This is a genomic window from Pauljensenia sp. UMB10120 (assembly GCF_030212035.1).
In the GTDB taxonomy this organism is placed as follows: domain Bacteria; phylum Actinomycetota; class Actinomycetes; order Actinomycetales; family Actinomycetaceae; genus Pauljensenia; species Pauljensenia radingae_A.
Genome location: NZ_JASODH010000009.1, coordinates 1 through 57,671, shown reverse-complemented (window position 1 = coordinate 57,671; position 57,671 = coordinate 1). Strand labels below are relative to the sequence as shown.

Sequence of the window (57,671 nt, the reverse complement as noted above, 5' to 3'; positions counted from 1 at the left end):
TGCTGATTCCGATGATTTCATCTGCATCTGAGCGGCTTCCTTGGCCTCTTCGCTGGTCACGTCCGGAGGGAAAACCTCCCGGTACGGAATGATTTCGTCGTGACCGGAGAACCATGCCCGAATCAGATCGAGCGTTGCCAGACTGTTTCCCGGTCCGCCGCGTTGAAGGACCGTGACCATACGTAACTGCCCGGTCTGGTCACCGTCGTCTTGTTCAGTTTCGTGCACGGGATCCAGTTCGACAGGTTTGCCCGTTTTCGGATCATTTCCACTGATCTGAATGGTAGGGGCGCCCTCGTGAGTTCCGAGAATGTTGACTGTGGGACCAGGGGCATTGACCACATAGGGCACCGGGATCAGGGTGATGAGGGCGCACACGATCGGAAAGACGATGCCCGGCACTATCCACCACAGGTTTCGCAGCAGACCGTGGGGTTTCTTGTCGGTCGCACCCGGCTGCCGGTTCTCGTCGTTTTCAGCATCTGCAGCTGTCACTTCACGCGCAGTGTTCGCCGTCTCGGCGCTGTCTTTCAGTGCTTCTTCGGGCCGGTTTCCTGTGTCGCCCGGTGTCGTCTCAAAGTCGGCAGATGAGTCATTGCGTTGAATGTGCACGATTCAATCGTGACATATTGTCGGGCGCCCGGCATCAATCGATACGTAGCTCCCCTGCTTTTCCGCTGACAGCGCACGCATCGCGCCCGTGTTCCGCTGGGGCATCTGAACGAGTAGGCTCAGGGCATGAGCGATGAAACTGACCGCCCGGATGACTCTGCCCCCGACCCGTTGGAAGAAATTTTGCGCCGCCTGCTTGGTGAAGATGCCGGCGAGGAGGCCGCACGCGCTATGCGCGAGCAGGGGTTTGACTCATCGAAGATGCCGTCTTTCATGAGTAATCCTGGCCAGCTGCAGGCGATGATGAGTCAGTTCAACGCGCTGATGAACACGACGTCAGGCCCAGTCAATTGGTCAGTTGCCTCCGATCTGGCACGTCAGAGTACTTTTGGTCAGTCACCCAGCGTGACGGCAACTGAAGCTGCGCAGGCACGTGAAGCGATGACGGTTGCCGACTTGTGGCTTGACCCGGTGACGTCTTTTACGCACCGCGGCGGCGACCGGCAGGCGTGGACGCGTGTCGACTGGATTGATCACACGCTCGACATGTGGAAACGCATGTGCGAACCGGTCGCGTCGAATGTGTCTCGCGCACTGGTCGAGGCCATGCAGGAACAGTTCGGTGATTCGCAGATGATGGCGCAGCTCCACATGCCCGGAATGCCCGAAGGTATTGGAGAACTGGCCGGGCGTACCAGTGAGATGATGCCGAAACTGGCGGCGATGGTCTTCGCCATGCAGATCGGTCAGGCACTGGGAGGCTTGGCCGGCGAAGCACTGAGTTCAACCGATGTGGGTATTCCATTGGCGGGCCTGGATCAGACCGCACTCGTCGTTGGCAATATTCACGAATTCACCAAGGATCTGGAAATGCCGCGTGAGGAAGTCCAGCAGTTCCTCGCCGTGCGCGAATGCGCTCACCAGCGTCTTTTCGCATCCGTTCCGTGGCTTGGTTCTGATCTTGTGCGCGCGGTGGAAAAGTACTCTGCTGAGATTGCGATCGACACGGACGCGATCGCTGACGCGGCTCGCAACATCGATCCGGCGGACCCGTCATCCTTTAGCACGTCGATGACTGATCAGATTTTTGCCACAGAGCCAACTGAGCGTCAGACCGAAGCACTCGAACGCCTGGAAACGCTGTTGGCTTTGGTCGAAGGCTGGGTGGAGGTGACCACTGCCCGCGCCGTCGCTCCGTATCTGCCTCATGCGGATCGCCTGCGTGAATTGATGCGTCGCCGGCGCGCAACGGGTGGTCCCGCCGAGCAGATGTTGGGGTCGCTGATCGGCCTGACCATGCGTCCGCGTCGCGCGCGCGGTGCAGCGAAGCTGTTCACTATCGTTGAGCAGGCTCAGGGCACCGAGGCGCGCGAAGCACTGTGGCACCATCCTGACATGATTCCGACCGCTCAGGATCTTGACGAGCCGACGGAGTTCCTGGATCGACGTGCCCGCGAGCGCGAGGAATCGGCTGACATTGATGAAGCGTTGAGCGCCATGTTGGATGGCACGCTCGGATGGGCGGAGGGTCTGAGCCCGAGTGACGATCCGGAGATGGATTCGTTGCGCGAAGCCGGTGTGATCCCCGACGATCAGCCTGATTCAGACGGCCAGGCGGATACCGGCGCATCCGACGAGGCCGACCGCCCCGACGCTGACCCGTCAGACACTGACACCTCTGACCCGACGGATCCTGACGGCTCCGACTCACGCGACTAGCCGCCGCCCCGCGGTTATCCACAGATCTCGCACTGCTGCTGACTTCAGGTATGCATGGGCGTCACAATCTGGACTGGCACTACCGGTGACCGTCCCGACCATGAGGACACCATGACATGCGAGGAGACAGTATGCGCATCATCCCAGGAACAGCGGTCCTTTGGCGCGACCCGACGACCGTTCAGATTGGTTCAGATCCATCCAAGTGTGTCGTGTTCACCCAGGTCACATCCGCGCAACGTGAATGGCTCGTGCAGGCCGCATCCTCCTCACCTGAGGACCCTCCTGTCCGCATGCTGCCGCACGTGCTTCCTCTTGTCTCCCGCTTGCGCGCGGCTCATCTCATTGACGAGGGGGAGGCATCCGCCATGGGTGAAGGGATCTGCATTGACGGACTGGATGCCCTGAGCGTGCGCCTCGTTGAACTGCTGATACGCAGCGGTTTTTCACGTTTTGAGTTTCGAGATCCGCGACCATCGATCGGGAGGTTCGCTGATCTGATGCCCGCCGACACGTTCGCAACGTGCCGCGCGTACGCTGCAGGCGAGATGATCCGAGCGCGTTTTCCACACGTGTTTGTCGGTTCCCTGTCGCGCAGTGATCTGACGGTGGTGTCTCGGCCCAGAAGTTTTGACCTGGCTGCGTGCGGGTTCTTACTGGCTGATGACCAGCAGCACCTGGTGATGACGCGCCATGAACGCTCCGTAGTCATCGGACCGTTGGTGATACCTGGGCACACCCCGTGCGCGCAGTGTGCGGCACTGGCTTTAGTTGATACTGATGCGTCGTGGCCGCTGCTGGCCACGCAGATGGAACAGTGGCCAGTTGGCCCCTTGCCACCGGCATGTGAGTGTCAGGCAGCGTTGTGTGCGGCCACGGCCGTCGCCCGAACGTTGGGGTACTCGGTACTTGGTGAGTCCGAAATGTGCGGGCCAGATGCCTTAACCGCGCATGTTGATTCCGACGGGCAGGTGAGGCTCAGTGCGATCGCACCACATGAGCGCTGCGGGTGCGGGGCTTACGGCACACCCTTTGAAGACGCCGTTCCATCCCGCGAGCCGGTCGCTATCCGCGCCTATTCGTGAATCTGCTCTGGAGCCGCGCCCGGCAAGATACGTGGTGAAGTGCCAGATCGTGTGGTCGCCCAGGATCCGCGCCCACTGTCGGTTTCTTGCTTATTTCGAGGCCCCGTCAGACTCCGCTTCGTCCAGACCGCGCAGAATAGCCAGAACCTGAGGGCCATAGGCATCAAGTTTGACAGGACCCACGCCTCGGATAACTCCAAGCTGACGCAGCGTCTTGGGACGAGCCGACGCAATGTCGCGCAGCGTGGAATCGACAAAGACGGTAAATGCTGGTTTCGACTGGGCGTGGGCCTGTTCAAGACGCCAGTGTTTAAGCGCTTCGAATGCTGCCACTGCCTGCGGCCCGAACTCGTGTTCAAAGGCTTCCATATCGTCAGCCTTGCGGCGTGGCTGAGATGATCGCGCACGTGAACGGGAGGCGCTGCGCGCAGATTCATCTTCCCTGGGCCAGATACCATCGAGCAACGATGTGCGTGACCTGTTCTTATGGCTGCGGCCAGTGCCACGGGAACGCGACCACGACACTTCGAGGCGATCACGCGCACGCGTCAAGCCGACATAGAGCAGGCGTCGTTCTTCTTCCCGTGCCTGCGCAGTAGCGGCCAGTGAGATCGGCAGCAACCCTTCGCTGGCACCGACCAGGAACACGTTGTCCCACTCCAGTCCTTTCGCTGCATGCAGCGTGGACAGCGTGACGCCATCGACTGTGGGGGCAGCTTGAGCAACAGAGCGTTCCCCCAGCTCATCGACGAATTTGGGCAACGTCAGGTGTGCGCGCTCTTCAGCCAGGCTGATCAGAGCATTGAGGTTGTCCCACCGTTCACGTTCAGCACCGGCATTTTGTGGAGCATCCGGGCTCCACCCCACCAGGGCGAGCTGTTCTTTGACCGTATCAACCAGTCCGGTGTCGCCACCTGCGTCCACAGAATCAGGGGCGTGCGCCCTGTCTGCGCCGTCATCCGCACCGTCGGTGGTGTCCCCATCCTCGTGACGGCGCAGCGCGGTTGCCTCGCGCCGAAGCACCAGCATTGCGCGCTTGATTTCCTCACGTTCGAAGAAGCGCTTGCCGCCCTGGACAACGAATGACAATCCGGCCTGCGACAAGGCCGTTTCAAGAACTTCTGACTGCGAGTTCGTGCGGTACAGGATCGCACACGAATGCAAGGAGGCATCACGGGACTTGACCAGCGCTGCGATGCGCTGCGCAACACCGGCAGCTTCCTCCATGTCGTCGCTATACGTCCGAAACGCCACTGCCGCACCGGATGGTCGCTGCGACACCAGGCGGACGGCGCCGGCCATCGCTCCTGTCGAGGGACGGGCCCCTGAGCCGTCACCCGAAGCACCACTTGCTGCGGTGCCTGCACTGAGTCGCGACCTGCCAGCCCGTTCCATCACTCGGTTCGCTATCGACACAATCTGAGGGGTTGAGCGGTAATCACGGGTCAGTTCCACTACGCGCGTCCCTGGATGGCGCTGCGCAAACCTGGCCAAATAGGATGCGTCTGCCCCGGCAAAGGAATAGATCGTCTGAGCGACATCACCGACCACGCACACGTCATGGCGCTCCCCCAGCCACAGGTCCAGGAGGCGCTGCTGCAGCGCGGACACGTCCTGGTACTCATCGACCACAAAATTGCGGTATTGAGAGCGGATATGCCGGGCAATATCCTCACGTGTTTCCATCAGGCCGCACATCAAAATCAGCACGTCCTCAAAGTCGATGACGGCGCGATCCATTTTCGCTTCCTCGTAAGCGTCAAACAGGCGAGCGAACTCTGAGTGCTCCAGGCCTGCCGGGGGGATACGTCCCTGTCTGCGCGCCACTGGCGCATAGCGTTCGGCATCTACGATGGAGACTTTTGACCATTCAATTTCTGCCGCCAGGTCACGAACCGTGGTCTTGTCCGCCCTGATCCCACAGCGCGCGGCAGCTGACGCAACCAGTGATGCCTTGTGTTCGATCAAGTCCGGGCGCCTACCGCCAAACCCTGTTTCCCAAAAATACGTCAGTTGGCGCAGCGCAGCGGAATGGAAAGTGCGCGCCTGGGCCGCAGCCACGCCCAGATCCCGCAGTCGCTGACGCATCTCGGCTGCAGCGCGCTGTGTGAAGGTTACGGCCAGGACGCTCACCGGATCGTACGCGCCGGTGGCCGCACCGTATGCGATGCGGTACGTGATTGCGCGAGTTTTCCCTGTTCCTGCCCCCGCGAGGACAGCCATCGGGCCGCGTACCTGTTGGGCAACGCGCCGCTGATCCTCATCGAGGGCGTCCAGAAGCTGCTCCGCTTCCATCATGCTGTCTGTCATAGAGGCATTGTCTCAGTGGGCACGTGCATCTGCGGACCGTGTGCCCTGCTGCAGATGCAGGTACGGGCCACCGAACCACTGTTCGATCAGCCCGTGTGCAATCGCCGTCGGCCCTGATGCGATGATCCGACCATCGCGCAGACACTGAGCGAACTCGTCGCGCGAATAGAACGCGGCATTCGTTATTTCGGAGCCATCGGGACGCACGTCCGGCTCACTGTCGTGCCCGCCCGTGACATGAGCGGTGAATCCCAGCATCAGCGAGCGCGGAAATGGCCACGGCTGCGCACCCTGATATCGAACCTGCCTCACATCCAGTCCGACTTCTTCACGCACTTCACGCGCCACTGCACGTTCGGGTGCCTCACCCGCTTCCATGAAGCCGGCGATCAACGAGTAGTACCCCGTCTTCCATCCTGAATTGTGTGCCAGGAGCAATCGCTCATCGTCGTCAACGATGGCGACGATCACTGCCGGATCCTGACGCGGGTATTCGATGTGATCGCACTGACTGCATGTGACGGTCCAGCCGCAGCCTGTGGGCCGCACCGCTGCGCCGCATCGGGCACAAAAGCTGGTGGCGGCGCGCCAGAACAGCAGGGCGCTTGCGGCGGTTGTCATGGCACTGTCATCGTCACTCAGCAGGTGCCCGACGCGGCGCACGCTGTGCCAACTCAGATCGCAAATGCCCTCTGATTGCCCACTCTCGCCGAGCGTTTCTTCAAGAGCATCTTCCTGTCCTGTGGGCAGTGCAATGGCGATGTAGGCAACCCCGTTGCCAGTGCGTCCGATCAGGGCAGCGTCGCCCTCGTCAATGGGGAAAGAGAAGAGGGACGCGCACGAGGCAGGCACGCTGAAGACGTGAAGTCCGTCACCTGATGGGATGAGTCCGACAGATCCTGTCGAATCGAGGAAGAAGAGACGAATATTGCTGACTTCCCCGTCGACAAGGCCGTGAAATGCGGCAGGACCGTCGTTCAGAATCTGCGAGATGGTGGTTTTTTCGCGCATCGTCGTCATCGCGTCGAGTGCGCCGCGCGCCAGTGGAAGATCGAGTTCCATAATGACCACAGTAACGGTTCGCACTACCGTGGTCACTATGACACTTGAAAATAATGAAGAAACTCGCGCCGACGGGCGCGCACTCGACCAGCTTCGTTCCGTTCGCATGACCCGCGGATGGTCCGGGACCGGTGAAGGCTCCGTACTGATCGAATCAGGCAACACCCGCGTCCTGTGCGTGGCATCCCTGACTGCCGGCGTCCCGCGCTGGCGGAAGGACTCCGGCCTGGGCTGGGTGACCGGCGAATACGCGATGCTGCCGCGCGCAACGTCGGACCGCAGTCAGCGTGAATCTGTCAAAGGCAAGATTTCGGGGCGCACTCAGGAGATTTCCCGGCTCATCGGTCGCTCACTGCGCGCAGTGGTGGATATGGCAGCCCTCGGTGAGAACACGATCGTGCTGGATTGCGACGTGCTGCGCGCCGACGGTGGCACCCGCACCGCATCTGTGACCGGCGCATGGGTTGCGCTGGCCGATGCTGTCAGGTGGGGAACTGAAAACGGCCTCATTCATCCACAGGCGTCCGCTCCCGTGCTGTCCGACTCAGTCAGCGCCATTTCAGTGGGAATCATCGACGGCGTTCCCATGCTGGACCTGCCGTACGAGGAAGACGTGCGCGCCCAGACTGACATGAACGTCGTGCAAACCGGTTCCGGTAAATTCGTCGAAGTTCAGGGCACCGCTGAGCACGCCCTCTTTGACCGGGAGGAGCTCGGGCAGCTGCTCGACCTGGCCACCGCCGGCAATGCGACGCTGCATAACCTGCAGCAGCGCGGACTGGAAGCCGAGGTCGGCACAACCGTCTCGTTGGAGGATTGAGATGAACGAGGGCGACGCGCTGGCCACACCAGTCCTGGCATTTGCCACGTCGAACGCGCATAAGGTCTCAGAGCTGCGCGCAATCCTGGATCCGTTCGTGCCGGGAGTTCACGACGGATACATCGTGACGCTGGCGCAGGCCGGCGCAGATGAACCTGTCGAAGACGGCATCACCTTTGAGGACAATGCGCTGATCAAGGCGCGTCACCTGTGTGAACTGACCGGCCTGCCCACTATCGCTGACGATTCAGGAATCACGGTGGACGTGCTGGGCGGGGCGCCCGGGATTTTCTCAGCGCGCTGGAGTGGACATCACGGTGATGACGCGGCGAATCTGGACTTGCTGCTCGCTCAGATTGCGGATGTGCCCGATCGGCATCGCGGTGCCGCATTCGTGTCAGCGGCAGTGCTCGTCACACCTGATGGGCAGACTTTTGTGGAACGCGGCGAGGTGCACGGCCACCTGCTGCGCGAACGCCACGGCAGCGGCGGATTCGGCTACGACCCGATTTTTGTTCCCGACGGCTTCGACTGCACAACCGCCCAGATGAGCCCCGAGGACAAGAATGCGATCAGTCACCGCGGCATTGCGTTTCGTGCGCTTGCCCCGCATGTGGCACGCGTACTGGCGTCCTAGTTTCTGAAGAAACTGGCCTCAGCCGCAGGCTCACTGCCCACAGCCGCAGGCTGGTCGCCTCAGATTTCGAACACGTCACCAGCGCGGGCGATCTGCGCCTCCCCCTGCCAGGTCTGGCGCAGTTCACTCATCACCGTGTCGACCGGGGTCCACGGCTGAATGTGAGTGAGCACCACTCGCCTGACACCGGCCTGCGTGGCGACCTCGCCCGCACGTACACCCGACATGTGGATGCCGCGCGTCGTGTCAGCCTCGGTGAATCCGGCTTCGCTGAGCAGCAGGTCGACACCGCGCGCACCCTCAATAATCGTGTCGCACTGGTCGGTGTCGCCGGTAAAGAACATGGTGGCGCCACCCTCGTCCTCAATGCGCACGCCGAAGGCTTCGACGGTATGTTGAGCGGTGCTGGGCGTGATGGTCAGGGGGCCCACGTTGAAGGGAACGCCCGGGCGCATCCGGTAGAACTCGAATTCATCGGTGTACGTCTCCGCCGGGTCACACCCGTCAATCTGGCGCACCCGTTCAGGCAGTTGTTCTGAACCTGCCAGCAGGAGTGTGCCGCAGCCTCGTCCCGGCCCCCACCTGCGGTGCACGTGCAGGGAAATCACGTCGCCCATGTGGTCGGCGTGGCAGTGCGAAAAGATCACTGCGTCCAGGTCTGCCGGGTCAATGACGCGCCAGAGCTGCCCGAAGGCACCCGGCCCCATCTCCAATGCAATATTCCACGTTCGCGTCGTGCCGTCCTCACGTGTTTCCTGCGTCTGCAGCAGGTAGCAGGACGCAGGTGAGTGCGGGCCGGACATTGAACCGGTGCATCCGATGATGGTCAGCGTCATTGACATGTCATCACTCTTTCCGTGGTGTGTCGGGTGCGGCATCCGGAGGCGTTCCGTCTCGCGCAAGCCGTGCATCGGCGGTAGATGCAGGACCGTGAATGTTATGAGCCGAGCGCACTTCCGGTCCCAGGAATCGGCGCGCGAGGTGTTCGAACGTCTCAGGAGCTCCCGTTGTCAGGAATTCGTGGGCAGGCTCGGTGAGCACCGACTGCTCTGTGCTGGCCTGTTCGGGGATGGGAGCGGTCATGTCGCGCTCCACCAGCAGTTTGTACGTGTCGTTGGCCGTTGCTTCCGACGAAGTGACGAGGGTGACGTCCTCACCCATCGTCTGGCTGATGATGCCAGTCAACAGCGGGTAGTGCGTACACCCCAGGATGACGGTGTCGACGTCGGCGTCGATCAGTGGTGCCAGGTAGTCGCGTGCGACGGCCTCGAGCTCCGGCCCGGTGGTGATGCCTGCTTCGACGAATTCCACGAAGCGGGGGCATGCGGCTGAAAAGACGGATACGTCCGGAACTGCTGCGAGCGCCTGGTTGTAAGCCTGGGATTGGATGGTTGCGGAGGTGCCGATGATGCCGATCCGGCGGTTGTGGGTGGCACGGATCGCTGAGCGCGCGGCCGGTGTGATCACTTCGATGACCGGGATTCCCTGCTGCGCCGTGTAGCGTTCACGGGCATCTGACAGCGCTGCTGCGGTCGCCGTATTGCAGGCGATGACCAGTGCTTTCACGCCGCGTTCGACCAGTTCATCCAGGCAGGTCAACGCGAGCTGGCGGACCTGTGCGATTGGGCGCGGACCGTACGGCGTGTGGGCTGTGTCTCCCAGATAGACGATGCGTTCGTGAGGGAGCTTGTCCATGACGGCGCGGGCGACCGTCAAGCCGCCTAAACCTGAGTCAAAGATCCCTATCGGAGCACTGTCCATGTTTGGAGACTAATGCGACCAGGCCTCCGCGCGCACCGCTGTCAGTAGTGAATCCTGCCACCACGTGACCATCATGTACATTCCGGCACTCATCGTTGCCTCGCTGCGCGGCTGCTCCAGGTCACATGCGTGCGCAAGCTCAGCGACTTTATTCTCCGCTTCACGTGAGTCAATACCCAGTTCACCCGCCAGAGCCAGTCGCACGTCATTGAGGGCAGCGAGCCAGTCCCACACTTCCTGGTGGGTGACCATTATCACCACCGTGTCTGTGCCGATTGCAGACGAGAGTTCGGTGTGGATCCGCCGCAGTCGCGCCGCTTTTTCCGCACGCAGGAAGTCTTCGGTCAGGGCTCGCAGATTCGCCGCCTCCGGTGGGTCGTCGCTCATGGGAGGGAGCAGGCTCCCCAGTGCCGGGTCGTGTGGCTCGTCGCGCGTGGTTTCCACTTCGGTGGCGGCGAGCACGAAGGTGGACAGTTCGCCCGGCTCGTCGAGGACGACCAGTATTTCTTCAATGAGCTGGCGCAACAGGTGCAGGAACTGCGTCGACACGTTGCAGACGTATCCGGCTTCCTGCAGTGCGAACGCAGTGATCATGTGAGTTGCTCCAGCGTGGCGTGCAGGCCGTATCCGTGCATGGCCAGCACATCAGCTTCCATGCGTTCTCTGATTCCAGTTGACACGACGGCCCGGCCGAATGTGTGGATCTGCGCAGTCAGTTCGTCGGCAGCGTGACGCGAGTATCCGAAGTGTCGAATCAGCACTTCTACCACGTAGTCGTTCAGGTTCACCACGTCATCCCACACCACGGTTTGCCACTGTGCCAATGGGCATGACGAGGCATCCTCGCGCGGCTGATCAGGAACCGCACGGTCGTGAAACGACGTTGTCATAGACCTCCCGCTCATGCTCCTAAGCGTATGGCCCCGCAGGTTTAGCCGTGCCGTTTTGACGCAGTGCATTTTCGCGCGCGCCGCTTCTGGCCATTTACACTCATTTCATGGCGCTCCCACTGGCCTTTTGAGTGGCAAGCAGATTGCCGGCGAGTGGGTCTTTCCGGTCAAAAGAGAGTAGATTGAGGGTATGCCTGCTTCACCTTCAACTGCTCTGTTAACAGACATGTATGAGCTGACCATGCTGGACGCTGCGATGAAGCGCGGAACCGCGTCCCGCAAAGTGGTCTTCGAACTGTTCGGTCGTCGCCTGCCAGCAACCCGCCGTTTCGGTGTCGTTGCGGGCACCGGCCGCATCCTCGAGGCGCTGGAGCGTTTCGAATTCACCGACCAGCAAATCGACTGGCTCCACGATCAGAAAATCGTGTCCGACGACGCGCTGGATTATCTCAAGGACTTCCGTTTCGGCGGCACGATCGACGGCTACCAGGAAGGCGAATGCTATTTCGCCGGCTCGCCACTGCTGACCGTGGAAGGCACCTTCGCAGAATGTGTGCTGCTTGAAACGCTGCTGTTGTCGGTCCTCAACCATGACTGTGCGATCGCATCTGCGGCATCCCGCATGACGATCGCCGCGCATGGCCGCCCCTGCCTGGATATGGGTGCGCGCCGCACCCATGAACGCGCCGCCGTTTCAGCTGCCCGCTCCGCAGTGATCGGCGGGTTTGCCGGCACCTCGGATCTGGAAGCAGGTATCCGCTACGGCATTCCGACTATCGGCACGTCCGCTCACGCGTTCACGCTGCTCCATGACAGCGAGCGCGAAGCTTTCGACGCGCAGATCGATCTGCTTGGCGCCTCGACCACGCTGCTGGTTGACACCTATGACATTCCGCAAGGGGTCGTCAACGCTGTTGAGGCTGCCCGCGCAGTGGGTCAGGAGCTCGGGTGCGTGCGCATCGATTCCGGTGACCTGGTGGCGCAGGCGTTCACGGTGCGCGGCCAGCTTGATTCACTGGGCGCCACATCCACGAAGATCACCGTCACGTCCGACCTCGACGAGTATGCGATAGCCGCCCTGGGCGCGGCACCCGTGGACTCCTACGGCGTGGGCACTCGCCTGGTGACCGGGTCCAAGGTTCCGACCGCGGCGCTGGTGTACAAGATGGTGGCTCGTGAAGATTCGGACGGCGTCATGCAGCCCGTTGCCAAGAAATCGCAGTCCAAGAGCACGGTCGGTGGCCGCAAGTACGCCGGCCGCCTCTACGACGAGGAAGGCTACGCCTACGAGGAACTCCTGGTCACGGCTTCGACACGGAAGGCTGCCGAAGAAGAGCTGACGAAGCAGAAGGCGCGCCCTCTGCAGATCCCGCTGGTTGTCGACGGTGAGATTCGCAGTGAACTGTGGAGCATCGATGCGCTTAAGCAGGCACGCGACCATCACTTGAAATCACGCAACGAGCTGCCTTACCAGGCGTGGCGACTGTCTGAAGGTGAAGCTGCAGTCTCCACGCGCTACGTGGAGCTGGACTGATCTCAGTTGTCGCCGGCGGCGGTGGACGTCACCCGTGCGCCCTCTGATGGCGTAGCAGCAGCGACACCGTCGTCACCGGACACGAGCTTGAGGCCGATGACGCACGCGATGATTCCGCACAGTAACAGGATGCGGACCACGCGCACAGGTTCTGCACCGCTGAGCATTGCCCACAGCGCAGTCGTGCCCGCACCAATCCCGACCCACACCGCGTAGCCGGTGCTCACGGGGATTTCTTTGAGCGCCCACCCCAGGCCGCCCATCGAGATCGCTGCTCCGAGGATAAACACGATGATGGGCACCACCTTGGTGAACCCTTCAGACTTGGACAGCGCGGTCGCCCACACTGCCTCAAAAACGCCGGAGAGAACAAGAACGAGCCAATGCATGATGCAGCCCCTTTCAATTGGGGCCGTCCCCACGTGATCACCGCATCCGGGTCGTCCCAAAGCGCTGGGCACCTTTATGCGCGCCCTACGAACCAGCCTCTCAAAAGAGCGATACGTGCGTCAATCTGCGCGGTGGTTGCCCGCGCCACCTCTGGTCCGCCGCAACGCTGACGCAGTTGTGAATGGATGAGCGCATGTGAATCGCCTGAGCGCCGCGACCACTGGCCGACCAGACGTGACAGTTCCTTGCGTTTCGCGGCGCGTGCCCGGTGATCCGAGATCCCTGCATTTGCGTCGCGCAGGTTCTTCGCATCGCTCTGACGGCGCTGAGTCTTGATCTGCTCCGCCTGCCTGGCTTTGAGCAGCGTCGTCACCTGGTCGGCATCGAGCAGACCGGGAATCCCCAGATATTCCTGCTCCTCGATCGATCCGACCTCAGCGCCTGATCCCCACGACGATCCTTCGAACAAGACTGCGTCGAACTCGGCATCCCCGCCGAGTGCTTCGAACGTTCCGATCAGTTCCGAACTCGCATTTTCCACCTTGTTGGCCTGTGCCATCAGCAGGTCTTCCGCACTGGTGTCCATCACGGTCGGGTCATCAGGGCCGTGATGCGGTTTGTCGAGGGCGTGGTCGCGTTCCACTTCCATCTGCCCTGCCAGATCCAGCAGCGGCACTACGGAAGGGATAAAGACGGTGGATGTTTCGCCTCGTCGTCTGGCTCGAACAAAACGGCCGACAGCCTGCGCGAAGAACAGCGAGGTCGAGGTGTTTGTGGCGTACACGCCAACTGACAGTCGCGGCACGTCTACCCCTTCAGACACCATGCGCACAGCAACCATCCATCGGTCAGTGGATTCGCGGAAGTGATCGATACGATCGGAGGCGTCCGCATCATCGGAGAGCACGACAGTGGCCGGCTTTCCTGTGATGGCGCGCAGGCGCTGCGCGTAGGCGCGTGCCGCCGACTGGTCGGAGGCGATCACCAGTCCGCCAGCGTCGGGAATTGCGCGCCGCACCTGTGACAGGCGCTGATCGGCTGCCTGCAGGACAGCGGAGATCCACTCCCCTTTCGGATCCAAGGCGGTGCGCCATGCCTGCTTCATGATGTCCTTGGTGGAATGCTCCCCCAGTCGGGCGTGGTACTCATCGCCGGCGCTGGTGCGCCATGCCATGTCACCGGAATAGGACATGAACAGGACCGGTCGCACGACACCGTCATGCAGCGCATCTCCGTACCCGTAGGTGAAGTCGGCCTGTGAGCGGCGGATACCGTCACTCCCCTCGACGTATCGCACAAACGGGATGGGAGAGGAGTCCGAGCGGAAGGGGGTGCCGGTCAGGGACAGGCGCCTGGTTGCTTCCCCGAATGCGACCCCGATGCCGTCACCCCATGTCAGCGCGTCGCCGGCGTGGTGGATTTCATCCAAGATCACCAGCGTGCGAAATGCACGGGTACGTGAGGAGTGGACGTGCGGGTTTGCAGCGACCTGAGCGTAGGTCACCGCCACGCCGTCGAAATGCGAGCCTGCACGTCCCTGGGAGTTTGAGAAAGCAGGATCAATGTGGATACCGACGCGCGCCGCCGCGTCGGCCCACTGGGTTTTCAGGTGTTCGGTCGGGCAGACCACGGTGATTTTCGAGACGACACCTGCGCCCATCAGTTCGACCGCTACGCGCAGCGCGAATGTCGTTTTTCCGGCTCCGGGTGTGGCGACAGCAAGGAAGTCCCGAGGTTGGGCGTTCAGGTACTGCTCGAGTGCGGCTGCCTGCCAGGCACGCAGACTTCCAGCGGTGCCCCACGCGGCGCGAGCCGGGAAAGCAGGTGGAAGTTGGGCCGCCGCGGAAACCGATGGTGAAGCGGAGGAATGTCCCTGGTCTTTCACTTGCCGGAACCGCCCCGCCCTCCGTTTGAAAATGGCCAGTTTCCGCCGTTCTTGCCCATTTGATCGCGCAGCTTCCTGCAGGTCGGGCACACCGGGTACTGTGAGGCCTCACGCGAGGGGATCCACACTTTCCCGCACAGTGCCACCACCGGCTGTCCGGTAATCAGCGAGGAGGATACGCGGTCCTTTCGCACAAAGTGTGCGAACCGATCGCCATCACCGGGGTCTTTTTCCTTCTCTTTGACCTCGGTGCGTTCCAACAGGCCGGTGCTGGTCGACGGACCTGCACCACCGCCGGCAGGACTGCCAGGATCTGCCGGGCTTACGGGTTCGCCTGGGTCTGTCACTGTTTCGGCCACTGCTTCGACGTCACACATACCTTCATTGTAAGTGGGACGGCTCAGGCCCTCGACCTGATTCGGGCCGAGAGCCTGAGTGTGAAAAGTCTCGCCGCCGCGATCATGGTACGGCAGCTGTGAAGCAGGTCAGTGGCGCGATGCCCATTCCGCTTCGTACAGTTCCACCATCTCCAACTGAGAGGCTGCCGCTTCGTCCAGCAGCACAGTCACTGCGGGGTGGAACTGGATAATGGTGGCAGGCCAGCGCGCTGACACGCCGCCTTCGATCAGTTCCTTCACAGCCTCGGCCTTGTTTTCACCTGTGGCGATCATAAGCAGCTGACGGGCCTCCATAATCGTTCCCAGTCCCTGCGTGATGCAGTGGGTGGGCACCTGCTCCAGGTCGCCGTCGAAGAAACGTGCGTTGTCCTGACGGGTCTGGCGTGACAGTGCGCCCGAGTGAGTGCGTGATGAGAGGGATCCGCCGGGCTCGTTGAATCCGATGTGTCCGTCTGATCCGATTCCCAGGATCTGCAGGTCAACGCCTCCTGCTTCGCGGATCCGCGCATCGTATGCTGCAGCGGCTTCATCCAGGGTGTTGCCGTCGCGTTCGTCAGGTACATTGAGGCCGCCTTTGGGCAGGTCGATGTGGTCGACGATGTTCTCGCACAGGAAACGCCAGTAGGACTGCGGGTGTTCGCGCGGAACTCCGACGTACTCATCGAGCTGGAAGAACTGTCCCTTGGCGAATGAAAGTGTGCCCGTCTGGTGACGCGCGACGAGTTCGCGGTACAGCGGCACGGGTGATGATCCTGTCGCAGTGCCCAGCACTGCGGTGGGCTTGTCTGCGTACAGTTTTTCGATCAGGTCTGCACCCAGGGATCCGATTTCTTCCTCGCTCGAGGCGACGTGGATCAGCATTCCAACTCCTTCGTAGTTGTGTGTCATTGACGAGGGCGACGCAACGCCCTGACAAATGGGTCACCCCTCATTGTAGAATTTCACCCACGTCCCGGCCTGTGCCAATGGGCCCGGGACCGTGACGTGGTTCGAATGTCACAGGTGGAGGAATTCACGCAGCTGCTCGCACGTGGCTTCGGCTTCTTCCCTGGTCGGCATCTCGCAGAAGATACGCAGCAGCGGCTCGGTGCCGGAGAAGCGAGCGATGATCCACCCCTGGTCGAAGTAGACCTTGCAGCCGTCCTTGTAGGACACTGACTCAACTGGCCTGGTGAATTCAGGCAGTTTCTTGTCTTCCATCAGTGTCTTGAGGATTTCGAGCTTGCGTTCGGGTGCGAATGCAAAGTCGGTTTCCGCCATGTAGTGCGGCGGGAACTGTCCGGTGATTTCGTGGTAGATCTGGCTCATGGGCTTGCCGATCACGGCGATCATCTCGACCAGCAGTGCGGCCGCATAGATGCCGTCCTTGCCGTGGATGTGTCCACGCACGGTGATGCCGCCGGAGGATTCACCACCCAGGATCGCATCTGTTTCCAGCATCTTCGAGGACACCCATTTGAATCCGACGGGCACCTCGTAGCAGGTCTCACCGAACTTTGCGGCCACTTCGTCCAGCAGTGAGGTTGTGGCGACGTTACGCACCACCGGACCTTTCCATTCCTTGTATTTGAGCAGGTAGTAGTACAGCAGGACGAGCAGCTGGTTCGGGTGCAGGAATTCACCCTGGTCATCGATTACGCCGATACGGTCGGCGTCGCCGTCGGTAGCCAGTCCCAGCGCGCAGTTGTTGTCCAGCACGTACTGTGTCAGAGCGTCCAGCGTGGCTTTCGTCGGCGCCGGCATGCGTCCGCCGAACAGTGTGTCGTGGCGGTCATGGATCGTGTCCACTTCGCAGCGCGCGGTCATCAGAATCGTCTGCAGCGAGGTGCGCGAGACGCCATACATAGGGTCGAGGGCGATATGCAGGTTCGCTTCACGGATCGCCTGCATATCGATCTGTTCGCAAATCGAGTCGATATATCCATTGAAGGGGTTAATTTCAGTGATGGCGCCACTGTCCAGCCCAGCCTGGTAGGTGACCGAGGGGATCTGTTCTTCCCCTGCGCCTTCAATGGCTTCCATGCGGCGTTCGATGTCAGCGGTGACATCTTCGTTGGCATCCTTGCCGCCCTCGGTAAAGACCTTGATGCCGTTGTAGATGGCGGGGTTGTGGGAGGCGGTGATCGCCATGCCGTAGGGCAGTCCCAAGTTCTTGACCGTCCACATGATCATGGGTGTGGGGGCCTGCGTGATGCGGATGACTTGGCAGGTGATTCCTTCACCGGCAAAGACTTCGGCCGCCCACGAAGCTGCCAGATCCGACAGGAATCGCCTGTCGTAGCCGATGACCAGGCCTTTTTCTGCGTTGTTTTCGTCTTTAATGCGGCTTGCCAGCGCTGCACACAGGAGGCGAACGTTTTGGCGTGTGAACTCGTCGCCGATAATCGCGCGCCAGCCACCTGTACCGAAATGAATTCGTGACATCATGTCCTCTTGAATTGAACGGACAGACACTGCAGGGACGCCCTCGTCAATTCGATGGCCGCCCCGCGGTCGTTCCATCATTGTCAGTGAGTGACACATTTTACCCTCCTCGTCTTGACACTTCAATAAATCTTGCCCACCTTCGTTTTTCCACGCATCATTGCCGAGGCAGTCCTGCGCTACCTTCTGCGATCCCACTACACTGGAACCGGCACTTTGCTGGAAGGTTTGATCACGCCTCGACGTCCACAGGAGGATGACATGGCACAGGCACATCACAAAGCGGTTATTTTGGCGCGCGGCCTCGGTTCGCGCATGCGCAAGGATTCTGGGGACACGCAGCTGTCGGCTGAGCAAAAGCGCGCAGCTGATTCCGGTGTCAAAGCCATGATTTCGGTGGGGCGCCCTTTCCTCGACCACGTCATGAGCGCCCTGGCCGACGCCGGTTTCACTGATATTTGCCTGGTGATCGGCCCTGAGCACGACATAATTCGCGACTACTACGATTCGGTGGACAAACAGCGCATCACCGTCAGCTACGCGATCCAGGACAAACCGCTCGGCACGGCGAACGCGGTGCTCTCTGCTGAGGATTTCGCGGCCGGTGAGCCGATCCTGGTGCTCAACTCGGATAACTTCTATCCCGTTGATGCTCTGCTCCAGCTCGCACAGGTCGACGGGTCGGGTCTTGCCGGTTTCACGCGCGAGGCGATGGTGGAGCGTTCGAACATTGCGGCTGACCGTATTGCGGCTTTCGCGCTGGCCACGGCCGATGCGGACGGCAACCTCGATGAGCTGGTGGAAAAGCCCGATGCCGCCACGATTGAGCGCCTGGGTGAAGGTGCGTTGATTTCGATGAACTGCTGGAAGTGCTCGCCGGCAATCTTCGAGGCAGCCCGCACGATCAAGCCGTCTGCTCGCGGTGAGTATGAGATCACCGATGCTGTACGTCAAGCCATTGCCGATGGTGATTCTTACGCGGTGATCCGCTGTGATGAGGGCGTACTGGATATGTCGAATCGCGGCGATATCGCTTCGGTGGCGGCAGCACTGGAGAATCACGAGGTCCGCCTGTGACTTCCTGGTTTGTTCCCGGCCGACTGGAAGTGTTCGGCAAGCACACGGATTACGCCGGTGGCCATTCCATCGTCGCGGCAGTCGATCGCGGCATTCGCGTCACGTTGGACGAGGGGGACTCGCCAGACGGTGGCATTTCAGCTCAGACGACCGCACTGCCGGATCGCGTTGAGGTTGGTGCAGGTGCGGCGAGCACTCTTCCTGCCGGCCACTGGGGTCACTACGTTCAGGCGGTGGTGGATCGCCTGACACTCAATTTCGGCCAGCTCAAACCTGCGCACCTGAGCTTTGATTCCGATTTGCCGTTGGCCTCCGGAATGAGTTCGTCGTCTGCGCTGGTCGTGGCGTCGGCGCTGGCTTTGATTGATCACAACGATCTGCGTGAGCGTGAAGAGTGGAAGGCGAACATTCACTCGCGCGCCGATGAGGCCGGATACTACTCGTGCTGCGAGAACGGTTTATCGTTCGGGTCGTTGGAGGGTGTGCGTGGCGTGGGCACTTTCGGTGGCTCGCAGGATCACACCGCCATGATGTGTTGCCACGACGGTCGGCTCACTGAGTTTTCGTTTTGCCCGATCCAGGAGCACCGTTCGGTGACACTCGACGACACGTGGACGTTCGTCGTGGCGGTCAGCGGTGTCCTGGCGGAAAAGACGGGCAGTGCGCGCGATTCGTACAACGCACTGTCGGCTCGGATTGCGGCAATTGTGACGCAGTGGAACAAGGCGACCAGGCGCGCAGATGCCAGCCTGGCTGATGCGTTGGCGTCCTCCGGAGATGCGGTGGAGCAGATGCGCCGCATACTTGCTGACGAGCCGGACCTGCTCACGCGACTGGATGCGTTCATCCGTGAATCGACCGTTTTGGTGCCGCAGGCACTCGATGCGCTGGATGTTGGCGATATCGATGCGTTTGGTGCTGCCGCTGATGCGTCGCATCGCAATGCGGATGAGAATCTGGGCAATCAGGTTCCTCAGACGAATGATCTGCAGCGCCGTGCTCGCGAACTGGGTGCGCCGGCTGCGTCGGCGTTCGGTGCCGGCTTTGGCGGGTCGGTGTGGGCGCTCGTGGAGCGCAGTTCGGCTGATGAGTTTGCGAGCGCCTGGATTGAGGGGTATCGCCGTGCGTTTCCTGATGCCGGGGGCCGCGCGTCGGCTCTGCCGGTTCGGCCCGGAGTGCCTGCCCGCCGGGTGGATGGCCTCAACGACGCTTCTTTCTGACGACTGGCAGACGAGTGTGGGGCAAGTATCGCGTGCGATACCTGCCCCACATCGTATGAAGTGGCAACAGTGTTGCCGATCATGCCACCGTCAACGTGGCATCATCTTCACTTGTTCGAAACAGCCTTCTTCAGGGTCGAACCGGCCGAGATCTTCACGCCGTAGCCAGCGGGGATCTGGATTTCTTCACCCGTGCGGGGGTTGCGGCCGGTGCGGGCAGCGCGCTCAACGCGCTCCACTGACATGAGGCCGGTGACCTTGACCGGCTCACCCTTGGACAGTGAGTCGATCAGAACGTCCTGGAATGCTGACAGTGCGGCATCGGCTTGGACCTTGGTGAGGTTGGCGCGCTCAGCAATGGCGGCAACCAGTTCGGTACGGTTGACAGACATGTATATATCTCCTCTTGCAGTTCATTGGGGGTCACTGGACATGACCACTGAGAAAACCCTAAACAGTCCAACGGCCTTTTGTCAGGTTCAACACCACTTTTTGGCGATTTTCGTGGCGAATCTCAGTTTTTTGCGCCGCTTTTGGCTTTTAAACGGCGCAGCGGAGGCGTTTTGGCACCCTCAAGCACTCGTCCGGGCACCCTCGTCACTCGGCGTAAACCTGCAGAGGGTGCCCCGGCAGCGCGCTTTAGAGGCCTTCCGCCAGTCGGTAATAGACCTGATTCCAGCGCACGTGATCGGCGAAGCAACGTGCCGTCGTGTCCTCGTCGATGACAAGCAACTCCATTTGAGCCATAACAGCGAACATCTGCCACGTCTCGACGTCAATCTGCGTGGACATCGCCGTGTGGTGCGCTCCGCCGGCAGTGAGCCATGCTTCAACCGAAGTGTACAGGTCAGGCTTCGGCTTCCACATTGCCCGGGCAACCGGCAACTTCGGCATGTCATGCGGCGGCTCGATGACGTCAACAGCATTGGCAGTGAGGCGGAAGCGGTCACGCATATCGGCCAGTGACACCACGACTCCTGGCCGCGCATCAGCATTGAACACGAGGCGCACAGGGTCTTCACGATCCCCGATGCTGAGTGGGTGTATTTCGAGGCGCGGGCGCGACTGAGTCAACGACGGGCACACTTCCAGCATGTGCGCACCCAGGATCATTTCTTCGCCTTGGACAAGGTTATAGGTGTAGTCCTCCATCAAGGAGGCACCGCCCGGCAGACCTTCACCCATCACTTTGGCGATGCGCACAAGAACAGCTGTTTTCCAGTCGCCCTCGGCACCGAACCCATAGCCGTCTGTTGTCAGGCGTTGCACGGCCAGGCCGGGCAGCTGCCGAAGGGCTCCAAGGTCTTCGAAGTTCGTGGTAAATGCGCTGGCTCCGCGCGCTTCAAGGAATGAGCGCATCGCAATTTCCTGACGGGCGGCATACCGCAATGAGTCGTGGCGTTCACCGTCTTTCTTCAGTTCAGGTGCGATGTCATACAGTTCGTCGTACTCGTCAAGGAGGGTGTCGATGTCAGCGTCACTGACCGCTTCCACTGCTTCGACAAGATCGTTGACTCCCCACGTGTTCACGGATACTCCCAGTCGGCGCTCAGCCTCGGTCTTATCCCCTTCGGTCACCGCGACGTTGCGCATGTTGTCACCGAAGCGCACGACGCGCAGCTCGTGAGCGGCAACCCACCCTGCTGCGGCACGGATCCAGCGTGAGACTTTTCGAGCGACGTTCGGGTTGGATGCGTGGCCCACGACGGTGGTGCGTGCGACGCCCAGGCGCGCCAGGATGTAGCCGTATTCACGGTCTCCGTGAGCTGCCTGGTTGAGGTTCATGAAGTCCATGTCGATGCTGTCCCATGGGATCTCCACGTCGGCCTGGGTGGCCAGATGCAGCATTGGCTTCGTGAGGACTTCGAGGCCGCGAATCCACATTTTTGCCGGTGAGAACGTGTGCATCCACGTGATGACACCGAGCACTGAGTCATCACCGGAGGCGTCCAGCATGGCGCGACGAATCGAGTCGGAATCCTTGAGCACCGGCTTCCACACAATTGGTGCAGGCATCAGCCCGGATTCGTTCAGCAGCGTCACGACCTGTTGCGACTGGTCGGCTACCTGCTTGAGGGTGTCTTCTCCATAAAGGTCCTGGCTTCCGGTGAAGAACCAGACTTCGCGTGAGTCATAGAAACTCGTCATGAGTATTGTTCCTTAGTTTCATGATGTTGTGGTCAGTGCCTGCGCGTGTGGCTGGCCGACCTTGCTACTTGCTGTGTTGCCCATACACGTTTTGATAGCGCGCGTAGAGACTGTCGATTTTGTCCTGAGGGATTGCGATCGGCTCGCCCAGCTGTCTGGCAATGTGGACGGTTCGCGCCACTTCTTCAACCATCGCTGCGGCTTTGACTGCGGCCCGCCCATCTTTGCCGATCGTAAAGGGCCCGTGGTTCTGCATCAGCACTGCCGGGCTGCGAGAATCCTTCAAGGTATCCACAATTCCGCGCCCGATGGAGTCATCTCCGATCAATGCGAACGGGCCAACAGGAACGGGGCCGCCGAATTCGTCGCCCATCATGGTCAGCACGCACGGTATTTCTTCGCCGCGCGCTGCCCACGCGGTCGCGTAGGTGGAATGGGTATGCACGACGCCGCCCACTTCAGGCATGTGCCGGTAGACATAGGCGTGCGCCGCCGTGTCTGAGGAGGGTGAGCCCTCCCCCAGAATCAGGTTTCCTTCCAGGTCACACACCACCATCGCGTCAGCGTCCAGCTCGTCATAGGACACTCCCGACGGCTTGATGACGAGCAGGTCCTGGGAGCCATCTTCGGCTTCTCCTCTGATTCGCTGCGACACGTTCCCTGCCGTCCATACGATCAGCCCCCATTTGGGCAGTTCCGCATGAAGTTCAGCGACGAGGGCACGCGTCCTGGCTACACGGCTGGTCAGTTCAGCGCTCCACGTGTCCGGGTTTCGCACGTCCATTGAGTCCTCCACATCAGCATTCGTCTCGGTCGTAGTGTGAGCGCCGAGGGCGACTCGCCCACCTGATCATGCGTTGATCAGACATCGGCTTCGATGTCCTCCCCAGCACGCCACCACGCCGTTTCTGCTTTGTTTGATCCGGTGAGGTTAACGTTAACACACTGTGTCCAGGGATGGAACCTTTTTCACGCAATCAATTTTCCAGATGCCACGCGACGAAGTGCGCCTCGTTCCCCTCGTCAATGCGCAGAAAGAGGCGGGGCGGCGGTGGAGGCGCGCACGACCAACTCAGGAGTGAGCAGCGTGGGCGCATCTGGGGCCCGGCCTTCCAACGCGTGCATCATGACGGTGACGACCGCCTCTCCCAGCCCGCGAAAATCCTGACGCACCGTGGTCAGCGGTGGCATGAAGTAGCGTGCGCCCGGCTCATCATCGAACCCGACCACCGACACGTCGCCCGGCACCGTTATGCCCGCACTGGTGAACGCGTTGATCAGGCCCAGCGCAAGCGGGTCATTTGCCGCAAAAACAGCGGTGGGTAAGGTGCCGTTCGCGATCGCTGTGCCAACCTCGAATCCGACAGAGGCTTCCCACCCTCGCGTGGAATAGACACAGGGCGTTAGCCCGTGGCGAGCCATCACGTCACGATAAGCCTTTTCGCGCCCCTGGGCTTCGAACCAGTCGGACGGGCCTGCCAGGTGGGTGATCGCCGTGTGCCCGTGGCTGACCAGATGCTCAACCGCCAGGCGTGCCCCCTCATACTGGTCAACCGCAACCGGTACGACGCCCAGGGATTCTGCTGTGCTGGCCGACGTCACTGCCACCACGGGGACAGACACGCGGATCGTTCCCAGATCCTCCGCAATGTCTTCGATGGGAGCCAAAATAACGATGCCTTCAACTGCCAGGCCGAGCATGTGGTCGATCGCGTCGCCCAGCGTGTCAGGTGTACACGAATCAATCGGCGCCACGGCGAGGAAATAGCCGGCCCGGCTGGCGGCGAGCTCAATGGACACCAGCATGGACGTCGGGCCGTAGTGCGTTGATGTGGTGGTGATCAGGCCGAGGGTTCCGGAGCGGCGTGTCACGAGTGCGCGAGCCACAGAATTGCGGCGGTATCCCAACTGTTCAATGGCATCGAGAACCCGCTGACGTGTATCTGGTGCGACTTTTCCACTGGCATTGAGGACTCGGGAGACGGTCTGATGCGACACCCCTGCCGCTGCCGCCACATCCATCATCGAGGGAGGTCGAGCAGAGTGATGCGCTATCACAACCACAGTCCTTTCTGTGAACAGATGACGCGACGCAATGTGCATGAAATCAGGAACGCGCGAGGCACAATACCGGATGGTGCACGGTGCAGGTCGAGCGTTCCCGTATCAGTAGTGTCTCACGAAATGGCGCAGATGTGAGCGTTCATATCGCTATTTGACTTCGAAATTACGCGCATGGGAGAATCTGCCTCTTTTCTCTTGCGCACGAGGCCTGGTAATGAGAAAGTAAACGTGTACCAATTCACATAACAAAGGAGGTTCGCTATGTCAGATCTGGAGAACACTTTCGACAAGGCTGCCGGTAAGGTCAAGGAAACTGCTGGAGATGTCAGCGGCGACAAGGATCTCGAGGCTGAAGGCAAGGTTCAGAACGCCGAAGGCAAGGCCAAGGACGTTCTGGAAAACGCCTCCGAAAAGATCAAGGGAGCTGCCGAGGATGCCGCTGCTGGCGCTCGCGCTCTGGCCGATCGCGCAAAGGACGCACTTAGCGGCGACAAGGGCGAGTGAGTTCACTTCTCACTTTCCCAATAAGGTCGCGCCGGGTGGCCCATTGAGGTTCGACCGGGCGTGTGCCTGCTGAAAGTGTCGTGGGGCCTGCAGTCAGTAGACTGCGGGCCCCACGTTTATCAGGTCACGTGCCTGTCCGGAAGCACTGCCGCTGCCGGCGCAAGCCGCGCGAGCATCACCTCGCCCCTCGCGAGCGTTATTTTGCGGCAACGGTCTCCAGTTCAGGATCCGGCTGGTGCGTGATGCGGTTACGCAGATCGCGGCGCACGATTTCAATGGACCACATCCACACGATGTGCCCGAAGAACTCTGAGAAGTGCTCAGCGAAGGGCTGCTCCCACGGGGCGGGCACAATGCCGATGGCGGGCATCAAAATGACATGGAAAACGACGTACACGACGATGCCGAATGCTGCGCCCTGCCACAGAGTGACCTGCTTGCAGACCTCAGCGAGCAGGCAGTACAGCAGTGCGAAGAAGATCGCGAACGAGAAGTGAATGATGAAGGAGTAGATCGGAAGCTCGTTGCCGTTATAGATCACCGACGTGTGGGACATGTCGGGTGACATTCCGAGCATTTCGAGTGTGGATTGCGGAGGATTGGTTGCATTGCGTTCGGGTGTGCGCGGTGGGAACGGAACTTCCCAGCCGAATTTCACGATGGCGGAAAAGAGGCCGGCAATCAGTCCGACGAGCGCCGCAACCTTGTAGTTACGCTGCTCTGGTTTTGTGGTCAACATGTACCCTCACATTTAGGCTGTTTCCAGGCGCGAAGGTTCACTGCGATCCGGTGACCACTATGCAGCGAATGCTCAGTCGCCTCCAGCCTCGCTGCGAATCTTGCGGGGCACGTGATGTCACGTGCTCAGCGATTATTATTCACCCTCACCAGCCACAATGACAAAATCTGCCCGCGCTCGGTTCAGCTTGTGCCGTGTGCTGTGGTCCGCTCGCCCTCGTTCCTCATTGACGAGGGCGGCGCCACCACTCACGAGACACGAATGTTTACTGCAGTGCGGCGTTGATCTGTGCGCGCAGCTTTTCTTTAAGACTGGGCGCAGCCCACGAAATGTCTACTGCGTTGAGGCTGAGCTGGGCGAGGAACGCGTGGTCGACCTCGGACTCGTCAGCCAGGAGCTGGAAGTTTTCCGCAATGTAGCCGCCGAAGTAGGCGGGATCATCTGAGTTGACAGTGACCTTGACGCCCCTGTCGGCCAGTTCCTTGATCAGCGGGACTTTGGAGCCGTCGGATACCCACGTATTCGACACAGGGCAGCATGTCAGGCCGATGTTGCTGTCCACCAGATACTGCACGAGTTCCGGGTCTTCGATAACGTTCGTTCCGTGATCGATGCGGTCAACCTTGATGGTGTCGATAAGCTGGCGGATGTGGTCAATGGAGTGGGCGATATCCACGTCGGCGTGCATGGTGAGCAGGAAGCCTTCGCGACGCGCGCGGGCGAACACCTCGGTGAACTTGTCTGGCGCATTTCCCGTTTCATCTGAGTCCAGCCCCACGCCGATGATCCAGTCCTTGTATGGCAGGGCTTCGAGCAGTGTTGCCATCGCGTATTCGGCCTGGAAGTCGCGCAGGAAGCACATGATGAGCGCGGATTGGATGCCCAGGGTGGACTCAGCTTCGAGCTGGGCGCGGTGCAGCCCGCTGATGACGGTGTGGAAGTCAATGCCGCGGCAGGTATGCGCCTGCGGGTCGAAGAACATTTCCACGTAACGCACGTTCTGTTCGGCGGCTCTTGTCAGGTATGCCAGGGCGAGGTCGTAGAAGTCTTCACTGGTGCGCAGCACGTTCATGCCGTCGTAGTAGGAGGCGAGGAATGAGGCTAGGTCGGTAAAGGCGTAGGACTGCCTCACTTCGTCCGGCGTGGATTCTTTCAGGGTGATTCCGTTGCGCTCGGCCAGTGCGAACTTGAGTTCGGGTTCGAGCGTCCCCTCGATATGCAGGTGCAGCTCGACTTTGGGCAGATTGCGAACAAACGGCGAAATTTCCATGGCACTCTTCCTTCGGTGAACGTGCGGGATGCTTGCAGCATGTCTGCCCGCAGAATATCTGTCCGCTCGGCGTCCTCGCAATACACGCCTCGACGATAGCAGGGCCAAATATCCGATTCGTGTCAGTTACGGAGGCATTTTAAGAATCGGCTGCGCAACGCAGAAGGGTTTTCTGCTGGCCAGAAAACGATGGCGCCGCCAGCGTGAGATCCCATTCGTCACTGCGCTCACGCAGAGCGCTGACATCGTCGTTCTCAATCGATTCCACTGTCAGGACGTGGTAGCTGTAGACCGCTCCAGTGACGTCCGTAAAGTAAAGGGCATCTCCGTCCGGAATCTGCGTGAGATCGCGGAATATTCCAGTCGTATTGGAGGCTTCGATGACGAGGTTGCCGTCTGCAGCATTTCCGTATGTGGCAATGGGTTCTTCGGCCGCTTCGTCCGCGGGACTGAGGACGGGAAGTCTCCTGTCAAGCCGTGGAATGTCAAGTATTCCAACGTAGTCGTCACGACCTACGCTGACACTTGACAGGGGTTTGGAGGGTTCTGTTCCCACGATTGCTGGGTGACGCTGCGTCGGCATCTGCTGTTCGATGGCTGACACTGTTCCGTCGAAGGAGCGGGGCTCGCGTCGTCCACTCATCAGCATTGTGAGGACAAGAGCAAGACCAACCAGACACACGACGATCCCAACGATACGCACTGAAGTGCCCAGGCGAATTCGCGGTACTGCCCTTTGCATATCTTTTCGCAGCTGAGCGTCGCCTTCCACGTTCTGATCCCCCATCATCCGTCATCTCTGCGGAGCTTTCATTGTTTCACGTGGGTCAGATGATGTTCTGCTCTCCTGCCTCATTCCTCCAGATAGCGGCGCCTCTGACGCATTGCCATTGCGGCTGCTGTTCCCACTACCAGAATCATTCCCGCCACCGTGTACATCAGAGTTCCGCTTCCACCAGTTTGTGGGATCTCATATGGCTTGTAGTTCTTCACCAGCATTTGCTCAGAGACTTGTCCAGCTCCGGGCTTGGTCACAACACGGCCGTCCCAGCTGAGGTTGTAGCCTTCCGGCGCTTTCAGCTCACTGACAAAATACTCATCGCCGGCGAGGTTGGCGAATTCCACCAAACCATTGTCGTCTGAGATTGCGCTACGCGTCAGGAAATAGGTCGTGCCATTCTTAACCGTAGTGGACGGCACATTTGCGCCGACCTGGGTCTGAAGCGCCTGGAAGTCATCTGTGCCCATCGCCTCCGACTTTTCTGGTGAGTAGAGGCCGAAGATGGCGCCTGGAAGCGGGTCTGTGCACTCAGCGTTTTCGGCGCACGTATCACCGTCAACTTTTCTGAGTGTCAACTGCCACCTGTCGAGTCTGTTGACCGCCATGAAGTGCATCGACCTGGTCGCGTCGTAGACGAATTCTTGTTGGCCGGTAGTCTCAACTGGCGTCTGCCCAGTCGTGTCTACAAATTTCGTCAGCGTAGCTCCAGCTCCGTCGTCAATCTCCGCGATGTGGTACTTGCCACCAGCGCTCCAGACCCACGGCTCACCGCTCTCGACCCATTGGCCGTTCGCGTAGCTGTATTTGTGTTGCGGAGCTATCTCAATTGGCTCTGACTCGGAAGTTCCCTTGGCAATCGGAACCGTCACCACTGCGAAGTTGCGGTTTTGTGCGGTGAGGACATCCCCGATGGTCTTTCCATCGGCCAGATCCGCATTTGTTATCGGATCTCCGCTATAGACCACGAAGCGATAGCTAGTATCGACAGCGGCAGTTGCAGGTTGTCCCTCGGCATCAACCACGGACTTTCGCAAGGTGATGCTATTGGGAACCTGGACCCCAACTTTTTTCGGGATAGCCTGCAGGACCATGTCCTGAGTGCCGGGCGCTACATAGCTGTAGCCGAAAGTGTTGTAGCCAATGGCTCCCCTGGCCGGATTCTCGCCCGCGGCGATCCTGGCATCGAACCGCACTCGAAGCTTCGTCTTCCCAGGCATGAGTTGTTCACTGCCGTCGCGGGTGTCAAAACTGATTCGCAATGCGCGTGAGCTGGGTTTTTGCAATCCCCATGCGTCGCTGGATGCTCCCGCCCAATCTGTCGCATCGAAGGAGGTCTTGTCTGAGAACTCCGCCTTATAGCGTGAAGGATCAATGAGAGTCCATTCACCTGTCTCTGTTTGTGCTTCCACCACAAGATTCGGACTACTCGCAAAGTCAACCTTGAAATCACTCAATCGATCTGGACCCACCCCGAAGGTATATTTATCTTCAGGTTGTGGCAGATTGTTGATGATCGTCATCTTCTGAAGGGCATCGTCCCTATTGTTTTCGACCTCCATGGTGTAGGTGAAGAGGCTCGACTGCTTCGGCAGCGTAATAAAGTCCGGCGATTGCCCCGAGGTCACCTTGTTCTCTGGATTGTCCTTTTCCTCAACAGATTCAACCGATGATGTGTAGGCATCCTGCGCAATCGGAATAGACGCATCCGCCTGGATTGCGGGCACGTCCGGCACTGACGCCCACTTACAGAGCCTTCCAGTGGTCGTGCTGTAGCAGTAATTGCCAGCCTTCGTCGTGTCCGGTTGAGAACGGTCGTTTTCGTTCGACTCTGTCGGCTGGGCATACTTCATATCGTGGGTTGTCGGCGAGCCGCGTTTAACGTCCGCAGGGTCGAACGTGTCCACCGGAAGAGTGACGTAGCCGCTGTTGTAGACCAGGTGATAGTTGCCGTCCTTCTTCGGGTTCGTGGAACTCACACTCATACGCAGGAACTCGCCCGGCGCAAGCGGGTACCCTTTATTTGCGTAAGAACGGCCGGGGGCGTTTAGAGTCTGTGAACTTTCGATCACTCGCACATTGAGACGTAGCTTTGTGGCAGTCCGTGGGTTTCCGTCCCCATCGTTCATCTGTTGCTCAACGGTATCAAGCCACACATGCGCAATCGCGTTACCCGAACGCAGCGCTAGTGGTTCACCATTTACTTCAATTCTCCCAACGCTTCCCCAAGCGGGAGTTTGCGCAGTTATTTGCGCCGACTGCGGGGTGCCATCGGCGGCGTAGGTCCACTCTTTGAAAGTAATAGGCGAAGTAGCGGAAGCGTCAGAGGAGTATCCCGTGGAGAACTCATTCTGTGATTTCTCCAGGACCACTGCACCCGTGAACACATAGCCCTCGTCGAGCACATCCGAAATGACGTAGTCCTCGATCACCTGGTCGGAATCATTATGCGCGGTGATCGCCCACTCGAGAGTATCCGCATATCCAGCGTAGGCAGGATTTGCAGTTCTTTGCCCGTCGGGTCCGGTCTTAGCAACCACGGACTTAGTCACTCCAGGAACTACGGATCCGCGTACAAGATTGACACCTGAAGTGAGCCACTGGGTATTGTCGTCTCCGCCTACGAATCCGGTGGAGTTGGCCGTCGCTGTGTCAATGATGCTGCGGTCACCGTCGTTGAGCGGATTGTTCGCCAATGGCTTGGAGGTGATGCTCACATCAGGATTGGTTTTTACCCCGGTACCGGCGAAATCGTCAAAAGGCATAGCCAGGCCGTTATGCGCCGTTGGCTGCGTGAGCGACTTTTCGCCCGTGATGGCATAGTACTCGAAAGCAACGGTCTCACCCGAGTTGAGGTAGTACTTGCCTCGTGACTCGTCATAGTTCAGGTCCGACCCCTCAAGAGAATTATCGAAGCTGAACGTGATGTGGGTTGGATCAACGGGATTGATCTTGGCGTGGACGCTGGCTCTCTTCACCGATGATTCAGTATTGGTCAGCGACACCGGAACACTCCCCGGCGTGGTCTGCCAGTTCGTGTACTGAATAAAGTCCCCTGGGAACCACGATCTTTCAGGCGGCTGCGTTTTCCCGCCTGGTAACACTTTCAGTTTCACTACGGGCTGGGTGGTTTTCGGCGGACGCCAGCCAAACCCCAATGCTCCCTCGTCATCAAAAACAATCACGTCCGACGAACAGGGATGGGAACTGTCACGAGAGCGGATTTCGCATCCTTCTTGGGAAACCCGAAGCCCTTCGTCGCCGATTCCGGATCCGAATATGAAGCCTTCGGGGAGTTTGTCCTGCACATCGTTGAGGTAGAGCCGCGATTCGCCGTCGTTGTGGATGACGCCGTAATACTGCGCATACTTCACCTGCTTCGTCGCGGTACCTATGGTGCTGTTCTGGTAGAACACACGTCCATTCAGCCCCGTATCTGGAACCAGCACTGGACCGGATACGGATGCTGAGCCACTGCTGCCATCGGCATGATGCCATTCAGTCGATACTCCATTCGGTGTGATTCTGCCGGTAGCCACGACACCCTTTTGAAGTTCTGCACGCGATTCACCTGCAAGATAGTGACTCACCTGAGACTGCGCGTCTTTCACATGCCAGGTATTGAACAGCGACTGGTTCCCGTAGGCCGAGCGATACGCATTCCACTGCTCGCCGGCAGGGAACTTCACCGTCACGTATATATAGGCTGTCTTCGTTAAAGAAATCGTGACATCCTCTGGCCACACGATGAACTGCTGGGTGGGATCTACTTCGCCGTTGGCGGGATTGGCGTTGGTGATCTGCCAAGCGTTCAGATCTCCAGACTCTACGGTCAGCCCATTGTGCTGCGGGAACTCGATACTGACCAGGTCTTTGGTCCACGGCTCTTCGACGAGGCGCTTAGGCAATGCGTCGTAAATGTCCTTTCCAGTGAGCTGGAAGGGTTCCGTTCCCAGACGGGAAAGACCTAACCGATACGTCACGCTGGTACCCGGAGTCAGAGCACTCACCGATGCCGTTTCGTCCTGGTCAGGAGTTTCGCCTTGCTTCGTCACAATACGCTTTTCCGAGGAGAGAGCAGACAGATCCATCTCCGTCTTATCGGTGACTCGAGTATCAGGGGGCATAATCCCGCCGATGTTGATCGCTCCAGGATTGCCTGGCACCGTCGGTTCGAATCCCGTGCGCTCAGGCGCCGTCAAAGTCCGATATGAGACTGTGACAGTGGACGGGTTAGCAAAGTCCTGCGAATTCATATACCAGTAGGTATTTGTCTGCAGACCCTTCTTATCGGCAAGCTGAGTGACTTCGATGCGATCAGCAACGAATGTTTTCTCCGTTACCACGCCTGCGGCGTTCTTTTCCCGGGCAGAGAACACTACTCCCGTGTAGGTTCCCGGTTTGTCGAGAACGTAGTAGGTTGAGCCGTCACGTGTGATGGTTGTGATCCCGTTGGTTCCACCAAGATGCGAGTTGGCATTTGTGGCCGGGACGAGCAGTACTTGGGAACCGGACAGTGCGTCAACCATTGGCAAGGCGTTGTAGTCGGCTTTGCCGCCCCTTCGCTCGAGAGTCAACTGGTAGTCCACGATTGTTCCCGCAGTGATGACGTGTCCGGATTGCTCAACCTTGGCGTTGTTGATATACGCGGCCTTATTGAGAGAAAAGTCCTTTTCCACATTGACTTTATCGGGTACGTCTTTTCCTTCGATATTCACCGTGTTTGTTGTTGCCGCCTCGTCAGGGTCGGCCTTCGTCATCGACTGGTCCTTAACGGTCGCGCGGACCGCGAGCTTGTATTCCTGACCGCCGTGTACCGTCGGAACTTCCCAGGTGAGGGTGTAGAGGGTATTTTCGCCAACTACCAATTGTTTCAATGCGGCGCTGAGAGCTTCCGGATTTCCAACCACGTCTTGCGTATTCCCGCCCTCACGCATGACGGCAAACTTACCTGCCGAAGTCTTGGTGATAGTAAGGCTGGCTGGTTCTGCCTGTGTGCACTCTAGCTGGCTGTCCGGCGTAGTTCCTTTTCCAGAGGTACTCGTGTGCTGAGCAATGGTAGCTGTACACCATCTGGCGTCTGTAACCTTGATACTCGGAGCTGGTTCTAAGTTGAGCATCTGTGCCATTTGCGTGGGACTGACGTAGTAGCCTCTGGGCAGGGCATCGATGATTTTGCCCTGGTCCGCGCGCCCTTCATTGACTGTCCAGGGTGAGGTTCCCTCGTTCTTCACGTCGATCGTGAACTCTACCGGGTCGCCACTGCGATAGGTGGCGTTCGGTTGATCGTGGGTCTTGGTTACCGAGGGTTTCGCTCCGTCCGGTTTGACCGGCGTCTCAATAGTCTTGTTCAGTGTCACCGCCGGCGTATGGGAGTAATTCACCTTGAGATCGAAACTGTTTGTGAAATTGAAGGTGGCATCTTCTGGCGGTACGTATGGACCTTGAGTCGCGCGATCCCACCCCTGCGGCTCCTTGACAAGGAAGAAATCGTCGGCAAACTTGATAGCGAGGTACGTTCCGGGGGTTTCCGGCGTATATGAGAACGAAATCTTTCGCCCGTCAGGGCTCACTGTGAATGTGTGGGTGTTCCACGCATTTCCGCCAAGCCCATTCGAGGCATCAACGCCGAATACGGGGCGTTCTACCCCGTTGACAGTGACTGTTTTGTAATAGAAGTGGGTGTAGTTGACTCCAGTCGCATTCCACCCCTCACGCTTGTCGTAGTCGCTAATCTTCCGCTGCCAGTAACCAGCGTTCTGCAGCTGTGGGAGTACTTCTGGATTAATCTCGATGTTTTCAGGCAAGGTCAGAGTGTCGGTATACACCAGCTTCCCTGATATCGGATCCTGTCCTACCTTGCTGCTACCCGCCGTAAGCGTCGCGTCTTCCACCTGGTAACGCAGTCCCCTGATGTAGAAACGGCCACTCTTCGGGTTGAATGCGACTGACGGATCGACGGGTGCGCCCCAGGCCTCTGTTTCCTTCTTCCATGTGGTGGCAGCCTTGCTCGCGTCTCGCAACTCTTTGTGAGCCTCAAGTTCGTGACGCTCGGTATCCCAGGTAGCAGAGTGGATTCCACATGAAGGTGCAGTATCTGCACTCGGCGCAGGGGCAGTGTCCGAGGCCTGATCGATCTCTTCTGCCCAGATGCTCACTGCACCACCCGGAGAGGCAGGTGAATCGTACTTCACCTTCACTGGAAGAGAGAAGGCGTCGCCAATATTCGACCCCGCCACTTCGATGTAATAGAAATTCTCTGAGTTCGGAACCTTGTTGAAGGTATAGGGATTAGTGTTCGGAGCGGTTTGATAATAGGTGGTGCCGACCTCAAGCTTTGCTGAGGCTGCTCCTGCCAATACGTAGCCCATTTTTGGTCCATCGGCTTTAGTCGCGCTCGTTCCCTGAGATTCAGTGTTTTGGAACTGGAAGTAAACACGGTACGTCTTGTTCGGATCTGCGGCAGTGTTGGAAATACCGATGGTTTGACTGAAAGTTTCTCCTGTGAAACGTCGACTTACACCTCCGTCCAGTGCCGGATCTTTGATAGTCTCTTCGCCGTTCCCGCCGTTTTCGTAATCGGTCTTTACCTCGATATCCCCGGTTTTCAGGCTCGTCAGCACAGATGAGGCTGGATCAGCGGGGCAGCCTTCCGGAACCGCTCCTGCCAGCGGGCCGCTCAATGAAGATGCTTGAACACCCAGTCCCAGCATGGTCAGCAGCAGCGTCAATGATCCGATCACCGCCAGATAGCGGCGCCATCCTTGCAGGCTTTCCACTTTAGCCACGATTCGTAGCCTCCATCTGTGAAGAACGACGTTGGTGCTGTTTCACTCCAGCCACAGTGCCAACACCCATGAGAAGCACGGCGCCAGCTATACGCCACGTTTCGCTCGTGCTTCCTGTATGCGATAGCGGCTTACGTGGTCGCGGCGGAGGCGGAGTGGGACTGGTGTTGGTCACGATATATGTTTCTCCCACTCGGGTATTGCTCGTCACGTAAGAGGTTCCTTGGAGATTCTCCACTCGCTCTGAGACTGTCCATTGATGTCCTCCTTCGTCGCTCCACGAATATACCCACCCGTTAGCAGCGGATAGTGTGACAACTTCAAACAACTGGCCGTCGCGTAACAGGTCAACGGTAATTTGCGAAGGGCGCTCAGCCTTGTTCCCACCGTCATTCCAATGCTTAGTGATCTTGTATTCGACCCCGTGCGTTGGGCGCGGTTCCTTATCAGTCTTGGCTTCAGATGTCACGTCATAGTTGATTTGCCCGCCCTCATCAACTGTCGGAACTGCGATCAGACTTGGGGCAAATGTGTATGTCCACGTTGCGGTCGTTACCGGTGTTGTGAGCACCAGGTATATCCCGACGTGCACGTCATGAAAAGCTGCAGTTCCGGATTGATCGATAGTGGAGATCGCATCGGGTTGGACACTGTTTGCCTGAAGATATGCGGCGAGGGCGTCTGCCAATCCGGCCCAGTCAGTCGGTTGGGCCGAAGTTGAGGTATGAGTAACGGCCTGGTTCCAGCCAACTGCTGCAGCGTATGGAGAAATGTCTGGAACAGCCGGGTAACCAGCAGCCATCTCCGCTATCCGGTATGCACGTACCTGAACAGATTCGGGCGCGACGTTGTCGTGAACCAAGGTTGGATAGTGCATGGAAAGCGAGCCTGGCGTATCCGGATCGACCTGTGAAAAATCAATCGCGAAAAGCGGCGCAGGATCTGCAGCTGCCGTCGCAGGAAGCATCGAGACAGCCGCCATGCACACACTGGCGAAAAGAGCGTATAACGCTCTCCGGAATTTAGCCGGATATGTCATCTGCTCATGCCTTTCACTTGCGAGATCGCTTATGTTGGTACGTGACACTTCTACGGGTGGAGTGTCTTCCAAAGCCGAATATGAATATTCCGAAAAGAATGACGAAAATCGGTACCGATACAACGGAGGAAACCAAGATCGGATCCACTGTCACGGCATCTGCTGCGACGTAGTCCTGCTCGCCTCCCTCGACTCGGTGCCCTCGTACAAGAAGTCGGTGCGTGTTGATCGCGTACGGAGTACACGTGACAAGGGTGACGTAGTCTCGGTCTGGATCGATATTGAGAGTATTGATTTCCTGTGGCTCAACAACTCTGATCTGGTCAACTTCGTATGTGAGCGAACGGTCGAGGACATGCAGGACAAACCTGTCGCCCTCCACGAGCTGATCAAGATCAGTGAAGAGTCGTGCCGTAGGAAGTCCCCTGTGCCCGGACAGTGCAACGTGCGTTCCGCGGCCGCCTCCTGGAAGCGATGTTCCCGGAATGTGGCCGACGCCCGCCTGCAAAACCGCATCGTCAACCGTGTGATAGATCGGAAGACTCACTCGAAGTTTCTTGATTTCCAGATGTCCCATCATTGAGTCATCAGTCACGTTCAATAGTGACTTGTAGTAGTCCAATTGTTCGCGGGAAGGATGCATTCGTGAACGGTTTTTGAGCAAATCCTTGTTGTAACTATCAACGGCCTGCCATTGAGCATCGAAATCTTCCTGGCTCATTCCTGCGACAGCTTCATCGTATTGCGCGATTGCACGGCCTTGATGAAGAGTGTTGATGTAGTTACTGATTGCCGGATACAGCAGAATGACCAATCCGGACAGGAACGCGAAAACCAGAAGTACATCTACGAGTTTGCCCCGTGCACGCTTGTTTTTCGTTGAGTTTTCCTGGTCGGGACCATTTGAATGCGTGAGTCGCTCCCCTTTTGATTTCGCACGTCGGGTGCCCGGAGTTTTCTCCGAGCACCGCGACGTACGAGATGCAGTCATCTGTCAAGAACGATGACTTATGCCTTGCGGCGGCGGTAGATGATACCGATGCCAGCAGCGACCATCAATCCCACACCAAGAACCGTGAAGATCACGGTGCCCATGCCGCCGGTGGTAGGCAGGTCTGAACCTGAGGTGTTCTCGATGTTCAGTTTGACGGTGGCGTCATTAACTGTGCCGGGGGCGGCATTTCCGCCTCCGGGCGTAATGTTCAGTTCGGTGAGCTGGCCCTGCCCCTGGTTGTCTTCAGAGTGAGTGGCGGTAATCGTGAACTGGAAGTACGCATCATCACCTGACGGCAGGTTGTATCCGGTAGGAGCTGCGGTCTCACGAAGGAAGTACGTATCGGCATCCAGGCCCTTGATCGTCCATGCTTCGCTTGCGGCTACGGTGAATTCAGTGCCACCGTCACCATCTGCCCACCCAGTAATCTTGTTGTCGACAATTGTTGCCGACTTCAATTTATCTGAGCTGTACAGACGGAACTTCGCACCGTCCAGCTTGATCGAGGGATCTTTCGAGTCAACCTTTGTTGTGTCCAACTTGTAGGTAAAAACCCATGTGTGATCTTCAGGCGTCTCACCATCGCCGTCACCGTCGTTGACATTCTTCTGATAAATCACCTTCGACCTGTTGCCGTTGCCCTTATTGTCGATCCGCGCGTTCTCATTGACGGTTGCTGAGTAAGTGACGACTACCTTCGAATCAGCACTCAGGGTCGCGCCTGCAGCCTTCGCTGCGGCTTTCAGATCAGCAAAAGAGATCTTGAAGGTGGTACCGCCCTGGTAGTGTCCGCTCTGGTCAGCTGCCGGGTTGGGGCCACTCACTGTATAGCTGCTTGCAGCCACATCTTTCCCGTCGATTGTGACCTTGATGTCGTCGTTGAACGTCAGTCCCTTGGACAGCGTGTCTTCGAAAGCGTAACGGTAAGTGGTGAAGTCAGCGACGTTCGATGGCATCGTACCAGTCAGCGTGAATGGAACTTTCTCTCCGATCTCGTAGTCAGCGGTCTCGCCCTTGGCTTGGGTTGAATCCTCGGTGACTTGCTTGTCGCTTGTCGGAACAGAGCTCTTGGACTGGACAGTCACGTCGTTGACGACCTGCAGAATTGGCGAGGTGAGAGCTGATGCGCTGCTATCTGTATCTTTGATCAGGTAGTAGCCCGGTGCGACTTTCACTGATGTATAGGTGAAAGGAGCTTCGTTGCCGGACTTCGTGAAGGTATCAGCTGGATCCTTTACATGGTCAGTCGCGATCTTCGAAAACTCAGTGACCTCTCCTGCCGAGGCTGTGGCAAGCATATTGGCAACTTCAGCAGCAGTACTGGTAGCTGAGATTCCCTTGGCACTAAATGTGGAGTTAGCTGCCAGCGCGGCAAGCAGGCCCTGCTGATCAACTTGAGCTCCCCACGTGATTGCGGTCAGTTCATTGCTGCCTGCCTTGGGATCACCAGCAAAAATCTGGTAGGCGCCATATGTGTGATCGCCTTCTTGAGAAGTGACTGTGATGGTGTGACCATTTTCCTGGGGCACAGCGTGAGTTGCTGTGCTCGCAAGATTCATTATGCAAAGCGCGAGTGCAAAAACGGCGACGAGTGCGAGAACAACACTCCCACCCCTAACTCGCTTACCTGACGGTAAAGTTTCCATTTTTCCTCCGAAGAACGTGAAGTAGGGACATTGACAGTGTAGCAACAAAAATCCTGAAGCATCTATCACTTCGGCTCGCTTAGCCACCAAATGTCTGCGCAGTCGCCCCCGAAAAGACGGAACTAGCACATTTCAAAGCATAAATATCTGCTCAGCAGGACTTTCGTCACTCTGCAGGTCCCCCGAAACGATGGAGCGGCCATACTGTAAACAACGCCTTCCCCAGAATCTGCTCCTGGGACACAGTGCCGATGACGTTCGAACGACTGTCCACAGAGACGCTTCGGTGGTCTCCTAAAACGAAGAACCTACCTTCCGGCACCTGGTAAGGAAAGTCGATTTCTGAACCGCTTATAGAAATTCCTTGTGTATAGTCTTCATCAAGTTTCATATCGTTAACAATCACCGTGCCGTCATCGTGAATGTCTACCCAGTCTCCCGGCAGACCTATCACACGCTTCAGCAGCACTTTATTGTTGTAATAAAACGCCATGATGTCTCCACGCTCGAAGTGGGACGAATGACTTGCCACGACAAGGTCCCCGTCACTAAACGTCGGCTCCATCGATGTGCCACGTATTTGCAGAACTGAAATAAAAAATGTCGAGATCAGCACGCACACTGCAGCTACGACAACTATCACTTCCAACGCACGTAGGACGAAGCGAGTCTTACGCGAGTAAAAAAAGTCTCGCAAGGATTTCCTGGTCTCCGGGCGACTTTGAGCAGGCTCGTCATCGTATGGCATCTGGGCCGTATTCTCCATTGCGTTCTCCGCTTCGCGTGTACTCCAATGCCCCAATGGTACGTCGCAAGGGCTCAGCGGGAAAAGCTCCGTCATTCTCTGCAGGGCGTGTGGTATACGTGGATGGTGAATTTTTGGACTCACTTCACGCGCCTGCTGCCTGGCGTGCTATACGCCTGTGCAGTCGCAGGTATTGCCTGGCTGATCAACCTGTTCGTGCCATTGCTGTCTTCGATGCTGGTGGCGATCCTCCTCGGTGTTGCCGTGCGCAACACGAAACTGATTCCATCGATCTGCGAGCCGGGCATCGCCTTTTCAGCCAAGACTGTTCTGCGCGCCGGAGTGGTGCTGCTGGGCTTCCGCCTCTCACTACCCGCCATCGCGGCTCTGGGGGCCGGAACGATTGCCACGATTATCTGTGCCGTCGCGGTGACAATGGTGGCGGGGTATCTGCTGACCTACTTCATGCATGTCAGCCATGCGACCGGCATTCTGACAACATCGGGCACCGCAATCTGTGGAGCCTCCGCAGTTGCCGGCATCTCCCCCGTTGTTTCTGCGCGCAGTCATGAGGACGCCGATGATGCCGTGGCCACCGCCATTGCATGTGTAACGGTTTTCGGAACAGTCGCCCTCGTCGCTTTGCCGACGGCTGCCCACGCGCTGAACCTGACGCCCACGCAGGCCGCCGTGTGGCTGGGGGCTTCCATTCACGAGGTCGGCCAAGTTGTCGCGGCTGCGAATATTTACGACCCTTCCGTTTCTGACCTGGCAACGGCCGCCAAGCTTGGCCGCGTGGTATGCCTGGCAGCCGTGGTCGCAGTGGTGGGCATTGTGGAGCGCCGCGTGGTGCAGGTGCGCCATGAGCATGCGCACAAGGCAAGCTCGAGTACGCGCCCGCCTCTGGTTCCAGGGTTCGTCGTCGGATTCCTCATCGCCGTCGTCGTGGCCTCCCTGTTTACAGGCGTACCCGCTGCGAGCAGCGTTTTCAGCACCCTGGGCGGCACGGTGGCCACGTTGTTGCTGACAGTGGCGATGGGCGCGATGGGTGCGGGTGTGAACCTGCGGAACGTGATTCAGTCAGGCGGGCGTGCGCTTGTGCTCGGCGTGATCCTCAGTGCGTTGATCGCGGCTGTTTCGCTGGGGTGTGTGATCCTTCTGGTTGACTGACGGCGGCATTCCTGCTGGAGTGCCACAGCTTGTCTGGGCAGTAACATTGCGGAACACAATCGAGAACGCTTCAGTGATACAGGAAAAGCGGCTACCGCACGTGTTCTGCGCAGCGTGAACAAAGCCACCCAAGTGGCTCCTGTAAGAAGGCAAGAGGGACTGCTGCCGTGTTCGCTGGCTGTTTCTATCGTCGCCATCCGCGCACACCTCACCGCACGGTCTCGTCTGAGAAGACGCCGCTATCGAATCAATAGTGTTGTCGTCTTGCTCGCCAGGTGAAGACTTATCGGCTGAGGTCAGATCGTGCCAGGAATTATGGGGGGTAACGCGTTGAGGGTCCATAGGTACGCGAAGGTCCCGTTTTCAACGAGGATGTAGATGCCAAGTCCGATGAATACGATCGGTACAATGATTCTCTCGTATTTTTCGACGGTCTCGCCGATAGCCGGTACGGAAGCCAGGCGCTGCGACAGCACGCATAGCCCCTGAATCCCCAGAGCGAAGACTGCAACGATAATCAGAATCTGGATGACGGTTTTTCCCGTGAAATAGGGGACGTAGATTCCGACGTTGTCTCCGCCCATTGCGAGTGTGAGACCGGCGAAAGCAAGGATTGTCGAGCCTTTCTTGCTCAGTTGTTCTTCTATCTCATCCTCGTCCACGTCCTCATCGACGAGAACCGCTCGTATGCCAAGTGCGATCGGAATGAGGCCCAGCAGACCGATCATCCATTCTTGTGGGATGAAGTTGAGAAACCAAGCCGCAACAAGGCTGACTGCCACGAGGATTCCGGTGCCAAGGTACTGCCCGAAATAAACTGATTTGCGGTGCTGTTTTCCCTGGGTGGCGAACAGGATAGTCAAAATGAACAGGTAGTCGATTGATGTCGACACGAATACCAGTGCGGCTGAAAGGATAATGTCCACAGCTTGCTCCTTCCATCTCGGGTTCGCTTGCAGCTGATGATGTGTTCGGATGGCCTACGGATAACGGAGCGAGCGCTGGGCCAGTGCGTGGGCCCGCGATCACCTACGTAGTCGCCTGTACGTACAGGTCGAACAAGTGCGCGACGATCTTCCGCTCGTCACCGTCAAAGTCCACACCATACGCAGCTTCAACCGCTGCATCAAGTTCGTGATGGGCGCGGGTCAGCGCCGGGTACAGCCACGCATTGTCTGGATCGTACAGGTCAGCCAATGCTGCGCCCTGGTATTGATCCCGCGCATCAAGAACCGCCTGCGCCTTTTGCTCAACGAGTGCACGCTGCGCATCATTAGCCTTCGGCCACACAAAATTGTTATACACGATGGTATTCGAGTAGTTATAGTCGCTCTTTAGCCTGCCCGTCACTACCCGAGTCCATGCATTATGGAATTGAGAAGTAAAAATCCCAAACTCATAAAGTCCCGCATCGGCTATGAAATAGAGCTTATTCCCTGGGATCATTCCGTTATCAACAAAATCGACTGGGATATATTTGCGACGCTCCGACGAAACTGGAGGAACACCAATGAATCGATCCCCCTTCGGCGCTCTCACTTCATCAAAAAGCCACGGAGTTTCTGCTTTCTTCCGGGTAGCGGCCTTCACCGAGTTCTCTCTGAATTCTCTTACCCTGCGTACTCGTTCGAGAACATGCGGCATCACGCGCAATTCCTGTGGCGTGCAGTCAACAAGCCACAAACAATATCGTTTCCTGCCTTTGATGAACTCTTCACCCATCGAGAAGCGGCGTATCCATTTCTCCGCTCTTGGCTCGACTGCGAGCAGAGCCTCCTTTTCCGCTTCCATCATCAACAAATTCCCGTCGTCCGTCGGCTGGGAACCTCTCACCATAGGGGGCACATCGCACAGCGGTTTGCTGCGACGTTCGATAAAGACATTCGCAGCGTCAACAAGATAGCCATTGATATTGCCCACCGATTGCGAGACGCCCTCGTCAATTTCTTGAACGTCAAAAAGCACCTTCTTTTTCCGCGCAACATAGCTGAAGCCGACGATGACGACGTGGACATGTGCCTGATCACTCGCCTCGTTGCCCCACACAAATGATCGATGCGCAAAGTTGATGGTGATTCCGCGTTCGAAGAGCGGTCGCCACAATGGCGCCACCTGCTGACCCTGGCAGATCGAATTCGTGGAAACAAAGGCAGCCTCGATCGAAGTTCCCTTCATGTAATCCGCCACTTTGCGGTACCAACCAGCGACATAATCCAGCAAACCGTGCTGCTTCATGCCGTCAAAGACCAGCTCCATATCTGCTCGCTGCTGAGCAAACTTGTTCGAGTAGCCGATGAAAGGCGAATTCCCCATCACGAAACTGCATCGCTGAGCAGGCAGAACGCTCTGCCAGTCCATAGTCAGCGCATTGCCTTCGTGAATGGACGCCGAATCTCGCAACGGGAGGTCGTCGATCTCACGCAAAATGATCGTCTCAGATTCAATGTTTGCCTGCAGCTCCGCAATCCACAGGGCCGTGCGCGCAACAGACACCGCGAAGTCGTTGATCTCAATCCCGTAAAACTGACGCAGCGACACTTTGACCGGACTGTCTCCAAACTCCTCAAAGTCGAACATCGTCTGGTCACGCAGCAACTCGCCTATAATGACGTTCTCCAGGCGCCGCAGCTCAATGTAGGTTTCCGTCAGGAAGTTGCCGCTGCCGCACGCTGGATCATACACGCCGTTCACCTTGGTTTTACCCACCAAAGTTAGGCGCGCAAGCAGTTCAGAAACGTCCTGCGGGGTGAAGAACTCGCCACCCGACTTGCCTGCTGAAGATGCGTACATTGTCATCAAGAACTCGTAAGCATCCCCAAACATGTCAATCGAGTGAGAGCTGAAATCACCAAGTGGTAGATTCCCAATCTCATTCAAAATCCGCACCAGCTTCGCATTACGAGCCGCCACGGTATTACCAAGCTTCGCGCTGTTCACATCCAAGTCATCGAACAAGCCTTTAATGTCGCCCTCTGACTGGGAGCCAACAGCTGAACCCTCAATATTGCGAAAAACCTGCTCAAGCCGCTCATTCAAATCCGGGTCAGAAGCCGCGTTCTTGCGCACGTTCTCAAAAAGTTCGGAAGGGCGAATAAAAAAGCCTAGTTCTGCAACCGAACTATCGCGACCATACTCGGCTAGATCATCGGGAAGTTGAACGTAGTCAAAATCGGGATCCGTCTCGCGCTCCAGCCGGTTCACGTGTTGAACAAAACGTTCGGAAATGAAGCGGTAAAACAGCATGCCGAGCACGTACTGTTTGAAATCCCAGCCATCTACCGACCCGCGTAGATCATTAGCAATACGCCAGGTAGTCCGATGTAGCTCTTGTCTTTGAGCCTCACTACCCACAATAAACTCCCGATACCACTAACCAGTTTAAACGCCGCAACGGGCCACTTTCATAAGGATAACGAGAGAGTAGGACAAAGATTGCGCGCAACATGCACTAAAGCAGTTTGGCCGGCCACACCCCCTTGAATACTCCTTAAAGTCAACGCGCAGAAGCGGGCGGTCGGGCACGCGGCCTCATCCAGTTCTACGGCGCGGGGCACGCCGGTAGGTTCGCCAGACGCCTCGTCCAGGTGCAGAACCTACCGCGTAACTATCTGCCTGACCTCGACGCGCTCGAACTGCTCTACGACTCCGTGCCAGACACCCTGAGCCAGTTGATCCGTGCCACGTTCATCCCCAACGCCGGATGCCGGTTCATCGTCGCTGACTACTTCGCGATTGAAGCCCGTGTCATCGCCTGGCTCGCCGGAGAAGCATGAACCCTGGCAGCGTTTGAACAAGGCAAGGATCTGTACTGCGAGACCGCGTCGCGCATGTTCGGCGTCCCCGTCGAAAAACATGGCATCAACGCTGAGCTGCGCCAGGTGCTCGATATCGGCGTACGAGCCTTGAGTTCCGGCGTCAACGATCCGACTACGGTCTTCCGCACCACCGGGCAGTGCTAAACCAGCCTTCGAGACCTGGTTGAGAACCCGATCTACCCGCAGGTTAAGCGCGACGAGAACGGCAGGCTACTGGTCTGGGCGGTCGCGAGGGAACTCGAGGAGATAATTGACGACTTCTGCGGCGAGATACGTCGCAATGGTTCCGACGAACCCCTAGTAGTGATCTCGCTGCTGCAGGTTCTCGAATCGGTTTATAGCGTCGCCGACCAAAAACATCAAGCGCTTCGTTGTCAAGCAGCAGAAGCGAATCATTGCGGCTGCTGAGAAACATATCGAGGACCCGGTCGACCTAGAAAGTGTGAAGAAGGCAGCCTGGGAGAAGGATCTGCTGAAGGATCCCTCGCGAGAAAGCGGCGTCTAAAGATAAAAGCTGCCCCTCCGAGTCGAAGTGCGGAGGAGCAGCTTCATGGAGCCAAGGCTCCAATTATGTTGCTGGAAAGGTTTAGCAGGCGGCAATCTCTTCCCGCAGCTGATGCTTGAGCGTCGGGGTGGCCCACGAAATATCCACCGCATTCAGGCAGAGTTGCTTGAGGAAGTCCTCGTCTGCGTCCAACTCATCGGCAACTAGCTGCAGATTCTCGCCGATGTAGCCGCCGAAATATGCAGGGTCGTCGGAATTGATGCAGATCTTAATTCCCTTGTCAGATAACTGCTTGATCAGCTGAGTCTTGGAGCCGTCCGAAACCCAGGTGTTGGAAATCGGGCAGCTGGTCAGGCCGATCTTGTTGTCCACCAGATACTGCACATAGTCGGGGTTCTCGCTGACGTTAGTGCCGTGGTCGATGCGGTCAACCTTGATCTCCTCGATCAGCTGGCGGATGTGCTCGATCGAGTTCTTAATGTCGACGTCGGCGTGCATAGTCAGCAGGAAGCCCTCCTCACGAGCGCGAGCGAAGACCTCGGCGAACTTCTCAGGCGCGTTGCCAGTCTCGTCGGAGTCCAGCCCGACGCCGATGATCCAGTGCTTGTAATCCAGGGCCTGGGTCAGCGTGGCCATCGCGTACTCGGCCTGGAAGTCGCGCAGGAAGCACATGATCAGAGCCGACTTGATGCCCAACTTCTTCTCGGCCTCGACCTGAGCGCGGTGCAGGCCATGGATGACGGTGTGGAACGAGACGCCACGGCAGGTGTGCGCCTGGGGGTCGAAGAACATTTCCACGTAGCGCACGTTCTGCTCGGCTGCCTTGCTCAGGTATGCCATGGCTAGGTCGTAAAAATCCTCGGCGGTCAGCAGCACGTTCATGCCGTCGTAGTACGCAGCCAGGAAGGACGCCAGATCGTCGAAATCGTATGATTCGCGAACCTGCTCGGGGGTTTCCTCGGCGAGCTTGATGCCATTGCGCTCGGCGAGCTTGAACTTCAGCTCCGGCTCGAGCGTGCCCTCGATGTGTAGGTGCAGCTCTACCTTGGGCAGTTTCTGAACGAAGGGTGAAATCTTCACTTTGACTCCTAGTTGCTGGAAATTACGGGATCGGTGACGACGAACTTGACGCAGTCGATCAGGCCCAGATCGGTGATCGCCCACTCCGGGATTGCGGTGATCGACAGGAACAACAGCTGGCCGAATGGCGACGGCAGGTCGCTGCCCAACTCATCGCGGGCGATGCGATCCATCTCCTGTTCGGCAGCGGCCATCTCCTCAGCTGGAATGTCAGCTACGATGCCGGCTACCGGCAGTGGCAGCCTGCCGATGACGTCGCCATCGGCAACAGCCACCTGGCCACCTCCAAGCCTAGTCACCTCGTTGATGGCGAGGGCCATGTCTGCCGCATTGGTTCCGGCCACCACGACGTTGTTGTCATCTGGCGAGTTGGAGGTCGCGATCGCACCCTTCTTGATACCGAAACCGTTGATGAAGGCAACCGGCAGGTTGTCGGTCTTGCCGTAGCGCTCGGCGACGGCAACCATGATTGCGTCCTTTTCGATGCAGGGCTGAACCACGCCGTCGACGATGTCCAGCTCGATCTCCGCGCCGGGACGGCGGAAGGCCACGTCCTTGCTGAGCACTATCGCCTGAACGACTGCCTTGGAGCCCTCGGCCTCGACCTTGATGCGGCTTGCGTCCACTTCCTTCAGCTTGAAGGTGTCGGCGACAACCGAGGTGCGCTCGGGCGCCACCGGAGCTACGACCGACTTGCCGTTCTCGGCGACGATGCGGCCAGCGGTCATCACGCGTGCGGGTCGGAAGTCATTCAGGTCGTCCACGAACAGGATGTCGGCGAAGCGGCCGGGTGCGATCGAGCCGATCTTGTGATCGAGCTTGTACATGCGGGCGGTGTTGATCGAGCCCATCTGAATTGCCTGCATCGGGGTCACGCCGCACTCGATGGCCAGGCGAACCACGTAGTCGAGATGGCCACGGCCAAGCACATCGCTCGAGGTTATGTCGTCGGTGCAGAAACCGACACGGTCGCTCGGGGCGCCCATCTCGGTGACCAGCTTGATGTTCTCGCGCAGCATCGGGGCCGCGGTAGACTCCCTGATGATGATGTCGATGCCGTTGCGCATCTTCTCCAGCTCTTCCTCAGGCGAGTATGACTCGTGACATAGGACAACCCCGGAAGAGGCGTATCCAGCCACCCTGCGGGCGTCCACCAGAGGCGCGCAGCCGAAGGCGTGCAGTCGGTTCTTCTCCGCAATGTCCATCGCGGCCAGAACGTCCTCGTCACCGTCCTCAACCATCTCCTGAACCGTCTCCCACAGGCCGACGCACTCGGGCATCTCCTGGGCTATCTTGTGGTCCTCGGCCTTGAACGCATAACCGACGTTGGACTCGGGGATGGTGTAGGGCGCCTTAGCCGGTGCTCCCCACCAGACGTGTACCGACGAGTCGGCGGCCTCCGCCAGGAACTCCTTCACGCCGTCAATGCCTGCGGCGACCAACACCTGATCGAGTCCGGAGATGACCGAGGTGGTGCCATAACGTGCGACCATGTCGGCGAGCATCGTCACAGAGAGCTTCGAGCACTCGATGTGCATGTGGCCGTCGATCAGACCCGGGGTCAGGTAGCGGCCCTCGGCGTCGATGATCTCGGTATCGGGGCCCTTCTGCGCAGACACGTCGCCGACGGCAGCCACACGGCCGTCCGCGATGGCCACGTCTGCTGGATAGATTTCGCCAGTTAGGACATTAACCAGCTTGCCGTTTTCGATGATTTTGTCAGCATGTGCCCTGCCGTAGGCCACATCCATTACGTGCCGGTTAGGCATTTCTACTCCTTAGCTTTGCGGGCGCGCGGTCACGCGATCCCTAAATTCTTCTTCTTATTGGTGATTGTGAGTGCTATGAACAGGAGGCCGCTGACCACTATCCCGGCGGGAATCGCCAAGTCAGGGGCATATTCCGGGTGTTGCGGCGAGATCGCAGCTGCAATCGGGCCGATGAAATATCCGGTGTTGGCAAATAGCGCGGAACCGATCATTCCGGCAATCAGCGAGACGAATCCGGGCAGCTTCACGCCCCCGACACCCCAGTAGACCCCGCCCTTGTCGTTCATCAAGCCAGCCAGATCGTAATTGCCGCGTCTCATAACCCAATCGACGAGATAGATCGTGATCCAAGGTGCTAGCCAGACGCTCAGCGAACCGACGAAGGCGCTCAGCAGCGCGTAGAACGACGACTGGGCGACCGCGAAGATAGTGATCAAGATGCAAATTATCGAGTCAGTGACGACAACCATCGGGCGCTTTGCCGGGATGCCGGCGGTCTGCAGGTTAAGTGACGACGAATAAAGGTTGGTGCCGTTTTGTACCATCAGGCCGAAGCCCACTAGAAGCAGAAACGGCACAGAGAACCCCGCAGGCAAGATCGCGGGAACGGCTAGCGGGTCGGAGAGGTCAACGTCGGGGCCGACTGCGACCGTAGCCATGGCGGCGCCTAGGCTCTGCAGCAAGAGGTACGGCACGAAACCGCCCAGCGCGGCCCAGGTGCTAACCGATAACGGGCTGGTTTCTTCGGGCAAATATCGTGAGAAGTTCGAGCCGGAGCATGCCCAACTCAGGCCGCCGGAGACCACTACTAGACTGATCGCGCTGATCATCGCGTTGATGTCGGCGCCTACCTCGCCCGTCGCGATGTTTACCTTGGGCAGGATCAGCACTGCCAGGATTACGAACGCGCAGGCGAAAATGATTGTGGCGAATTTCTGCGCTGCCATCAGGAAGTTGTAGCCGATCAGCGGCAGCAGCATTTGGATAAGGCCGAGCACCACGATGAGCACGACCTGCGTAACGCCCGAGATATCGACGCCGAAAATGCCTAGTAGCGCGGCAATCGCGTAATAAACGAGCACCAGACCGGCAGCTTCGAAGCCGAGCAGCATCAGCCACGAGAACAGGCCATTTGCTCGTCCGCCTCGAGGACCCAGGCTAGAGCGGCTGATCGTCATGTTGGTCGTGCCGGTCTTGGGGCCCTGCAACGAGGCCAGCGCCAGCAACGGGTAGGCGATTAGGTTGCCGATGACGATCGCCGCGATAGCCTGCCAGAAACTGAGGCCGAAAAGAATCACCAGCAGCGCGCCGTAAGAGACGGTGAAGATGTTCGTGGTTGTACCGGCCCAGAGGAAGAATAAGTCGATGGCTTTTCCGTGCCGACGATTTGGTGGGACGAGATCAATGCCCTGTTGATCGATACCTGAAGAGGTTTCAAGAGCCGCTGGATCTGACAAATCGTCTCCTTAGTTTTCAAGGTGCCCAGCCGAACTGGGTTAGGATCCGATCCAGAGTTTATAGAACTGACTAGGCCGATTCAACTTGCTGTTAAGCGATTTCTGGTTTAACGCCGTCCCTAAAGAAATAGAGCTGTCACACGTTCCCGCCGGCGAACTTAACCTCTACCTCGTAGTCGGCCTTGTCCGTGCCCACGAGCACCGCCTTAACGTGGGACTTCAGCAGCCTCGCGGTGTGCTCCTCTGATTTCTGCAGCGGACCTCCCTTGATCGCTTCGTCCCTGTTCTTATCAGTCTCGGCGCTGAGAAAATCTGTCACGTCGTCCACCGAGACCTGGTTTAGCGGGTTGAACGACTGGTCATAAATCTCGACACTGGCCGGGTCTATCGACTCGCCCAGAACGTCGGCCGCGTGCGCGTCGTAAACGCTCCTGGTTGGCCGCACCCTTCCACACAGCAAATCTTCAACCTAATACTTCATTCTCTCGGAACTGAACCAACGACCTCCCATTTGAACCACTCACGCCCCCAGCGCGACTGTGCTGCGATTTTGTATCCAAGTCGGGTTGAAACCTTCAAAGAAAGTTAACGAACCCAGTTTCTCGTGGAACATGCGCAGCCGGTTGTCTTGTTGACGCTCAGTAAGCCCATCTGCAGTCAGAAACGTGTCGAGCTCGCTGCGAAGATCGTCAAGGAACAGAGGATCAATGACCTCGTGGATGTTTTCCGGACTGGTATAGTGCATACTGCCGAAACGACGAGTTTCAGGGTTCAAGGTCGATTCAAAAACCCCACCGAAAATGGTCGGTGAAATCTGCGACCAATCTGTATCCTGCGCCACCTCGTTCAGCAGAAGGGAGCGGATCGATTCAGTGAAATTCGGTATTTCCACGTTCCCCTTGAACAGACCACCGTTGACATAGGGGAAAGCCCGCAGACGATCCGACAGGTACGGATCGCGGTCAGGAACCGGCGTATCGAGCACCTTAAACAACTCGAGGAGAGCCGAACGCAGCTGCTGTGCATCGAAAGAGGACAGATACCGGTAGAACGCGTCCTTCTCGAACAGTCCCGCATCCTCAGCGAACAGGCAGAACACGATTCGAACACACAGCACGTTGAGCGCGTGTTAAGCCTGCGTGGTTTTCGGATCGATATATTGCTCCAGCAACGCAGCACGGAGCTTTCCAACCAACGCCCCCGCATCAATCGAGGCAGCTTTCTCGCGGCTGGAGCGAAGCGAATCCGGGTCAGTAAGGCCAAAGACTTCTTGACGAACACTTCGATGCAGGGGCTGGATCACCTGCGCAGATTATTCTTCCCAGGAAAACATCGACGATGCCATGGCCGTCCTCGACGGCCGCGTCTACATCCACGCCACCCTCAGCGACGCTTCAGATTCGAGGGAAGCCGAGTCGACTGTTGCAAAGATTCGTGACGAACTGCATGCGCTCTTAGACTCCGTGCTCGTCGGCGGCATTACCGCCACGGACATCGACACCAACCTGACTGGCGAACGTGACCTGCGCGTCATCATCCCCCTCGCGCTCGTCGTTGTGTGGGTGATTCTGGCCATCCTGCTGCGCGCATTGTTGCTCCCCACCATCCTCATCGCCGCAACAGTGATCTCCTTCGGCACTGCCCTGGGTACAGCCTCGCTTGCGTGCAACCACGTGCTGAAGTTCCCCGGCGCCGACCCATCCGTAGCACTGTGTGGCTTCTTATTCCTGGTTGCGCTTGGCATCGACTACACAATCTTCCTCATGACGCGTGCCCGCGAGGAGGCCCATCACATCGGAACACGCCCAGGAATCCTCAAGGCGCTGACGGTGACAGGCGGCGCCATTACGTCGGCAGGCACCGTGCTCGCCGCGACGTTCTCCGCGCTCGTCGTCATCCCGTTGATGTTCATGATCCAGCTGGCGTTCATCGTCGCGTACGGCGTGCTCAAAGACACGCTCATCGTCCGAACGCTGCTGATCCCAGGCTTGGTGCTCAACATCGGCCCTCAGATCTGGTGGCCATGGCAGAAGCTGGCCGAGGCTGGTCCGGAACGAGCAAGCTGGATCCCACGCTCAATCTCAATAATGAGGACAAGACATTCACCAGACAAAACCCTTATCAGTTCGACGAAGTCGATACTTTAACCACTGACACCAAAAACCTCCACATCACAGGTGGAATCGTCAGGCTAAGGGCGCAGTGGGCCATCGCTCCGAAGGTCGTAGCGAAAGACCTGGCGATTACCGTCGGTGACACGCTCGATCCCCAGTCGTTGCTCGTGTCTGCCACCGACTACAAGGGCCGCGACCTGAAAGATGACGTCAAGATTGAGGGCGCCCCGGCTAACTCCAGCAAGGCTGGTACTTTCCCGCTGACCTTCACGGTCACCGATGAATTTGGTGTGAAGAGCAATACTGCTACGGCAAACCTGGTCATTAACCCGACTCTTGAGGTTGCTGATAAGACCATTGAGTTCGGTGGGGACTTCGACACCCTCGTCACGAACTCCGCTGGCGGGAACGTTACGCTCGACCCGAATTCGAAGTACGACGTGAACAAGCCTGGAACCTACGACCTGACCTACACGGTCACCAGCGAGGATGGGACTACCAGCGTCACGAAGACTGCTCGCCTGACAGTGAAGAATCCCCCGGCGAAGCTTGCCGTTAAGGACGTTACGATTTGGGAGGGTGAGCCCTTCAAACTTGCGGACATGATCACCAAAGAGGGGACCGACAGTACCCCGGTTCCTGATTTGAACGCCGAGTTCAATTCAGCTGTCGCTGGCACATATCCGGTTGAAGTCACCGTTACCAATGCCGACGGCGTTGAGACCAAAGAGACCGCGAACTTGATCGTCAAGAAGCGCATCGCGGAAGTGAAGCCCGCGCCGACACTGGAGCTGAAGGATCTGGAGATCTGGGAAGGCGACCAGATCGACCTGTCCTCCATGGTTTCCAAGGCAACCGGAGGTAAGACACTGGCCAATCCAGACTCGAAGTTTGACGCCAACAAGGCTGGCGAGTATCAGATTGAGTTCACGGCTACCGACCAAAATGGTGCCACGGTCACCAAGACTGCGAAACTCATGGTGAAGCCACGACCGGAAGAGCCGAAGGTCGAATGCGCCATCCCCGACGCTGAGGGTGCTAACGGTAAGTACTCGATCAGCTCGACTGGCAAGCCCGGACTGGCAGCCACTGGTTCGAACGCAACAGGAGCCGGAATTGCGGCACTGTTCGCACTGGCTGGTGGTGCGGCGCTCGTACGCCGCAGGAAGCACTAACCGGAGGTAACACGAAAGTGGGGTCCGATTCGTCGGGCCCCACTTTTGTTACGCCTGAAAATATCATACCGAGTTGTGCCAGTGAGAAGCCACGCGCAATGGCTCTACACGCCGAGGACGACGTTCGTCCACAGCGTCAACAGCCTGTCGTTATCAACAGCGGTCACCATGTTAACCTGTCTTGGCTTGGCAAGGAATTCCTCGTCGCCGCGGGTGCCCTCGCTCAATCCCCCATCGCAGGCCTCCAGCAGTTTGCCCCTGGGGTCGCGTGCCAGCATAAAGCGGCCTGCCTCCTCCTCGACAACCTCCGGGCACAGCATCTGGGCGATGACCACCATGTCGTGTACCCACATGCCGTCCACCGGCCGCGTGCGCGTGCTGTATTCGATCCACGGACTCAGCCATGCATCAATGGCTTCGGCCCGCTCACGCTGCTCGGGCAGGTCGCCGGCACGTTGCCTGACCTGTTCCCACCGCTCGCGCGAAAGGTGCGTCGTGCGCGTGACATCGAGTGGCACAACTGTCAGGTCGATTCCAGAGGCGAACACGATGGAGGCCGCCAGCGGGTCGATCGCAAAGTTCGTGTCGACAAGGTCGTCGTACCCCTGGCATCCGCCCATCATGCGGATCTCTGCCACATGTCGGGCAGCTTCCGGCTCGAACCGGATCAGTGCTCCAATGTCGGTCAGCGGCCCGAGGGCAGCGATTGTGACCGGGCCGCCGTGTACGTGCGACATGACATCGTGAGCCAGCCGTGCCGCCACTTCCTGCGCGGACTCGCACGGATCAGACGCATCCTGCTGTGCCGACTCCCCTTGCGCGGAGTGCTCCTCCCCTTGCCACAGGCGCTCAACGTCAGGCGCGCGACGGGGCGTTTCCATCTTGTCCCGCCAGGCTCCGCGTGACACATATGTGTCGAGGGGAGCGTCGCATCCTGTGAGGATCGGGGTGCTCACCCCGAATGTCTGCGCCAACCGATGCGCCGCCTGCGCGCCTTCCGCGGCGCTGACGTTTCCAAAGACCGTCCACACCGACGCCAGATCCAGCTGGGGGCTGGACCACGCTAAGCACAGTGCCAGCGCGTCGTCGACGTTCGCACCTGGAATGCCGTTGCCGGGGTCGCAGTCAATGATGAGTGGCATCAATAAAACCTGAAACTTTCGTGAAGTGAGAGTGAGGAGCGGGCTAACAGCTGGCCCGCTCTACGAAGTATGTTGTCGGAACGATGGTGGCGGCCGCGCCTGACCCCAGCAGCGAGGTGGCGATCTGAGCTGACAGATCAGCCATATCCACGTGGATTCCCGACAGTGCCGGCACACAGTATTCGGCATGCGCAGTGATGTGCATGGCCACCACACTGATGTCGTCGGGGATACGCACGCCCAGTGATGCCAGGCGCGCCATGAGCCCTACTGCCTGCATCTCATTGGACACGACCACCCCGTCACAGCCCAGGTTCACAAAGTGTTCGGCCATCTGCCAGCCGCCCTCGTACGTGTAGGGGGCACTCAGGTGGTGGGGGTGATCTTCGGGATTGCCGTCTGAACCGTCGTCGAGGGCATCGAACCAGCCTCGGCTGCGTTCGGCAGAGTTGATGCGTCCGCGCGGCCCGCCCAGGTGCCCGATGGTCCTGCAGCCGCGTTTCTTGAGTTCGCGTGTCAGCTTTGCGGCGCTTCCTCGTTCGTCTTCCAGGACGCTGATGCGTTGCCCTGCGGCTTCGCCAGTGTCTGTCGGAGTGCACGCATTAGCGAATACCACCGGCCGCGCAAGGTCTTTCAGCAGGTGAGAAGGCGGCGGCTGGTCAACCGAGTACCACACCAAGCCGGCGACCTGCTGGCTCATCATAGTCTCGATGATGTCTTCTTCTCGCTTGAGGCAGTCGTGTGAATCAGCGACCAGCAGCGAATACCCATGATCGTAGAACTCGTCTTCGATGCTTTGGAGCATGTGTGCCAGGAACGGGTTCGCCAGGTCAGGGACGACCACTCCGAAGGTCGTGCCTTTGCCTGTCAGCAGTGCCCTGGCCGCGTTGTTCGGACGGTAGCCGGTCTGCTTAATCGCTTCCAGCACACGTTTGCGGGTTTCGGGAGCGACGGGGCGCGAACCGTTGTTGATCACGTAGCTCACGACGGCTGTTGACGTGCCCGCCAGCTTGGCAACGTCGTTCTGAGTAGCTCTTTTCGCCATATCGATGTCTGCTTGGGGTCAGGGCGTCCTCGTCGCGCTAAAGCAAAGACAGAAAACCGGCATCGTGCATGAAGCCGATTTCCCGTCTTTCACTTTAGCATCGTGGCCTAGATGGCATCTTCGATCAGTGTGAGGTCGCGGCCTCGAGTCTCCGGTGCGAAGAACGTGGTGATGAAGCCGATTCCAGCGGTGACCATGAAGTAGATGGCCAGCGGGATCCACGAGCCGGTCGCAGCCAGCAGTGCTGACGCGACCATCGGAGCGGTTCCGCCTGACAGGATGGATCCCAGTTCCTTGGCAACCGCCATTGTTGAGTAGCGGTGGCCGACGCCGAACAGTTCGACGCCGTAGGCAGCCTGCACGCCGAAGATTCCGAGGGAACCCAGACACATGCCGACCACGATGACTGCTCCGACAACGAGGGCGTCACGCGATTCCATGAGGAAGAATGCGGGCACGCCGTAGATGACGAGCAGGGCGCAGAAGACGCGATAGGTGATGCGTCGTCCGAACCTGTCGGACAACCAGCCGGACAGTGGGATGACAGCAAAACCGAGGATTGACGCAATCAGCACTGCGGTCGTGGGGACGGACTTGTTCATGCCCAGCGCGTTGACGGTGTAGCCGACCAGGAATCCCTGAGCCATGTAGGACGGGCCGTTTTCACCGATGCGCAGACCCAGCATGACCAGGAAGGCTTTCCACCCGAAGGTCGACTTGGCGGGCTCGTTTTCCGCCTTGTCGAGGTCGGCCAGTTCGCGTGTTTTCTTCTCCTGATAGGTCTTGAAGACGGGGCTTTCATCCATCGAGCGGCGAAGGAACAGTGCGAATGCTGCGACCAGCACAGAGCACAGGAACGGGATTCGCCATCCCCAGGAAATGACCTGTTCGTGCGGCAGCAGCAGGACCAGCAGCCACACGATCGAGGCGAGCAGCGTGCCGCTGTTGGAGCCGACACCGATCAGCGAGGCGACCAGGCCGCGGTGGCGGGTGGGTGCATATTCGGCCAGCATGACTGCGCCGCCGGAAAGTTCGGCACCTGCACCGAATCCCTGGCAGATGCGCAGCAGGGCGAGCAGGATCGGCGCCCAGATTCCGATGGTGGCGTATGTGGGCAGAAGGCCGATTCCCGAGGTTGCGATACCCATGAGGGCGACGGTGAAGACAAGGATTTTCTTCCTGCCGACGCGATCACCGAGCCGTCCCAGCACGAATGCGCCCACGGGGCGGGCCAGGAAGCCGACCGCGTAGGTGATGAACGCGGAGAGCAATGCGATGATCTTGGTTTGTTCAGGGAAGAAGACATCGCTGAAGACCAGGCCCGCTGCCATTCCATACAGTGCGAAGTCGACGTATTCCATCGTCGTGCCCAGCCAGATTGACACGATTGCGGACCAGAAAGATTTGCGTCCGTGGGTACTTTCGAAGTGTTGATCGGCTATTTGATTGCGATGCTTGATGTGCGGCATCTGCCCTCCCCTGTTTCACAGGTTCACCATTGAATTATGCGTGACGCATTCTATACGTATAGATACGAGGGTGCAAAACACTCTGGTCACTCGAAACGCCTCACTAAACGGAGGGAATCCAGGCGCATACTGAATTGGCCTGAGTTTTGAGAGCGGCGTGTGAGGCAGCCTTGAAGGCTGCGTGTTGAAAATGGTTGGTGTATCTCTCACTGGGTGGGATGTCCCCAATCGATGAATACAACCTGCCGGTATTGCACCGGTGGCCCCATCCGATAGTCGCGGTCTCCCTTCTTGCCTGTTGGCCCAGGCAGCAACTTCAACGTCAATCAGCTCGGACTTGTGCAGCCCAATGGCTGACTCCATCAGCCCATCGTCGTAGGCATCCCCAACGGTACCGATTGAGCCAACTATCCCGTGCGTTGCAGCAGGTCGCGCAGATCAGTCAAGGTATACAGACTACCCGCATCGGAGTGATGTATGACCCCAGCAGACTTAAAGAACGAGTCCTGACACTTCCGTGTGGCCAACGCCTGCCTCAAGGCACATGCGACCAGACTGTTATCCGTCTGGGTGTCGACGACTGCAAGGATTTCTCTGGTGCACACGTCCTCAACAGAACTGACGCATATCCCCCCTGCAAGGTAGAAACGTAGGTGAAATCCGCCGCCCGCCACTGATCGGGGTGCGTTGCGACTTCTTCCGGCGCACGCTTGATTCCCAGGATGTTCATCAGTCGTTGTACCTGGTCACGGACAATCCGCCATCCAGCGCGCAGGGCTGCTTTCCAGCAGTTTGCGCCTGCCACATAGATGCGCCTCGCCTTCACCCACAGCGTGTACAGCTTGTGGGCAGCATACGCTTCCTCGAGTTCGGCCTGTGTGGGGGTCAACCCGGCTGATGTAACGGTATAGTAGGTTGCTGGCGAAATGTCGTATTCGTGCTCGTTGAACACGTGGCACATCCGCTCGATGGAATACAAGTGCCGGTGAATATGCAGAAAATTCACAATCACTTGAGTGCGGTCACGCTCCGTCTGGGCAAAAAAGCTGACGTCAGCTTCAAGATCTCGTCGGCTTCCTCAAGCCGGGCATTTTCCTCGCGTAGCTTGTTAAGTTCGGCATCTTTATCCGCCTCACTGGCTGCTACTTCCAGCGCCTCGGCCTGTTCAGCCTTTCTCATCCAGTTGCGCAACGTGGATGCTTCGATTCCCATCTTTGCTTCCACAACACGAATAGCTGCCGGCTTCGACGAGGCACCGCCATTAAGGATATCAAAGCATATCCTCACCGACCGCTCCCTGGCCTCCTGGTCATAAGCACTGATAGCTATAGAAAAACCTTGCTAGGTATATCATGCCCTCTCACAAACCCAGTCTGATTTACACCAGTTATAGGGAATGCAGATCCCATCGATAACGATCTGCCCCATATATCACGCCGGTAACTTGCGCGTTAGGCACTCCAACTTTCCAGCATCAGGCCGTTTTAGTGACAAAAGAGGTTTTAATTATCACGAGTTCCTTAATAAAATATCCTTCTAGCAGTAGTTTTATAAACAAGTCAGCTTGCGTTTTAGAGGTAATGTCAGTACGTGATTTAACTGCCAGGCACCCCAAACCGGTCGATCACAAGTGTTCGTCGAACAATAATTCAAAGCTTCATACCCCCTCATCAAACCCCAATAACAACGCATTAATACTCATAATTCGGGTATGATCCCCAAACCACGAGTGACGGTGGTTAATTAAGCTCACGAAGCAATCTCCTGCTGCAAGAACCTTAGGAAATTTTGCTTTGCAGAGAGCAGAAGCAGTTCCTTACTTCGATATTTACAAGTTCCTTGAAAATAGCGAAGCCGCCCATATTCACTGCTCATATGGGCGGCTTACGCTACTTTAACTTCTCAGTTTTAGTCCTTTCTGACTTTCTTCCTACCAGCAGCAATCAGTAATCCGCCGGCTGCAAGAATCATCGCTGCGACTTGATACGGCATCCCAGCATATCCAGTTTTCGAGAGCTTTCCAGACTTGCGGGATTCAGACGCTTTAACGGCGTCATCGCCGTTCTTGTTGCTCCCACCATTCGGGTTATCAACTTGGACCTTCTTCCACACAGCCTTCACGACCGTGTCACCATTAACAGTAATCTCGGTACCCGGCGCCACTTCCTGACCATCAACTTCCCAAGCCTTAAATTCCTGGGAGTCATCCGGAGCAGTAAAACCATTAGGCAACACCGTGTACTTACTGCCCTTATCCACAGTCGCACCATCCATACTGCCGCTACCACCATTACCGTCGTAGCTAACAGAAACCTGGACCTTCTTCCACACAGCCTTCACGACCGTGTCACCATTAACAGTAATCTCGGTACCCGGCGCCACTTCCTGACC

Annotated in this window: 49 protein-coding genes and 2 pseudogenes (1 of these 51 running past the window's edge); 13 read left to right on the top strand and 38 right to left on the bottom strand. The window is 58.3% G+C overall.

Annotated features, from left to right (window positions below; all coding sequences use genetic code 11):
* Positions 1–612, bottom strand: partial view of a YlbL family protein gene (locus QP093_RS08900; protein WP_285016151.1) — the 5' end (the start) only. Its footprint begins 717 nt before the window's first position; only the first 612 of its 1,329 coding nucleotides appear in the window; its start codon is at positions 610–612; its stop codon lies off the left edge, out of view.
* A 126-nt stretch (positions 613–738) separates the two neighbouring features.
* Here QP093_RS08900 and QP093_RS08895 point away from each other — a divergent pair, with 126 nt between their 5' ends.
* Positions 739–2,331 carry a zinc-dependent metalloprotease gene (locus QP093_RS08895; RefSeq protein WP_285016149.1) on the top strand — a complete coding sequence of 531 codons (1,593 nt, stop codon included), beginning with the start codon at positions 739–741 and terminating at the stop codon, positions 2,329–2,331.
* 131 nt (positions 2,332–2,462) lie between these two features.
* Complete coding sequence (locus tag QP093_RS08890; RefSeq protein ID WP_285016147.1) at positions 2,463–3,416, top strand: hypothetical protein; 954 nt, start codon at positions 2,463–2,465, stop codon at positions 3,414–3,416.
* A 90-nt stretch (positions 3,417–3,506) separates the two neighbouring features.
* On the opposite strand, the gene QP093_RS08885 is transcribed toward QP093_RS08890, so the two are convergent.
* Both QP093_RS08885 and nudC read right to left on the bottom strand, forming a co-directional pair.
* Entirely contained in the window at positions 3,507–5,726 is a 2,220-nt protein-coding gene (locus tag QP093_RS08885) for an ATP-dependent DNA helicase UvrD2 (protein WP_285016145.1), read from the bottom strand.
* Between the two features lie 12 nt (positions 5,727–5,738).
* A complete protein-coding gene (gene nudC, locus QP093_RS08880) occupies positions 5,739–6,788 on the bottom strand; it encodes an NAD(+) diphosphatase (protein WP_285016143.1) in 1,050 nt (349 codons plus the stop codon).
* A 37-nt stretch (positions 6,789–6,825) separates the two neighbouring features.
* On the opposite strand from nudC, the gene rph reads away from it, so the two are divergent.
* Positions 6,826–7,608, top strand: a complete 783-nt coding sequence (gene rph, locus QP093_RS08875) for a ribonuclease PH (RefSeq protein WP_285016141.1) — start codon at positions 6,826–6,828, stop codon at positions 7,606–7,608.
* Position 7,609: 1 nt separating this feature from the next.
* Positions 7,610–8,245 (top strand): RdgB/HAM1 family non-canonical purine NTP pyrophosphatase, encoded by a 636-nt coding sequence (gene rdgB, locus QP093_RS08870; RefSeq protein ID WP_070725657.1) that lies wholly within the window; start codon positions 7,610–7,612, stop codon positions 8,243–8,245.
* A 59-nt stretch (positions 8,246–8,304) separates the two neighbouring features.
* Here the strand turns inward: rdgB and QP093_RS08865 are convergent, their stop codons facing one another.
* The 4 genes from QP093_RS08865 to clpS are packed head-to-tail and all read right to left on the bottom strand — an operon-like array spanning position 8,305 to position 10,911.
* Complete coding sequence (locus QP093_RS08865; protein WP_058236230.1) at positions 8,305–9,081, bottom strand: MBL fold metallo-hydrolase; 777 nt, start codon at positions 9,079–9,081, stop codon at positions 8,305–8,307.
* Positions 9,082–9,091: 10 nt separating this feature from the next.
* Positions 9,092–10,006, bottom strand: coding sequence for a glutamate racemase (gene murI, locus QP093_RS08860; RefSeq protein WP_070725660.1), 915 nt, complete (start codon positions 10,004–10,006; stop codon positions 9,092–9,094).
* A gap of 9 nt (positions 10,007–10,015) precedes the next feature.
* The gene (locus QP093_RS08855; protein WP_285016139.1) at positions 10,016–10,600 is read right to left on the bottom strand and encodes a DUF2017 family protein; all 585 of its coding nucleotides are present in this window, start codon (positions 10,598–10,600) and stop codon (positions 10,016–10,018) included.
* On the bottom strand, positions 10,597–10,911 hold the full coding sequence (gene clpS / locus QP093_RS08850; RefSeq protein ID WP_227469160.1) for an ATP-dependent Clp protease adapter ClpS: 315 nt from the start codon (positions 10,909–10,911) through the stop codon (positions 10,597–10,599). The genes QP093_RS08855 and clpS overlap by 4 nt, the downstream gene beginning before the upstream one ends.
* 175 nt (positions 10,912–11,086) lie before the next feature.
* On the opposite strand from clpS, the gene QP093_RS08845 reads away from it, so the two are divergent.
* On the top strand, positions 11,087–12,430 hold the full coding sequence (locus QP093_RS08845) for a nicotinate phosphoribosyltransferase (protein ID WP_285016137.1): 1,344 nt from the start codon (positions 11,087–11,089) through the stop codon (positions 12,428–12,430).
* 2 nt (positions 12,431–12,432) lie between these two features.
* On the opposite strand, the gene QP093_RS08840 is transcribed toward QP093_RS08845, so the two are convergent.
* The 5 genes from QP093_RS08840 to QP093_RS08820 all read right to left on the bottom strand — a co-directional run bounded on the left by QP093_RS08840 (position 12,433) and on the right by QP093_RS08820 (position 17,527).
* The gene (locus QP093_RS08840; protein WP_285016136.1) at positions 12,433–12,819 is read right to left on the bottom strand and encodes a DMT family transporter; all 387 of its coding nucleotides are present in this window, start codon (positions 12,817–12,819) and stop codon (positions 12,433–12,435) included.
* Positions 12,820–12,893: 74 nt separating this feature from the next.
* The gene (locus QP093_RS08835; RefSeq protein WP_285016135.1) at positions 12,894–14,705 is read right to left on the bottom strand and encodes a DEAD/DEAH box helicase; all 1,812 of its coding nucleotides are present in this window, start codon (positions 14,703–14,705) and stop codon (positions 12,894–12,896) included.
* A complete protein-coding gene (locus tag QP093_RS08830; protein ID WP_082628455.1) occupies positions 14,702–15,082 on the bottom strand; it encodes a DUF3039 domain-containing protein in 381 nt (126 codons plus the stop codon). The genes QP093_RS08835 and QP093_RS08830 overlap by 4 nt, the downstream gene beginning before the upstream one ends.
* 108 nt (positions 15,083–15,190) lie before the next feature.
* On the bottom strand, positions 15,191–15,964 hold the full coding sequence (gene nagB / locus QP093_RS08825; RefSeq protein ID WP_058236061.1) for a glucosamine-6-phosphate deaminase: 774 nt from the start codon (positions 15,962–15,964) through the stop codon (positions 15,191–15,193).
* Between the two features lie 135 nt (positions 15,965–16,099).
* The gene (locus tag QP093_RS08820; protein WP_285016134.1) at positions 16,100–17,527 is read right to left on the bottom strand and encodes a phosphoglucomutase/phosphomannomutase family protein; all 1,428 of its coding nucleotides are present in this window, start codon (positions 17,525–17,527) and stop codon (positions 16,100–16,102) included.
* A 261-nt stretch (positions 17,528–17,788) separates the two neighbouring features.
* On the opposite strand from QP093_RS08820, the gene QP093_RS08815 reads away from it, so the two are divergent.
* Entirely contained in the window at positions 17,789–18,604 is an 816-nt protein-coding gene (locus QP093_RS08815) for a nucleotidyltransferase family protein (RefSeq protein WP_285016133.1), read from the top strand.
* Complete coding sequence (locus tag QP093_RS08810) at positions 18,601–19,824, top strand: GHMP family kinase ATP-binding protein (protein WP_285016132.1); 1,224 nt, start codon at positions 18,601–18,603, stop codon at positions 19,822–19,824. The genes QP093_RS08815 and QP093_RS08810 overlap by 4 nt, the downstream gene beginning before the upstream one ends.
* 107 nt (positions 19,825–19,931) lie before the next feature.
* On the opposite strand, the gene QP093_RS08805 is transcribed toward QP093_RS08810, so the two are convergent.
* From QP093_RS08805 to QP093_RS08790, 4 genes are all read right to left on the bottom strand, one after another.
* Positions 19,932–20,216: an HU family DNA-binding protein gene (locus tag QP093_RS08805; RefSeq protein ID WP_070725665.1), complete on the bottom strand. Its 285-nt coding sequence runs from the start codon at positions 20,214–20,216 to the stop codon at positions 19,932–19,934.
* A 247-nt stretch (positions 20,217–20,463) separates the two neighbouring features.
* Positions 20,464–21,972: an L-arabinose isomerase gene (araA, locus tag QP093_RS08800; RefSeq protein WP_285016131.1), complete on the bottom strand. Its 1,509-nt coding sequence runs from the start codon at positions 21,970–21,972 to the stop codon at positions 20,464–20,466.
* Between the two features lie 64 nt (positions 21,973–22,036).
* Positions 22,037–22,756 carry an L-ribulose-5-phosphate 4-epimerase gene (locus QP093_RS08795; protein WP_070725670.1) on the bottom strand — a complete coding sequence of 240 codons (720 nt, stop codon included), beginning with the start codon at positions 22,754–22,756 and terminating at the stop codon, positions 22,037–22,039.
* Between the two features lie 239 nt (positions 22,757–22,995).
* Positions 22,996–24,030, bottom strand: a complete 1,035-nt coding sequence (locus tag QP093_RS08790; RefSeq protein ID WP_227469163.1) for a LacI family DNA-binding transcriptional regulator — start codon at positions 24,028–24,030, stop codon at positions 22,996–22,998.
* A gap of 267 nt (positions 24,031–24,297) precedes the next feature.
* Between QP093_RS08790 and QP093_RS08785 the strand changes: the two genes are divergently transcribed.
* Positions 24,298–24,540, top strand: a complete 243-nt coding sequence (locus tag QP093_RS08785) for a CsbD family protein (protein ID WP_058236068.1) — start codon at positions 24,298–24,300, stop codon at positions 24,538–24,540.
* A 196-nt stretch (positions 24,541–24,736) separates the two neighbouring features.
* On the opposite strand, the gene QP093_RS08780 is transcribed toward QP093_RS08785, so the two are convergent.
* The 8 genes from QP093_RS08780 to lepB form a co-directional block, all read right to left on the bottom strand.
* Complete coding sequence (locus tag QP093_RS08780) at positions 24,737–25,279, bottom strand: YagU family protein (RefSeq protein ID WP_070725672.1); 543 nt, start codon at positions 25,277–25,279, stop codon at positions 24,737–24,739.
* Positions 25,280–25,544: 265 nt separating this feature from the next.
* Positions 25,545–26,549, bottom strand: coding sequence for an adenosine deaminase (gene add / locus QP093_RS08775; RefSeq protein WP_285016130.1), 1,005 nt, complete (start codon positions 26,547–26,549; stop codon positions 25,545–25,547).
* A 139-nt stretch (positions 26,550–26,688) separates the two neighbouring features.
* On the bottom strand, positions 26,689–27,339 hold the full coding sequence (locus tag QP093_RS08770; protein WP_285016129.1) for a sortase: 651 nt from the start codon (positions 27,337–27,339) through the stop codon (positions 26,689–26,691).
* Positions 27,340–27,401: 62 nt separating this feature from the next.
* Positions 27,402–34,115, bottom strand: a complete 6,714-nt coding sequence (locus QP093_RS08765; RefSeq protein ID WP_285016128.1) for a SpaA isopeptide-forming pilin-related protein — start codon at positions 34,113–34,115, stop codon at positions 27,402–27,404.
* On the bottom strand, positions 34,108–35,097 hold the full coding sequence (locus tag QP093_RS08760) for a Cna B-type domain-containing protein (RefSeq protein ID WP_285016127.1): 990 nt from the start codon (positions 35,095–35,097) through the stop codon (positions 34,108–34,110). Before QP093_RS08760 ends, QP093_RS08765 begins: the two co-directional genes overlap by 8 nt.
* Before the next feature lie 70 nt (positions 35,098–35,167).
* The gene (locus QP093_RS08755; RefSeq protein ID WP_285016126.1) at positions 35,168–36,145 is read right to left on the bottom strand and encodes a class C sortase; all 978 of its coding nucleotides are present in this window, start codon (positions 36,143–36,145) and stop codon (positions 35,168–35,170) included.
* Positions 36,146–36,162: 17 nt separating this feature from the next.
* Complete coding sequence (locus QP093_RS08750) at positions 36,163–37,794, bottom strand: SpaH/EbpB family LPXTG-anchored major pilin (protein ID WP_285016125.1); 1,632 nt, start codon at positions 37,792–37,794, stop codon at positions 36,163–36,165.
* 166 nt (positions 37,795–37,960) lie between these two features.
* Entirely contained in the window at positions 37,961–38,560 is a 600-nt protein-coding gene (gene lepB, locus QP093_RS08745) for a signal peptidase I (RefSeq protein ID WP_285016124.1), read from the bottom strand.
* Between the two features lie 102 nt (positions 38,561–38,662).
* Here lepB and QP093_RS08740 point away from each other — a divergent pair, with 102 nt between their 5' ends.
* The gene (locus tag QP093_RS08740) at positions 38,663–39,709 is read left to right on the top strand and encodes a YeiH family protein (RefSeq protein ID WP_285016123.1); all 1,047 of its coding nucleotides are present in this window, start codon (positions 38,663–38,665) and stop codon (positions 39,707–39,709) included.
* A 296-nt stretch (positions 39,710–40,005) separates the two neighbouring features.
* Here the strand turns inward: QP093_RS08740 and QP093_RS08735 are convergent, their stop codons facing one another.
* Positions 40,006–40,635 (bottom strand): CadD family cadmium resistance transporter, encoded by a 630-nt coding sequence (locus QP093_RS08735; protein WP_285016122.1) that lies wholly within the window; start codon positions 40,633–40,635, stop codon positions 40,006–40,008.
* A gap of 103 nt (positions 40,636–40,738) precedes the next feature.
* Positions 40,739–43,060 (bottom strand): type I restriction-modification system subunit M, encoded by a 2,322-nt coding sequence (locus QP093_RS10135; protein WP_285016121.1) that lies wholly within the window; start codon positions 43,058–43,060, stop codon positions 40,739–40,741.
* A 233-nt stretch (positions 43,061–43,293) separates the two neighbouring features.
* Between QP093_RS10135 and QP093_RS10130 the strand changes: the two genes are divergently transcribed.
* Together QP093_RS10130 and QP093_RS08720 are read left to right on the top strand one after the other, a co-directional pair.
* Positions 43,294–43,482 (top strand): hypothetical protein, encoded by a 189-nt coding sequence (locus QP093_RS10130; protein ID WP_058236075.1) that lies wholly within the window; start codon positions 43,294–43,296, stop codon positions 43,480–43,482.
* Positions 43,483–43,536: 54 nt separating this feature from the next.
* Positions 43,537–43,932: pseudogene (locus QP093_RS08720) on the top strand (DUF2254 family protein).
* A 178-nt stretch (positions 43,933–44,110) separates the two neighbouring features.
* On the opposite strand, the gene add (QP093_RS08715) reads toward QP093_RS08720, so the two are convergent.
* From add (QP093_RS08715) to QP093_RS08690, 6 genes are all read right to left on the bottom strand, one after another.
* Positions 44,111–45,109: an adenosine deaminase gene (gene add / locus QP093_RS08715; protein ID WP_058236076.1), complete on the bottom strand. Its 999-nt coding sequence runs from the start codon at positions 45,107–45,109 to the stop codon at positions 44,111–44,113.
* A gap of 8 nt (positions 45,110–45,117) precedes the next feature.
* Positions 45,118–46,878 (bottom strand): adenine deaminase C-terminal domain-containing protein, encoded by a 1,761-nt coding sequence (locus tag QP093_RS08710; protein ID WP_058236077.1) that lies wholly within the window; start codon positions 46,876–46,878, stop codon positions 45,118–45,120.
* Positions 46,879–46,907: 29 nt separating this feature from the next.
* On the bottom strand, positions 46,908–48,335 hold the full coding sequence (locus QP093_RS08705; protein ID WP_285016120.1) for a purine-cytosine permease family protein: 1,428 nt from the start codon (positions 48,333–48,335) through the stop codon (positions 46,908–46,910).
* Positions 48,336–48,471: 136 nt separating this feature from the next.
* Positions 48,472–48,780, bottom strand: coding sequence for a DUF4230 domain-containing protein (locus QP093_RS08700; protein ID WP_058236079.1), 309 nt, complete (start codon positions 48,778–48,780; stop codon positions 48,472–48,474).
* Between the two features lie 75 nt (positions 48,781–48,855).
* A complete protein-coding gene (locus QP093_RS08695; protein WP_058236080.1) occupies positions 48,856–49,452 on the bottom strand; it encodes a type IIL restriction-modification enzyme MmeI in 597 nt (198 codons plus the stop codon).
* Positions 49,453–49,464: 12 nt separating this feature from the next.
* A complete protein-coding gene (locus QP093_RS08690; protein WP_157843490.1) occupies positions 49,465–49,638 on the bottom strand; it encodes a hypothetical protein in 174 nt (57 codons plus the stop codon).
* A 40-nt stretch (positions 49,639–49,678) separates the two neighbouring features.
* Here QP093_RS08690 and QP093_RS08685 point away from each other — a divergent pair, with 40 nt between their 5' ends.
* Together QP093_RS08685 and QP093_RS08680 are read left to right on the top strand one after the other, a co-directional pair.
* A complete protein-coding gene (locus QP093_RS08685; RefSeq protein WP_058236081.1) occupies positions 49,679–50,482 on the top strand; it encodes an MMPL family transporter in 804 nt (267 codons plus the stop codon).
* The gene (locus QP093_RS08680) at positions 50,398–51,624 is read left to right on the top strand and encodes a bacterial Ig-like domain-containing protein (protein WP_285016180.1); all 1,227 of its coding nucleotides are present in this window, start codon (positions 50,398–50,400) and stop codon (positions 51,622–51,624) included. Before QP093_RS08685 ends, QP093_RS08680 begins: the two co-directional genes overlap by 85 nt.
* A 104-nt stretch (positions 51,625–51,728) precedes the next feature.
* On the opposite strand, the gene QP093_RS08675 is transcribed toward QP093_RS08680, so the two are convergent.
* The 6 genes and pseudogenes from QP093_RS08675 to QP093_RS08650 form a co-directional block, all read right to left on the bottom strand.
* Positions 51,729–52,766, bottom strand: a complete 1,038-nt coding sequence (locus tag QP093_RS08675; RefSeq protein ID WP_285016119.1) for a nucleoside hydrolase — start codon at positions 52,764–52,766, stop codon at positions 51,729–51,731.
* A 43-nt stretch (positions 52,767–52,809) separates the two neighbouring features.
* The gene (locus QP093_RS08670) at positions 52,810–53,811 is read right to left on the bottom strand and encodes a LacI family DNA-binding transcriptional regulator (protein WP_285016118.1); all 1,002 of its coding nucleotides are present in this window, start codon (positions 53,809–53,811) and stop codon (positions 52,810–52,812) included.
* A gap of 107 nt (positions 53,812–53,918) precedes the next feature.
* Positions 53,919–55,280, bottom strand: a complete 1,362-nt coding sequence (locus QP093_RS08665; protein ID WP_285016117.1) for an MFS transporter — start codon at positions 55,278–55,280, stop codon at positions 53,919–53,921.
* Between the two features lie 535 nt (positions 55,281–55,815).
* Positions 55,816–56,292 (bottom strand): hypothetical protein, encoded by a 477-nt coding sequence (locus QP093_RS08660; RefSeq protein WP_285016116.1) that lies wholly within the window; start codon positions 56,290–56,292, stop codon positions 55,816–55,818.
* The gene (locus QP093_RS08655) at positions 56,289–56,492 is read right to left on the bottom strand and encodes a hypothetical protein (protein ID WP_157886315.1); all 204 of its coding nucleotides are present in this window, start codon (positions 56,490–56,492) and stop codon (positions 56,289–56,291) included. The genes QP093_RS08660 and QP093_RS08655 overlap by 4 nt, the downstream gene beginning before the upstream one ends.
* A gap of 696 nt (positions 56,493–57,188) precedes the next feature.
* Positions 57,189–57,671 (bottom strand): annotated as a pseudogene (locus tag QP093_RS08650) (hypothetical protein); the annotation flags it as partial.

Excerpts from the sequence above, each read along its gene's own strand:
- rph (WP_285016141.1), top strand. The coding sequence starts at position 6,826 with ATGACACTTGAAAATAATGAAGAAACTCGCGCCGACGGGCGCGCACTC.
- QP093_RS08895 (WP_285016149.1), top strand. The coding sequence starts at position 739 with ATGAGCGATGAAACTGACCGCCCGGATGACTCTGCCCCCGACCCGTTG.
- add (WP_285016130.1), bottom strand. The coding sequence starts at position 26,549 with ATGGAAATTTCGCCGTTTGTTCGCAATCTGCCCAAAGTCGAGCTGCAC.
- lepB (WP_285016124.1), bottom strand. The coding sequence starts at position 38,560 with ATGGAGAATACGGCCCAGATGCCATACGATGACGAGCCTGCTCAAAGT.
- QP093_RS08795 (WP_070725670.1), bottom strand. The coding sequence starts at position 22,756 with ATGGACGTGCGAAACCCGGACACGTGGAGCGCTGAACTGACCAGCCGT.
- QP093_RS08865 (WP_058236230.1), bottom strand. The coding sequence starts at position 9,081 with ATGACGCTGACCATCATCGGATGCACCGGTTCAATGTCCGGCCCGCAC.
- clpS (WP_227469160.1), bottom strand. The coding sequence starts at position 10,911 with ATGAGCGGGAGGTCTATGACAACGTCGTTTCACGACCGTGCGGTTCCT.
- QP093_RS08665 (WP_285016117.1), bottom strand. The coding sequence starts at position 55,280 with ATGCCGCACATCAAGCATCGCAATCAAATAGCCGATCAACACTTCGAA.
- QP093_RS08830 (WP_082628455.1), bottom strand. The coding sequence starts at position 15,082 with ATGTGTGACGTCGAAGCAGTGGCCGAAACAGTGACAGACCCAGGCGAA.
- QP093_RS08675 (WP_285016119.1), bottom strand. The coding sequence starts at position 52,766 with ATGCCACTCATCATTGACTGCGACCCCGGCAACGGCATTCCAGGTGCG.
- QP093_RS08855 (WP_285016139.1), bottom strand. The coding sequence starts at position 10,600 with ATGATCACTGCGTTCGCACTGCAGGAAGCCGGATACGTCTGCAACGTG.
- murI (WP_070725660.1), bottom strand. The coding sequence starts at position 10,006 with ATGGACAGTGCTCCGATAGGGATCTTTGACTCAGGTTTAGGCGGCTTG.
- araA (WP_285016131.1), bottom strand. The coding sequence starts at position 21,972 with ATGACGAGTTTCTATGACTCACGCGAAGTCTGGTTCTTCACCGGAAGC.
- QP093_RS08840 (WP_285016136.1), bottom strand. The coding sequence starts at position 12,819 with ATGCATTGGCTCGTTCTTGTTCTCTCCGGCGTTTTTGAGGCAGTGTGG.
- QP093_RS08710 (WP_058236077.1), bottom strand. The coding sequence starts at position 46,878 with ATGCCTAACCGGCACGTAATGGATGTGGCCTACGGCAGGGCACATGCT.
- QP093_RS08820 (WP_285016134.1), bottom strand. The coding sequence starts at position 17,527 with ATGTCACGAATTCATTTCGGTACAGGTGGCTGGCGCGCGATTATCGGC.
- QP093_RS08685 (WP_058236081.1), top strand. The coding sequence starts at position 49,679 with ATGGCCGTCCTCGACGGCCGCGTCTACATCCACGCCACCCTCAGCGAC.
- QP093_RS08670 (WP_285016118.1), bottom strand. The coding sequence starts at position 53,811 with ATGGCGAAAAGAGCTACTCAGAACGACGTTGCCAAGCTGGCGGGCACG.
- QP093_RS08655 (WP_157886315.1), bottom strand. The coding sequence starts at position 56,492 with ATGGGAATCGAAGCATCCACGTTGCGCAACTGGATGAGAAAGGCTGAA.
- QP093_RS08760 (WP_285016127.1), bottom strand. The coding sequence starts at position 35,097 with ATGGCGGCTGTCTCGATGCTTCCTGCGACGGCAGCTGCAGATCCTGCG.
- QP093_RS08890 (WP_285016147.1), top strand. The coding sequence starts at position 2,463 with ATGCGCATCATCCCAGGAACAGCGGTCCTTTGGCGCGACCCGACGACC.
- QP093_RS08805 (WP_070725665.1), bottom strand. The coding sequence starts at position 20,216 with ATGTCTGTCAACCGTACCGAACTGGTTGCCGCCATTGCTGAGCGCGCC.
- QP093_RS08815 (WP_285016133.1), top strand. The coding sequence starts at position 17,789 with ATGGCACAGGCACATCACAAAGCGGTTATTTTGGCGCGCGGCCTCGGT.
- nudC (WP_285016143.1), bottom strand. The coding sequence starts at position 6,788 with ATGGAACTCGATCTTCCACTGGCGCGCGGCGCACTCGACGCGATGACG.
- QP093_RS08780 (WP_070725672.1), bottom strand. The coding sequence starts at position 25,279 with ATGTTGACCACAAAACCAGAGCAGCGTAACTACAAGGTTGCGGCGCTC.
- rdgB (WP_070725657.1), top strand. The coding sequence starts at position 7,610 with ATGAACGAGGGCGACGCGCTGGCCACACCAGTCCTGGCATTTGCCACG.
- QP093_RS08755 (WP_285016126.1), bottom strand. The coding sequence starts at position 36,145 with ATGACTGCATCTCGTACGTCGCGGTGCTCGGAGAAAACTCCGGGCACC.
- QP093_RS08740 (WP_285016123.1), top strand. The coding sequence starts at position 38,663 with ATGGTGAATTTTTGGACTCACTTCACGCGCCTGCTGCCTGGCGTGCTA.
- QP093_RS08785 (WP_058236068.1), top strand. The coding sequence starts at position 24,298 with ATGTCAGATCTGGAGAACACTTTCGACAAGGCTGCCGGTAAGGTCAAG.
- QP093_RS08885 (WP_285016145.1), bottom strand. The coding sequence starts at position 5,726 with ATGACAGACAGCATGATGGAAGCGGAGCAGCTTCTGGACGCCCTCGAT.
- QP093_RS08845 (WP_285016137.1), top strand. The coding sequence starts at position 11,087 with ATGCCTGCTTCACCTTCAACTGCTCTGTTAACAGACATGTATGAGCTG.
- QP093_RS08750 (WP_285016125.1), bottom strand. The coding sequence starts at position 37,794 with ATGGAAACTTTACCGTCAGGTAAGCGAGTTAGGGGTGGGAGTGTTGTT.
- nagB (WP_058236061.1), bottom strand. The coding sequence starts at position 15,964 with ATGCTGATCCACGTCGCCTCGAGCGAGGAAGAAATCGGATCCCTGGGT.
- QP093_RS08770 (WP_285016129.1), bottom strand. The coding sequence starts at position 27,339 with ATGATGGGGGATCAGAACGTGGAAGGCGACGCTCAGCTGCGAAAAGAT.